The organism is Kitasatospora sp. NPDC001664 (assembly GCF_053596675.1).
Map to the genome: position 1 here is coordinate 1 of NZ_JBSFGS010000002.1, position 57,671 is coordinate 57,671.

Below are 57,671 nucleotides of genomic sequence, written 5' to 3' on the forward strand. Positions count from 1 at the left end.
TGAGCCCACGTACACCCCGAGGTCGCGACGAACACGATCGCCGCCAGCACCTCGCGGTCCCCGTGGCGCCGCCGGCCACCACCCTGCGGGCGCACCGGAGCGTCCGGCACCACCAACTGGAACAACTCCCACAGCTCGTCCGGCACCAGCCGCTCAACGATCAGCATGCCCGGAGTCTACTCAACCCACCCAAATGAGATGTCTTCTAAGTCTGGAACTGCCACCCACTTCGCACCATGCCGTCACAGTGCGGCGACGGTGCACTCGCGGTGCAGCAAGCCGACCGGCGGGCGGCGGGCGACGGTTCGGTGGCATGAGCTGCTCCTCTCAGGGCTGGCGTGGCTGAGGCCAAGTCAACTCCACGAGGTAGCAGGCTGGTCCGCCTTGTCGCATGTTCTGCATGAGCTATGCAGATCGTGCATAGCATCTTGATCCAGATCGGCCGGCGCGGCCTTCGCCAGGCAGGCTGAGGGTGGCAGGAGGAGTCATGTCGGAGGCGGTCCCCGCGGCCATCGACGCACGCCAGATCGGATCGGTGATCCGTCGCGCCCGGGTGATCGCTGCCCGGTCGCAACACGATGTGGCTTCCAAGCTGGGCTACCACCAGTCGAAGCTGAGTCGGCTGGAGAAGGGCGTCGGCACCAACGACGTACGGATCTTGCGAGCCGTCGCGGCGGAACTCGATATTCCCTTGGAAAGCCTGGGCCTGACCGCCTCCCCCAGCAGCACGGATCTCAGGACGGACGACATGCAGCGTCGAGGCTTCCTGGCAGCCAGCGTGGCAGCTCTCGCGGTCCCAGCTGCCCGCCCTCACACCGCCAGCCTGGAGCTGGTCCAAGCCCTCCTGCCCACGGCGAGTGGCCTCGCCGACCGGCAGCTGCTCGCCGAGGCCACTCTTCGTCAGGAGCTGTCGAAGGCTCGCCGGCTGCTCTACGGCTGCCGCTACACCGAACTCGAAGCCCTGCTGCCCGCACTGCTCACCGACCTTCGCCGTGCTCAGCACGACGCGCCCGACAGCCTGATGCTGGCCAGCATGGCCGCCACCGCCTACCAGACCACCGTCAGCATGTTGATCAAGCTCGGCGACACCGGCAACGCCTGGCTCGCGGTGGGGCGGGCGATGAGCGAGGCCGAGCGCAGCGGCAACCCGATAGTCCTGGCCTCCAGTGTCCGGGTCCAGACCCACCTGATGGCCCGCGAACGCCACACCGCACCGGCCGTCACGATGGTCCAGCACACCGCGGACCAGCTCGGCAGCCACTACGACCAGCGCGAACCCGGAGACCTCGCCGCGTTCGGCCTGATGCTGCTGCGTGGGGTGACCGCTGCAAGCACCGGCGGCGACCGCTCCACCACCACGGAGCTGCTGGACCAGGCAGACGAAGTGGCCCGGTACGTCGACCGCGATCACCCGGACGCCTGGGCGAACTTCAGCCCAACCAACGTGGCGCTGCACCGGGTGTCGGCCGCGGTGGCCTTGGGCGACGCCGGCGCCGCCGTCGAGGCGGCCAGGCCACTGCTGCGCCGTCGCATCCCAGCCCCGGAACGACAAGCCGCCTTGTGGGTGGACCTTGCCAGGGCGTTCAACCAGCAGGGCAAACTGTCCGAGGGCTACCGCGCCTTGCGCATCGCCGAACGGCACGCTGCTGAGGACATCAGGCGTCGCCCGGACATCCGGGAGCTGGTGGCCGACATGACGGCACGCGACCGTCGCGGTGCCTTGCCGGAGCTACGCCAGTTCAGCCGCGAGTTGGGAGTCCGACCTTGAGCAACCAGCCCTTCCTGTACGTCGCCGTCTGCGCCTCCGGCATCGCCGACGACGTGAGCAAGCTGATCACTGCGGCTCAAGAGGAGGGCTGGCGGGTCGGCGTGGTGGCCACCCCGAACGCCATGGGGTTCATCGACCAGGCCGCCATCGAGCAGCAGACCGGCTACCCGATTCGCTCGGTCTGGCGCACGCCCGACGTACCGGCCTCACTGCCGCCGGCCGACGCCATCGCCGTCGCGCCCGCCACGTTCAACACGATCAACAAGTGGGCCGACGGCCACGCGGACACCCTGCTGCTCGGCATCCTCACCGAGTCGTATGGCCTGGGCATCCCCGTGGTCGCCCAGCCGTACGTCAACTCCGCCCAGGCCGCCCACCCGGCCTACGCGGCCAACGTCGAGCGGCTGAAGGCCATAGGCGTGCTGTTCGGCGACTACGTCCCGCACAAGCCGAAGGCCGGCGGTGGCCGTGACCAGTACGACTGGAGTACCCCGCTGCGGCTGTTGCGCCCGATGCTCGAAGCCAAGAGCAAGGCGTAGCCAACCAGTCAGCTCGAAGCTCGGGGAGGGGCAGCAGGTGGACGTGGTGGTCAGCTGGACAGGCAGATCCGCCTGCTGGCTCCAGGAGGCGCTGCGCGACACCAACGAGGCGTTCGCCGCCCGGCTGGGCATCGCGGTCCGCACGGTGGCCAGCTGGCACAAGAGCCCGGAACTCCTCCCGCGCACCGAGATGCACCAGCTCCTCGACCAAGCCCTGGAAGCCGCGGCGCCCGCCGCGCAGAAGCGGTTCGCGCTGCTGCTCACCGAGTCCACCGGCAGCCAGGCCGCCCAGGCCTTGCGGGTGGCCGTCGCAGTGGTGGTCCGCGGTGCGGACGTGCTGCTCGTCTGCCGCCGGGACGACGAGTCCGTTGGCATCCGTTGGCAGTTCCCGGCCGGGGTGATCAAGCCGGGTGGCAGTCCAGCCTCGGCGGCCGTCCGCGAGACGCTGGAGGAGACCGGCGTTCACTGCGCCGTGCGCCAAGACCTCGGCGGCCGGCTCCACCCGTCCACCGGTGTGTGGTGCGAGTACTTCCTCGCCGAGTACCTGGTGGGCGAGGCCCAGAACCAGGACAAGATCGAGAACGCCGACGTGATGTGGGTTCCGCGAAACGCGGTGCCTCGGTTCATCCCCGTCGATACGATCTTCCCGCCCATCCTGGCCGCCCTGGAGGAGCCCCAGAATGACTGAGCCGACCAGCACGAAGCCGGGCATCGCCGCCGCCATCGTGGTCCAGGACGGCCGCGTCCTGATAGTCCAGCGGCGGGTCAAGGAGGGTGAGCTGTCGTGGCAGTTCCCGGCCGGTGAGGTCGAGGCCGGCGAATCGCCGGAGGCAGCTGCTGTCCGCGAGACCGCCGAGGAAGTCGGCCTGACGGTGAAGGCCGTCCGCCCGCTCGGTGAGCGCGTTCACCCGAAGACCGGTCGGCAGATGTCGTACACCGCCTGCGAGGTGGTCAGCGGCACGGCCACGGTGGTCGACACCGAGGAGCTGGGTGCGCTGGCGTGGATCGCCCACGAGCAGATCCCCGAGTTCGTTCCGTACGGCCTGTTCGAGCCGGTGCAGGTGTACCTGGATGCAGTCATGTAGTCAGACGCCGCCACAGGGAACTGTTGGGCTGGTACCGACGGCCTGCGAGCGTACGTCGCATGCTGCCGGGCCCAGATCGCCGCTGTGCAGGACAGCCGCTACGCGGCGTAGGTGACCCCGTCGAACGTGAATGCCCCACTGCGCGAGATTGCGATGGCGGTGGGCTCGGCGATGCCGGTCGTTGAGTCGACCACTCCGAAGCCCATCGCCGGGCGGAATGACGAGGCTATCGAGGGTGAAGTGCGGCGAAGCGTTCCGATCTCGAAGCCCCAGAGAGTGTCGGCCGTCGGATCGCCGGTCGGGATCTCTCCGATCAGTGCGAGGCCGCTGGTTCCGCTGCAGATGATGGAGTGTCCGAACCCGCGAGCGAGCAGAATGGCGAGCGCGCCCGGATAGCGGTTGGCACCGGGGCCGGTCGCGCTGAGGCTCAGCCACCCCGGTGCGACCGGGTGGATTCCGGCGGTGACCGCAAGACCTAGATCAGAGATGACTGGGCGCCAGCACGAACACGAGCCGACTGTCAGGGCGTCTCTGCCGGCTCCAGCCCCGGCTTGGACGACGATGTCTCCTGAGTAGATAGCGCGCAGGCGAGCGAGGGTGCTCGTGGCGCATTCGGAGCCCTTGTGAGTCGAACCGTGTTGGCTGGCGGTCATGACAACTACACGGTCCGGCTGCCAGTCGCCAACGAACCGGAGCAGGTTCATCACGGCGCGCGGATGGCGACTGGGTGCCAGCAGGTCTGCGACAACGATCACCCGCTCGCCGACTGTCGGCGGCACATATCCAGGGCGCGAGCGGAGCAGTTGCGCGAGCGGCGCGTCGGCGTGAGCAGTACGAGGTTCACGGTTCGTCACAGGGGCGGCATCCCAGGGAGTCGATGGGGATCGGATCCGTTGCTCTGCAGTGGCCAGAGGCAACTCGGATCAGAAGGAGCGAGTGGCCCTTTCTGGCCGTGACTCTAGCTAGAAAAGCCCAGCTCGTAAACCCCTTGTCCTTATGGCTGAGAATCCCTGATAAGTAACGATAAATATCGAGACATGAATGACAGGAAAATCATCCTTTCGTTGCCGAGATTCCATCAAATCTGCAGGTCAGGGTGATGGTTCGAGGATTCTTGGCATCGCCATCTGCTCCGCTCGAAGCCATCCAGACACCTCTTGCAGATATTCTGGGCATGGTCCGCTGCGCGGGGCTAAAGTGCTCACATGGCATTTGGTGAGGCAGGTGAAACGGCGGCTCGAATAGCTGCCGCGCCTACCCTCACCCGGGTATCGGAAAGCTGGGGGTGGTCGTGTTGATGACCATCCACAAGCTCACCGCCGGCAACGGCTACACCTACCTGACGCGCCAGGTCGCGGGCGGCGACGTGCAGCGTCAGCGGGGTCAGTCCGCCGAGGAGTACTACACCCAGAAGGGCAACCCGGCCGGCGTCTGGCTCGGCCGCGGCGCGCCCCTGCTCGGACTCGACGGGACCACCGTCACCGAGCAGCAGATGAAGCACCTGTTCGGCCTGGGCCAGCACCCGGACGCCGAACGCCTCATCGCCGAGCACCTGGCCGCCAACGTGCGCGCCGACATGGACGAGGACCAGCTCAAGGCCGTCCAGGTGGCCGCGATCAAGGCCGCCACCCTCGGCCGCAAGTACCCCGAGTACGAGCCCCTCGATCCGTTCGCCGAGCGCGTCGAGCGGCGCCTGGCCGTCATCGAGAAGGAGACCCGGCGCACCCCGACCAGCGCCGAGGTCAAGAAGGTCCAGCAGGAGGAGTCCCGCCGCCAGCGCGCCGCCGTCGCCGGGTTCGACCTGGTCTTCGCCCCGGTGAAGTCCGCCGCGGTGCTGTGGGCGCTGGACGAGCGACCGGAGGTCCGCGCCGCGGTCCGCGAGGCCCACGAGGCCGCCCGCGACGCCGCGCTGGAGCTGCTGGAGGAGCACGCCGCGCACACCCGCACCGGTAGCACCGGCCAGGCCCAGATCGACACCAAGGGCCTGGTCGCCGTCGCGTTCGACCACTACGACTCCCGGGCCGGCGACCCCAACCTGCACACCCACGTCGTCGTCGCCAACAAGATCCAGGGCGCCGACGGGAAGTGGCGTTCGCTGGACGCTCGCGGCCTGCTGGCGATGACGGTGGCGGCCTCCGAGTTCTACAACTCGCGGTTCGAGACGGAGCTGACCGCCCGGCTCGGTGTGACCTTCGAGGCCCGCGAGGACGCGGTGGCCAAGCGCCAGCCGGTGCGCGAGATCGCCGGCGTCCCCACCGAGGCGATCACGCACTTCTCCTCCCGCCGGACCGAGATCGAAGCCCGCTACGAGCAGCTCCTTCGGGAGTACCGGCGCGACCACGGGCACGACCCCTCCCGCGGCATGACCCACCAGCTCGCCCGCCAGGCCAACCTCGACACCCGCGAGGGCAAGAAGGCCGCCCGCTCCCTTGAAGAGATGCGCGCCGACTGGACCCACACCGTCACCGCCGCCCACGGCCAGGACGTCGTCCGGCGCGTGATGGCGGCCGTCCCCGCGCCCGAAAGCACCCCTGCTGCCGCCCGGGAGGAAGCGAAGCCGGTCGAGATTCCCACCCTGGCCGCCGCCGTGATCACCGCCGTCGGCGAGGAGCGCGCGGTGTGGACGGTGTGGAACCTGCGCGCCCACGCCGAGCGCCTGGCCCGCTCCGAGCACCCCACCACCGATGCCGCCGAGCACCGGCGGCTGGTCGAGGCGATCGTCACCGAGGCCGTCTCACCGGCCCACAGCGTCCGCGTGGACGCCCCCGCGCTGCTCGACGAGCCGGAGGAGCTGCGCCGGGCCAACGGCGACTCCGTGTTCGTCCGGCACGCCTCCACCCGCTACACCAGCACCGCCATCCTGGACGCCGAGCGCCGCCTAGTCACAGCGGCCCTCACCCCCGTTCGCGAGGGCCTGAACCCGGCGTTCGTCGGCGCCGCGATCGACGGCTTCGAGGCCCGCCACCGCGCCCTGGACGAGGGCCAGCGCGCCCTCGTCACCGCGTTCGCCACCGACACCCGGCTGGTCTCCCTGGGCCTCGGCCCGGCCGGCTCCGGCAAGACCACCGCGATGCAGGCGTACGTCCACGTCGCCAACCAGGCCGGCCGGCGCGTCGTCCCGCTCGCCACCTCCGCAGCCTCCGCCGCCGTCCTCGCCCGCGACCTCAAGCAGCCCGCCGAGAACCTCCACAAGTTCCTCTGGGAGCACACCGGCGGCACCTGGGCCGCCCAGCTCAGCACCGGCCAGAACGTGCCGTTGAACCGGGCCGGCTTCGTGCTGAGCCCGGGTGACGTCGTCCTGGTGGACGAGGCCGGGATGGCGGGCACCCTGAACCTGGACCGCCTCACCCGCATCGCCGCCGAGCACGGCGCGAGCGTGCGCCTGCTCGGCGACTACCGCCAGCTCGGCTCCGTCGAAGCGGGCGGCGCGCTGCGGCTGATCGCCGCCGAAGCCGGCGCCGTCGAACTCACCACCCTCCACCGCTTCAGCAACCAGGCCGAAGCCGCCGCCACCCTCAAGATCCGCACCGGCGACGCCGCCGGGCTGGACTTCTACTTCGCCAACCAGCGGGTGATCAGCGGCTCGCGCACCGCCATGGTCGAAGCCGCCTACGAGGGCTGGAAGGCCGACATGCTCGCCGGCCGCACCACCCTGATCAGCGCCCGCACCGGCACCGATGTCACCGCCCTGTCCGCCCGCGCCCGCGAGGACCGCGTGGCCGCCGGCCAGGTCGAGACCGACGGCGTCCTGCTGCGCGACGGCAACCGCGCGGGCCGCGGCGACTGGATCGTCACCCGCGACAACAACCGCAAGATCACCACCAACCGGGGCGCCGACTTCGTCAAGAACGGCGACGCCTGGCAGGTCCTCAAGCACCACGAGGACGGCTCCCTGAAGGTCCGCCACCTGGGCCACCGCGGACGCCTCACCTTGCCCGCCGACTACGTCGCAGCCAACGTCCAGCTGCTCTACGCCTCCACCATCACCCGCTCCCAAGGCGGCACCGTCGACACCGCCCACCCCCTGGTCACCGACGACACCACCCGCGAGGAGCTGTACGTCCAGCTCACCCGCGCCCGCCACACCACCACCCTCTACACCGCCACCCACGACCTGCTGCTGTTCGACACCGACGAACAGCTCGACCAGCCCAAGAACGACCCCAACAGCTTCGCCGCCCGCGAGGTGCTGGAGCGCGTCCTTGGCCGCGAAGGCGCCCAGCTCTCCGCCACCGAGACCATCCGCAGCGCCCAGGAAGAATCCGTCTCCCTGGCCACCCTCGCGCCCCGCCACCAGCACGCCATCGAGACCCTCACCGCCCCCTACTACTACCAGCTCATCCACCGACTCCTCGGCCCCACCCTCGCCGAGCAGATCACCACCGACGACGCCATGACCGCCGTCACCCGCGCCCTGCGAGGCGCCGAAGCCGCCGGCTGGCAGCCCGAGCGCCTGCTCGCCGCCGCCACCTGGCGCGGCGACCTCAACCCCGCCGACTCCCCGGCCCAGGCCCTCGCCTGGCGCCTGAACACCATCACCGAAGACCGCCCCGCCCCCGCCCACCTCAACGCACCCACCACCGCCGACACCACCCGCTACGCCACCCTGGTCGCCCAGCTCACCGGCCTGCCCGCCCACCGCCTCGACCCCGAGACCGCGACCACCGAGCCGGCCGTCCTGCGCGTCGCACCCGCTGCCGCACAGGCCGCCGACGCGCACCTGCACGTCTCCACTGACACCCTCAACCGCTACGCCGACGCCGCCGCCATCGCACTCAACACCACCACCGACAAGGTCACCGCCCACCCACAGTGGCCCCACCTCGCCGGAGCCCTGGCCGCCGCCGAGCGCACCGGCCACGACACCACCGCCCTACTCACCATCGCCGCCACCCAGGCCACCAACACCAGCGACCCGGTCACCGCCCTGACCCGCGCCGCCCGAACCACTCTGGCCGCCGACGGCATCCCCGAAGCCCACCAGAACACGCCCGCAGCCCTGCGCCACCAGGCCCTCGTCGCTGACATCCTCGGCCCCGAGCACGCCATCCGCGTCCGCAACGAGAACACCTGGCTCGCCCTCACCGCCGCCCTGCGCCGCGCCGAGACCGCCGGCCACGAACCCGCCACCCTGCTACGCCAGGCCGCCCAGAGCCGCCCGCTCACCGGCGCCGACAGCCTCAGCCAGGTCCTCGCCTGGCGCATCGGCCGACACCTCGCCACCAACACCCCGGCCGCAGCCGAGCAGCAGAGCGAACGCGCCGAAACCGAGCTGTGGCGCACCCTCGCCTGGACCCTCAAGGCTATCGAGAACACCGGCACCACCGCGGAGACCGCCCTCTCCGAGGCGACCGGCCGCACCGCGCTGCCCGAACTGCTCCAGCACGCCCAGCAGCAGGCACTCGCCCACACCCGCGCCGCCTCCGGCCGAGCCGACCTCCCGGCCTGGATCAGCGCCGTCCCGCGCTGCACCACGGCCAACCCGCTCCACCACCAGTACCTCACCGATAGCGCCGCCCTGATCGCCAACCGCGTCTTGGTGCTCGCCGACCGCACCGTGGAGAACCGCCCGGCGTGGAGCCAGGCTCTCGGCGAAGCCCCGCAGGACCCCACCCAGTACGCCCAGTGGCAGCGTCAGCTTGCCATCGTCGCCGCCTACCGTGACCAGTACAAGGTCACCGACGACAACGCTGCCCAGCCCGCCGGCCCCTACATCGAGGAGGGCCGCACCGGCCACCACGCCTACTGGCAGGCCACCGCAGCCGCTATGGCCGCCCGGCGCATCGCCACCGTGCCGACCGCTCCACTGGTCACCACCGCGAACGCCGACCAGCAGGCCCGCCGCCAGCTCGCCGCCGACGTCTACCGTGCCCTGTCCGAGGCTGACCAGGCCGAGATCTTGCGTACCGTCTCCGCGCGGACGGGGGCCACCTGGCTTGCCGGCCGCCCGTACCTGGACGACGCGGCGCTGGCCCAGCAGCCCGTCGCCGAACAGCTCGGCGCGGTGCTCGCCGAGCGGCGCCAGCTGACCATCGAGGCCGCCCAGCCCAAGCAGCTGCAGGTGGAGGAGCGGCGCCAGCCAACCCTCTCCGAGCGCCGCCGAGCCGGCCGCCAGGCCGAGCGCCAAGCCCACCGTGAGCGGGTCCTCCAGCGGGGTGGGCAAGCCGGTCGACTGACTGCGCGAGCGACGCAGCCGCGCGCTGATCATTCGGTTCGACAATCGCAACCAGTTCAGACCCGAACGCAGCCGGATCCGGTCGAGGCGCCTCGTCAGGTCGTCCAGCCGCGCCCGGCACAGCCCCAGCCGGGCCCTCACTTTTAGCCTGACGGCAGTCCGTCCTGGCTGGCAGAATAGGAGTCGGGATCGAGGCGGGTGTGAGGAAAGGTACACGCGGGGGCATGGGCGAGGTGTGCACCCAAGGCCAGCATTTGTCGGTGATCTCTGACAAGATGCAGGGCGAGTGCAATTCAGGAGTGTGGATGCGACCAGTGCCCACGAGTCGCGGATGTGGGGACGGGCGTGCGTGCTGACAGTCCTCGCTGGCATGAGGTCAGCGAGTCGGAGTTCCCGCACGAGCGCGCTGGCCTTGCCCACGTGCGCGAGCTACTGCCGGATCGGGCACCGTTCCATGCGTGGAGCAACTTCGAGTTCCGCGACCGACAGGGCAAGTGGCACGAGGTCGATCTCCTTGTGCTGGGCGAGGGGCGCCTTCACCTTGTTGAGCTGAAGCACTACCGCGGGACGATCACGGGCAACGCCTACACCTGGCAGCGCAACCGCCGCAGCGAGGATTCGCCACTTCCGCAGGTTCGCCGTAAGGCTCAACGCCTGTCATCGCTGATCAAGGATGCGCTTCGCGACTTGGCCCCACAGCTGGACGGGCGCGAGGTTCCCTACATCCAAGAGTCCATCTTCCTTCACGCGCCGGACGGTCGTTGTGATCTTGCGCCCGGCGATCGCACTGACCTCTTCGGCCTTGACGGCCAGCAGAGCCGTAGCGGTCTGCCGAGCATCGCCGACCGCCTGCTCGAACCACTTGGAGCGCGTCGGAAGCCGAAGCTGATCGAGCACGATGATCTGCTTCCCGCCCTCTTCGAGCGAATCGGCTTCGCCCGGCGGCGTGAGCACCAGGTCGGCTCGTGGCGGCTGGTAGGACAGCCCGACTCGGAGGGCGCGGACTGGCAGGAATGGCCCGCCGAGCATCGGATCGCTCACGACCCCGCGCGTATCCGATTCATGGTGACTCCTCCCGGGGCCTCTGAGGAACAGCGCCAGGCCACCCGCCAGCTCATCGAGCGTGAGTACGCCCTTACGCGTCGGCTGCAGCATGACGGGCTGCTGCTGCCCCGCGACCTCGTCGAGGACGAGATTGGGGTGGGGCTGGTCTTCCCGGACGACAGAGAGGCCCAGCGGCTTGATCTCTGGCTGGATGACCAGCAGGGGAGTGCGTCGATCAACGCGCAGGTGTCGGTCATCCGGCAGCTGGCGGAGGTGCTCGCCTACGCACACCGCAACCACGTCGTACACCGGGGGCTCACCCCGGCTGCAGTGCAGGTACGGACCACCCTGAGTGAGGTGAAGGTCCGGCTCGGCGGCTGGCAGGTGGCCGGCCGGGACGACCCTTCCACTGCCACGCGTCCTTCTCATGGTGCGGCGACGCGGATCATGCGCGCCCTGGAGGAAGGCTCCTCCGACGACCCCGAACGTCGGCATGCCGAGGCGTACCTCGCGCCCGAGGGGCGTTGGGATCCGGCTGCAGACCGGATCCGGTTGGACGTGTTCGCGCTCGGTGCGGTCGCCTACCACCTCGTCGCGGGGCAGCCTCCGGCCACGGACATCGCGGACCTGCGCGAGCGACTCAACCGCGACGGTGGGCTCGACCTGACCGTCGACGTTCCGGGAGTGCCTGGGTCACTCCGCCGTCTCGTCCTTGAGGCCACCCGACCGGTTGTCAGCAAGCGACTGCGCGACATGCAGGCGTTCCTCGCCCTGCTCGACGACGTCGACCGGGAAGTCTCCTCACCCGGCGCAGGCGCCGATGGTGACCCTCTCGAGGCTGCGCCTGGCACGCTGATCGGCCGGCGCTTCGAACTGCTCCGACGTCTCGGCTCAGGCTCCACCGCAGTGGGCCTGCTCGTTGCTGACCGGGACAACGGTGACGAGCGTCGGGTCCTCAAAGTCGCCCGAGACGATGCCGCCGCCCGCAGGCTTGCGGACGAAGCCGAGGTGCTGCGGACGCTTCGGAGGATCGATCATCCGCGGATCGTCCGGCTCGTCGACGAGCAGACACTCCGCGTCGGCAGGCGCACCGCGCTCCTGTTGGAGAGCGCAGGTGACGAGACCCTCGCCGACGCGCTCCGGGAGCGAACCCGGCTTTCGCTCGACCTCCTCGACCGTTGGGGCACAGACCTGCTCGAGGCGCTCGTCGGGTTGGACAGGGCAGCGGTCGATCACCGTGACATCAAGCCCGCCAATCTCGGTATCCGCGAGCAGCGCTCGGACCGAGCCAAGCACCTGGTCCTCTTCGACTTCTCGCTCTCGCGCGCGGGCGCCGCGTCCATCGAGGCTGGGACGCCCCCATACCTGGATCCGTTCCTTGGGACGCATCTGCGCCCCAACTGGGACTCTGCGGCCGAGCGATACGCGGCAGCGGTCACGCTCTACGAGATGGCGACCGGTCGCGCGCCCGTGTACGGTGACGGGCTCTCCGACCCGTCTGTTATCCGTGATGAGGTCACCCTAGCGCCCGGTGCCTTCGACCCAAGCCTGACCGACCAACTCACGGACTTCTTCCGGACCGCACTCAGCCGCGACTTCCGGCAGCGGCATCACACCGCAGCCGAGATGCTTACCGCCTGGCGGGCGGTCTTCACCAGCACTGACACTGCTCCGCCGGCAGACGCTGATGCGCGCGCTGCCGCCGCGGAGCCGGAAATGTCGCTCTCGGAGGCTGGCCTCTCTGCCCGAGCGCTGTCTGCGTTGGAGCCGTTGGGCCTCGCGACGGTCGCCGATCTGGCGCTGGCGGACCCGGGCAAGCTGTCGCGGCTGGTCGGTGTTGCTGACGTCACACGGCGGGAGGTGCGCTCCAGGGCCAAGCAGTGGCGCGAACGTTTCGCAGCGGAGCTGACGACGGGCGCCGTGCCCTCCGCGGCCATGCGAGACGTGGATGATCCGCTTGCTGATCCGGCGTACACGGCCGAGGTTCTCGTTCAGGCCGCTGGATCTGCCCGCGCTACCGGACGCCGCCGCGCGGCCCGGGTACTGCTCGGTCTTGTGTCGGGGGCCGAGGCGTTCGCCACGAGAGTTGAATTTGCAGCAGCTTGTGGGCTCGCTGGAGCCCCGCAGGCGTCGAACGTGCTCTCCACCGTGCAGGAAGCGTGGGCAGACAGCCCCGCTGTGCGTAGCCATCTTGATGGCGTTCTGGCTCGTGCAACTGAAGCCTTGACCGTGCTGGGCGGGATCGCCACGGCAGACGACGTAGTCGACATCCTGGTGGCTACGTCCGTCGATACTGGGCAGCCCGAGGACGAAACTCCCACCGCAGCGCAGCACCGGATCGTGGCGGGTCTTCTCGTCGCGGCGCTGGAGCGGGCGGAGGTGGTCGAACGAGGCGGAGGCAACGCTTCTCCGGTGTCCCGCCGGCGTCGGCGCGGTGGCCGGAGCGTCCTGCTCGCCACCGATCCCGCGCTTCTTGAAGCGGCTGATGCCCTCGGTTCGGCGGCCGACGAACTTGTCGCCGCTGCAACAGCGGCCGGTGACCACGTTGTGCCTGTCGGCAGGGCCGCAACTCGCCTGCGCCAGCTGTGGCCTCAAGGTGTCTCCGCGCCCGACGACACACGCTTGGCCAAGATCGCCGCCAGATTGTCGGCCCACGCTCAAGCCTCGCGCCGAGGAGAGCTTCACGACCGCGACCTCGATGCTGCGGTCGCACTCCGGATCGCCCTGGGCGGTCTCGCGCCATCTCAGAAGCTCACCGCCGCCGACGTTAAGCGGCGAGTCCAGGCCCGCTTCCCTGAACTGACGCCCCTGCCTAACAGGCCGCGGCTCGACCAGATTATCGCCGAATCCAAACTCCCGCTGAGCTGGGACGGTGAGGCATACACGATTCCCTCGCGCAGGGCCGACAGCACCAGCTTGGCGAGCCGGACGATGTTCGCACCGCGCAGCATCTCGCTCGCGCAGCGGACTGACGGCACGGCAACGCGGGAAGACGCCCAGCTCGCGCAGAGCGTTGCCGGTCGATCGTTCCTTGCACTCGGAGCACCTTCGGGCGGACTTGACGCCATTGCTGACGCGCTCGTCTCCAAGTACGGAGCCGTCACGGTAAACGTGACCGCCGTGCTGGTTGCAGCGCTGCAGTCGAAGGCTCAGGAAGCAGGAATCCCTTGGGAGCTCGTCAAGGCAGCCGATGCCGCCGCGCCGAACAGCCGGGATGCTCAAGGCTTGGCAGCCCTGGTGCGGCAGGCGTCCCCAGCTGTCGAGCGTGCGATCGCCGAGGCCGTGGCGGGAGCTGCTGAGGGCACTCGCCCGGTCCTGCTCGTCGAGGCTGCTCCGCTCGCACGCTACGGCCAACTTGACATCGTGGCACGGCTCGCCGACATCACTATCCGGCGTTCCCAGGCGATCTGGCTGCTACTGCCGCTCGACACTGACCGAGCGGCAGTGATCGACCGTGCCCCTGTTCCTCTCACTCATGGCGGACAATTCCTCTGCCTCGATGACTGGCTGAGCGCCCCCGTGCCTGAAGGAGATTCAGCGTGACCGCGTCCCCTACCCTCACGGCTGAGCTGAGGGCGGAGGTGTCCCGCCTTGAGGACGACCTGCGGAAGCGGGTTATGACTCGATCCGAGACTCACGAGCAATGGCGGGCCGATTACCAGCATGCGCTGGAGGCCGCGCGCACAACGGTATCGTGGGAGGAGTGGTCGGAAGATCAAATCACGCAAGCGGCGGTGGCATGGGTTCTGGTGACGGTCTTCGTTCGGTTCACTGAGGACAACAGCTTGGTCAAACCGGTGTGGATTTCCGGCCCGGAACACCGGCGAGACGAAGCATTCGATGCTCAGGCCCAGTTCCTGCGTGAGACTTCCCGCACCAACCCTGACGTTACAGACCGGGAATGGATCGAGGAGGCGATCGCCTATCTGGCAAAGCTGCCGGCGACCCGATCCCTGGTTGATGAGACATCAGCGCTATGGCTGGTAACGCCCTCGGGCGATGCTGCCTCGCGTCTGCTCTCCTTTTGGCGTGAGCGCGGTGACGGTGGGGAATTGCTGCGCGATCTCACCGACCCGGACCTCGACACGCGATTTCTGGGTGACCTGTATCAGAACCTCTCCTTGCATGCCCAGGAACGCTATGCGTTGAAACAGACTCCAATTTTTGTCGAGGAATTCATTCTCGACCATACTCTAGACCCCGCCTTGCTTGAGCGCCCGCTCACCGACTTTAAGCTGATCGACCCCACTTGCGGATCTGGCCACTTCCTTTTGGGTGCTTTTTCCCGGATCCTTGATCGTTGGCACCGAGAAGCACCTGACCTAGAGGCGTGGACACGCGTACAAAAGGCCCTTGACGCTATCCATGGTGTCGATCTCAACCCCTTTGCTGTGGCGATTGCGCGATTCCGCCTTACTGTTGCCGCGTTGCTCGCGGGAGGAGTTAGGCAACTAGAGGATGCGCCCGCGTTCAAATACCATCTAGCAGTCGGTGACTCGCTGCTTCATGGCATCGAAAGTGGCGCTTTGCCAGGCATGGAAAACACGGGGACTTTCCTAGCCGGCCACAGCTATCCGACCGAGAATCTGGCCCTACTTGGCTCCATCCTACAAGAGGGTCGATACGACGTTGTCGTGGGAAACCCTCCATATATTGCCATCAGGGACAAGGCACTCAAGGACGCTTATCGCAGGCGCTACAATTACTGCAAGGGTGCATTTGTCTTTACGGTGCCCTTTATGGAGCGCTTCTTTGACCTTGCCAAGGCTGGGCGCAAGGCGGGATGGGTTGGCCAGATTACCAGCAACTCGTTTATGCAACGCCGCTTCGGGAAGCCGCTCGTCGAGAAATTTTTCCCAACCAAGGACCTGACACTTCTTGTGGACACGTCCGGCGCATATATCCCAGGGCACGGAACGCCAACGGTCATCATGGTTGGACGTAACCAGGAACCGAAGGTCTCGACCGTGCGGGCAGTGCTCGGGCGAAGGGGAGAGCCAGGACGACCCGAGGACCCTACAAAGGGCAAGGTTTGGTCGTCGATTGCGGAGCACGTTAACGAGTCAGATTATTCCGATGACTGGGTGACTGTAACTGATCTCCACCGTTCTTCGCTAGAGCAGCACCCGTGGTCACTCAGTGGCGGCGGAGCCATCGATTTGACTAATGAAATCGAGACGCTTCCTCGACGCGTCAAAGGCCTCGTTAGGCGAATTGGGATGTTCGGTGACAGCCATGCTGAAGAAGCTCTCGCGGCGGATACCGGCACTTTCTCTCGCCTGGGCGTGCCAGATGAAGACCTTGCGGGAGTCAATGCTGGAAATGGCATCCGCGACTGGCAAATGTCGGCGACCGGGGAAATCGTACTAGTATCCGGTGCCGCGACTCGGCCCATGCCTCGGCCGGAAACGGAGCGTGCCCTGTGGCCCTGGCGCACACCGTTGTGGGCTCGCGCTACTTTCGCCGACGGAGATTATAGGGCTGCAGGTCGACACTGGCTTAGCTGGCATCAGATTAGTGTTACTGATCGTTCTCGGCAGCATATTTCTTTCGCAAAGATTGCGACGCATAATCATTTCGCCATGGCTCGTGCGGGGCTTGTAGAGAAGCCAAGCAGTCTGCGGGTGGAGTTGCGAGAGGAAATCGGAGAAGATGACTCTCTCGGGTTGCTCTCGGTGCTTAACTCGTCAACTGCCTGTTTCTGGCTGAAGCAAAATAGTCACGATAAGGGAATCCGCGGCGAAGGCGGCGGCTTCACTAGCGATGACTGGGAACGTTTCTACGAGTTCACCGGAACAACTCTTCAAAACCTCCCGCTGCCGACTTCGCTTCCGGTAGGTCGTGGTCGCACAATGGATGATCTCGCCAGACGCCTCGACGCTGTCGCGCCGGCAGCTGTTATCGAGGGCGGAGCACCATCCCGCGAGACCCTTGACGCCGCTCGCCATGCTGGTGAGGCGGCGCGAGCGTCAATGGTATCTCACCAGGAAGAAATGGACTGGGAAGTCTATCGTTTGTATGGACTCGTGGACGAAGACCTCACCTATACAGGTCGCGATCTGCCGGGTCTAGCCCTGGGGGAGAGGGCATTTGAGATCGTTCTTGCGCGCAGCTTGGTAGAGGGCGATGAGGGAACGGGCTGGTTCGACCGTCACGGGTCAACTCAAGTCACAGAGCTTCCCAAGCACTGGCCAACTTCCTACCGTGCTCTGGTAGAGCGTCGCATCGCGATTATCGAGGGTAACCCATATATTCGACTTATTGAGAGGCCTGAATATAAGCGGCGTTGGGAACCCGAGCCTTGGGAGAAGCGGGAAGAAAGGGCCCTCCGTAGCTGGCTCCTCGACCGGTTGGGGGACGAGAGGTTCTGGTTCGACGCTGCTGGTCGTCCCACCCCGCGCAGCGTCGGGCACCTCGCGGATGACGTTGCCCGAGATTCGGGCCTAGTTGCAGTTCTTGCTCTATGGGAGGGTCGCCCCGATATCTCAGTTGCGACCAGCCTGCAACGACTGCTTGCAGAGGAATCCGTCCCATTTCTCGCAGCTTACCGCTACAAGGAATCAGGGCTTCGCAAGCGTGTCGCGTGGGAGCATACGTGGGCGCTGCAGCGTCGAGAGGACTCTGGCGAGAAGGTCGGCCCCATTGCAACGCCGCCGAGGTACGCGGCGGGCGATTTTGTGCGCAAAGAATATTGGACGCAGCGCGGGAAACTCGACGTACCTAAGGAGCGCTTTATTCTTTACCCCGACGCAAGCCGGGAAACCGATCCCACTCCGGTGCTTGGCTGGGCAGGGTGGGACTATGCGCAGAGGGCACTTGCGCTCGCCCAGCTCGTCCAGAACCGCGAGAACGATGGTTGGTCCGACGAGCAGCTTGTTCCCCTTGTTGCAGGATTGTCTGAGCTGCAGCCCTGGGTCGAGCAGTGGCACATCGACGCTGATCCGTTCTACGGCGGCGTCTCGCCTGCGGATTTCTTCCGCGAGCAACTCGACTTGCTGGCCACGCAGGTCGGCAAGACCCGTGAACAACTCGCAGCTTGGCGTCCCTCTCCCACCCGCCGCGGTGGTCGGCCTCGAAAGGCGACCTCATGAACACCTTCCTCCGTGACGTAATCGAAATTCCGCGCAGCGCCGGGGATGATGACTACGTCCTGCGGCTCACCGAAGGTGTGGGTAAGGGCCACCTTGCCAGCACCATCGAGCAGTACGTCGTCACTGACGCGCTCGCGGATGCATTCGAGCGATCGCTTGGTCTCGTGGCTGCGGCGTTGCGCGATGGCCAGAGCCGAGCCGCGTTTCTGTCGGGTTCGTTCGGCTCGGGTAAGAGTCACTTCATGGCTGTGCTGCACGCGCTGCTCGGCCACGACCCGGCCGCGCGCTCCAAGCGCGAGCTCGCCCCGGCCATCGCCCATCACGAGACGCAGCTCGAGGACAAGAAGATCCTGCGGCTCGCCTACCACTTCCTCGATGCCAGGAGCATCGAGGATGCGATCCTTGGCGGCTACGTCGCGCAGGTCCAGGCTCTGCACCCCGATGCCGATCTGCCGGCTGTCCACCGTGGCGACTCCGTTCTCACCGATGGTGAGCAGATGCGCCTTCGTCTGGGCGACGACCCATTCTTCGCCGCTCTGAACCAACACGGTGGCGGTTCAAAGGCCGACCCGTGGACGGCAGTCTTGGAGGGCACTGCGACCTGGGACGCGGAGGCGTACGCTGTGGCGCGCGAAGCCGCGCCGGGAAGCGAGTCGCGCCAGGGTCTGGTGACCGCTCTGGTGCGAGCTTTCTTCACCGCGTACACCAACACGGCGGAGTTCGTCCCCATCGATGAGGGACTGCTCGCGATCACCCAGCACGCCAAGAGGCTTGGCTACGACGCCGTTGTGATGTTCCTTGATGAACTGGTGCTGTGGCTCGCGTTCAACGTGCGCAATAAGGAGTTCTTCGGCCGCGAGGCACAGAAGATCACCAAGTTTATCGAGACCGGCACGGGCGAGCGTGCGATCCCGATCATCTCTTTCGTAGCGCGGCAGATGGACCTGCGTCGCTACTTCAACGACACCAGCGGTGGTGTGGGCTCCGAGATGGAGGCGATCGACAGCGCCTTCCGTCACCAGGAGGGCCGCTTCGCCACAATAGTCCTGGGCGACGACAACCTTCCCTTCGTGGCTGAGAAGCGCCTGCTCTCGCCGATCGACGATGCGGCGAAGGCAACGATCGACGATGCCTTCCGCCGTCTGGAGCGTCGTCCTGAGGTCTGGGACGTGCTCCTCGATGGTGTCAACACGGATGAGCAGAACCGGGGTGCGGACCAGGAGTCGTTCCGCCGCACCTACCCTTTCTCGCCTGCGCTGGTCTCCACGCTGCGCACCCTCGCGTCGGCCATGCAGCGAGATCGCACCGCCCTGAAGGTGATGCAGCAACTCTTGGTACGCCAGCGGGACACCCTGACGGTAGACGACGTCATTCCCGTCGGCGATGTCTTCGACTTCGTCGTCGATGGCAACCAGGCGCTCACACCGGAGATGGCGGGCCGCTTCAACAATGCTCGAAACCTGTACTACGACAAGCTGCGTCCGGTGTTGTTGCGCGAACACGGTCTTTCCCCGTTCGAGGCAGCCGCTTTGCCGGCGAAGCACCCCTTCCGGGCTGACGACCGGCTTGCCAAGACTCTGGTGCTCTCAGCAGTGGCGCCCGAGGTGCCGGCGCTCAAGGAGATCACCGCGCCCCGGCTGGCCGCACTTAACCACGGATCGATCACCAGCCCTCTCCCCGGCAAAGAGTCCTCCGTCGTCATGGGCAAGATTGACCGCTGGTCAGGAGACGTGCCCGAGATTCAGATTGCTCGCGAAGCCGGAAGGAAGGATCCGGTTATCCGGCTGAGGATCTCGGAGGTCGACTACGAGTCGATCGTCGAGAAGGCCAAGGGCGAGGACAACGACGGGCGGCGCCGAGAGACCCTGAAGAGGCTCGCTTGGGAAGCCTTCGGCCTCACCGACATCGACGGCGATATCTCGGGGGTCTCCCGCCAGAGTCGGGTCTGGCGCGGATCACGTCGCGATGTCGAGGTCATCTTCGGCAACGTCCGGGACAGTTCATGGCTCTCGGACTCTGCCTTCGAGGCCGGACCGGACACCTGGCGCTTCGTCATCGACTATCCGTTCGACGAGGCGGGCCGCAGCGCGCGCGACGACCTCGACCGCCTTGAGGAGCTGAGGGCACGCGGTGTGGTGAGTCACACCCTCGCCTGGGTGCCCTATTTCATCGCTCGTGAGCGGCGAAGCGATCTGGGACGTCTCGTCGTCCTTGACTGGCTGCTCGGAGGCCCCGGCGACCGATGGACCTCACATGCCAACCATCTCGCTGAGCCTGACCGCGTACAGGCCAGGATCATCCTTGAGTCGCAGCGAGACGCTCTGCGTAACCGGATCAGCCGCGCGCTGCAGCAGGCGTACGGAGCTGCCACGGTAGTCCCCGGGACGCTGGAGATCGAAGAGGGGCACGACCGCGTCCTCGTCAGTCTGGACCCGGAGTTCACGCCAGCCGCACCTGTGGGGCACGATCTCGGCGCGGCGTTTGACAATTTGATCGACCAGGCGTTTTCTGCCACCTTCCCGGGGCACCCACGATTCGAGCCCGAAGGTAAGGAGGTACGGGCAAGCGAGATTTCCGCAGTCCTGGCGGCCGTGCAGAGCGCCCACCGGGAGAAGGACGGCCGAGCCTTCGTCGACCCGCGGCACCGTGACGCCGTGCGGCGCGTCGCAAACCCGCTTCGAGTCGGTTACATGGGCGAGACCCACTTCCTCTTCGGACCCGATCGCTTTCCCTGGGCCATGGAGTTTGAGCGCGGTATGGGCCGCGACGGCCTCTCTCCGATGGATCCGGTTCAGGTGAAGTCCCTGCGCGGCTGGATCGCAGCGCTCGAGCCAGCGGCCGGGCTGCGTCCCGAAGTCGCCGACTTGATCATCTGCGCTTGGGCCGTGCAGCAGAATCGTGCTTGGTACCGACACGGGGGCCCCCTCGTCCCTGCACCCACGCCGGGAACCCTCACTCCGGATGCTGAACTCCGCCCCGAGAAGATGCCCTCCGGTGGGGACTGGGAGACCGCCGTTCATCGCGCAGGCGTGATCTTCTCGGCGATTGGCAACCCGTTCCTTACCGGTTCCTCGGTCAATGAACTCGCGCAGGTTGTTCTCGACGATGTCGGCCGCTGCTTGGGAGAAGCCGGCGACCTTACGAAGCATGTCACAGAGGCATATCGCCGGCTCGGCATCACGCCGCCAGCCACTGGACGCTTGGCCACCGCAACCGCAACCCGCGATCTTGTGACCGCTCTGAAGGGCGCACACGACAGGGTCGCGCTGATCGAGACTCTTGCCAGTGCCGTGCTTCCGTCCACAGACGAGGCCGTCGCCAAGTCCTTGCGGTCGGCCGGCACCGTCTCCAGGGCGCTCGCTGAGTATTCCTGGGACCGACTGGGCCCGCTGCTCTCTGCTGCGAAGGGCGCCGACGAGCGGGCGTTGGGAGCCAAGGCCATCCTCGACCGGCTGCGGGCCACGCTGCTCGCGGATGAGCTGGTCCAATCGTTGGTGCCTGCTCTCAAGCGAGCCGAGGACGACTCCTTCCAGTGGGCGGTGACTTCGCCCAAGCCCGAGCCGACCGAAACTCCGGAGCCTCCTGCCAAGCCAGCCCCGACCAGGCCTGCCGCGCCCGCAGCCCGCCGAACGGTCGCCTCACGCGCCCAACTCGATGCAGCAGTCGAGGAACTGCACACGTTCCTCGACGAGCACGAGGGCGAGAACGTTGTTGTGGAATGGCGGGTGGAGTCGTGACGGCAACCGCTGCCTCGCTGCCCGTCGTTCGCGCTCTCATTGACCAGGCACGCAGCAAGCAGTTCGACGGGGGCGTGATCGGCGTCCTCGCACGTCCGGAGTGGGACGGGCCTGCCGAGTTCGAACACGCTGGCGTGCCCGTCAGAGTCGTACCGTGCCCCTCCGCCCTGGCCGTCCGGGAGGCGTTGCTCGGTCGTGCCCCGGAGCGCTGGCTCGTCGTTCTCACCGACCGGGACACTGAGGACCTGGGACTCGGCATCACCGCGCACTTCGTCGGGAAGCGGCTGCGCCAACCCGATCCTTGGGACGCCGTGCGTGACGGTTTCGGCGCAACCCGCGTGGACCACCGGCTGGTCACCGCTTCGCACCCCCGTGAGCTCGCCAACGGGCTCCTTCTGGCCGCCCCGGCCGGCGGATGGGCCCCCGCCCGTGGTGGTCTCCTGACGCCGGACCATGCGTTCAGCTCGCTGGCGTCGGTGCGGCTCGGCCTCGGCAAGCCGGGGAGTGACCTGGACGCGGGCGCTGTGCTCGCATGGTCGAGCCACCCGAGTTCGACCACACGCCTTGCCGATTTGCGGTCTCTTGCGGGTGAAACAGTTGTTGACGCCCTGCTTGAGTGGATCGGGCGCCGTACCGGCGCCACCGGACGCGCCATCGCGTCGTTGCTGCGCGCCAACCGCTCTCGCGACGCGGTACCGCTCGGCCTCGTGACGAGGGCTGTTCTCAGCTCGGGTCTGGACTCGGGGCCACGGGCCCTCCTCCGCGCCCAGCTAGGAGAGCGACTGTCCGATCCGGTCTTCCACACCTGGGCGAGTGATGCCGAAGCCGTCACATCTGACCTGCTCGTTCGAGACAGCGACACTGCTGCTCACGTGCTCGCACGTGCCGAGGCGCTTCTCGAAACCCTGGAGTCGGCGTCGCTTGCCGGCGCTTCGAACCTGTTGCGCCGCGGTCTCTCCTCTCGGCTTGCTGCCCTCGGCGAGGCACTGCGTGCTGCCACCGACCTAGCCTCCGTCCGGGCCAAGGCCCACGGCCCAGATGCACCGTTGGCAGACCCCGGGCAGCTACAGGCCATAGAAGATGCCCTCACCGAAGTTGAGGCGCATGCCCTGGCTAGCCACCAGGACGAACTGCGTGTACCTCGTGCTCGCGCTGCTGTTCGGCTGACGCGATGGCTGGCCAGGCCGGTGCAGACCTTGTCCGCGGAGCCGCTCGACCGCTATGTCGTGCGACACCGCGACCACGACGCATGGGTCGACCGCGCGGCGGACGATGTGTGGACGGGCGTTTCGGACGAAGGGCTGGCACAAGGTCTGCGCGCCGTCCTCGCAGCCACTCGGCTGCGGCGAAGCGCCCACGACCTCAGCTTCGCGACGGCTCTCGCACGCCATGAAGCTGACCAGCGGCCTGCACCCAACGGGGTCGCTTTCCTTGAGCAAGTGATGACCGGCACAGTGCTTCCTCTGGCGAAGGTCCAGCCGGTGCTCTTGGTCATCGCCGATGGCATGAGCCTGGCTGTCGCCAGCGAGGTCGTCGATGACATGGTGCACCGATACGAGTCGTGGCTGGAGTGCGTGCCCAAGGGAGGCGACCGCCGAGGCACTGCACTCGCATTGCTGCCGACTCTGACCAGGGTTTCGCGAACAAGCCTCCTGTGCGGTGAACACCGGGACGGCGGCCAAGCGGAGGAGCGCGACGGCTTCGCTGCCCTTTGCCGGGCTGCCGGAATTCACAGTGCTCTGTTCCACAAGCAGCCGCTCGACACCAGCGAGGCCGGCTTCGAGCTGGGGCACGACGTCACTGCGGCCATCAATGACGTCAACGGAACCCGGCTTGTTGCCTGCGTACTCAACACGATCGACGATGCACTCGACCGGTCCGACCCCGGCGGGACGGCCTGGAACGCAAGCAACGTCAAACACCTACGCCCGTTGCTCGACGCGGCACGCCGGTCGGGACGACTCGTCGTGCTGACCTCTGACCACGGACATGTGATAGAGCGGCGCGACGGGCGGAGCCTGTCCATCCCAGGCGCTTCCAGCAACCGCTCCCGTCCCGGGGCATCGGGGCCCGCCCCCACCGAGGGCGAGATCCGCGTCCAGGGCCAGCGAGTCCTACTGCACGGTGGTGACGCGACGCTCGCCGTCGACGAGCGGCTGCGTTACGGGCCGCTCAAGGCTGGCTACCACGGGGGAGCGGCCCCAGCCGAAGTGATCGTTCCCGTATGCGTGCTGACCCCCACCAGCGAGCCTGACGGCTGGCGGTACGCGCCACCGCAGTCGCCGGACTGGTGGCGTGGACCGGTCGCTGTCGAGGATGCCGCCGCCAAGCCAGCGACGCAGCCGGTCCGTCGAGACACAGAAGATAGCGGTCCCACCCTCTTCGACGTGCCGCCTGCAGCTCCTGCGGGACGCAAGGACCTCGCCGCGTCCGTGATCGCCTCGCGCACATACCGCGACCAGCGTTCACGCGCTACACGCGTCCTGATCGAAGACGAGCAGGTCGGCGGTCTTCTCCGAGCTCTCCTGGCGGCGCCAGCGAACCGACTCGACAGCGAGTCGGCCGCCGCCGCTCTCGGCATCGCCACAGTCCAGTTCAACGGAGCGTTGGGTCAGGTCCAACGCCTGCTCAACGTCGAGCAGTACCCAGTCCTGAGCCGGGACGCAGATGGGGTCACGGTCGTTCTGGATCTCGTCCTGCTGCGGGAACAGTTTGAGGTGACCGAGTGAGCACTGCGCTGAGCCCGAGGCGTCGCCGCGAGGTTATCGATGCACTACGTCGTGGAACCGTCCCCCACAACGGCCTCGACGTCCTGGCCGTCGGGTTGGGCCGCTTCGAAGCGGCCCTGGACGCGGAGCTGGAGGCTGTGGCTTCAGGCGGGGCGGTCTTCAAGGCTGTCCGAGGCGAATACGGATCCGGCAAGACCTTCTTCTCGCGCTGGCTGGGCGAGCGCGCGAAGCGGCTTGGCATGGCCGTCGCCGAGGTCCAGATCTCCGAGACCGAGACTCCGCTGCACCGCCTTGAGACCGTGTACCGACGCGTCGCGGAGTCTCTGCAGACCGCGGAGTTCCCACCGTCGGCGTTCCGCCCGATTCTCGATGCGTGGCTCTTCGCGTTGGAGCAGGAATCCGGGGGCAACGTCGAGGACGTACTGGAGCGGCGGCTCGCCTCGGTCTCGCAGACCACTCCAGCCTTTGCCGCTGCCCTGAGGGCGTATCACGCAGCGGTCGCGGCAGGGGACATCGCGACTGCTGAAGGTCTGGTCTCATGGCTCGGAGGCCAGCCGCACGTCGCCGCAGGCGTGCGCCGCACTGCGGGAGTCCGTGGGGAGCTTGACCACTTCGGAGCGTTCGGCTTCCTCCAGGGGCTGCTAACCGTCTTGCGCGACTCGGGACATCCTGGCCTACTCATTGTCCTCGACGAGATCGAGACGCTGCAGAGGGTGCGGTCGGACGTACGAGAGAAGGCCCTCAATGCGCTTCGCCAGCTCATCGACGAGGTCGATTCCGGGCGCTTTCCGGGTCTCTACCTGCTCATTACCGGCACCCCCGCCTTCTTCGAAGGCACGCAAGGCGTTCAACGCCTCTCGCCCCTGGCACAGCGATTGGCGGCCGACTTCACGACCGATGCGCGCTTCGACAACCCCCGTGCCGTACAGATCCGGCTGCCAGGCTTCACGCTCGACTCGCTCCGCGAGGTGGGCGGACGGGTGAGGGACATCTACCTTGGCGGTGCCGGCGACCCCGCCCACGTCGCCATGATGGTCGACGATGCGTATGTCGGCGATCTCGCGCTGTCCGTGGCCGGCGGGCTCGGGGGCCGCGTTGGGGTAGCGCCACGGGTGTTCCTCAAGAAGTTGGTCGGTGACGTTCTGGACCGGGTTGACCAGTTCGCAGACTTCGACCCGAAGCAGCACTACGCCCTCACCTTGAATGCCGGCGAGCTGAGCGAGGTCGAGCGCAATGCTGCTGTCGAGTCCGCTGACGACGTGGCCCTAGACCTGTGATCGCGTTGGCAGGATGGTGACAAATGGCAACGCTTCTTCGCGGCTCCCCGAGGGACTGTTGGCACTGGGCTGACCGACTTCCAGGCGGGCGGAAGCGGCAGAAGGAGCCACTGCACATCGCTGAAGCACTCGGTCCGTGCCTCGACCAGGCAAGGGGCTGAGACACAACCATGTCCCTCGACCAGTTGCATCCCGTCGTTCTTCACCACATCGTCAACACGCTGGGATGGCCCGGACTACGCCCCCTGCAGGAAGCCGCTATCGAGCCGCTGATTGCAGGGGATGACGCACTGCTGCTGGCACCCACCGCCGGCGGCAAGACCGAGGCCGCCTCGTTCCCGCTGCTGTCGCGTATGGCGACCGAGAACTGGCAGGGCACGTCACTCTTGTACGTGTGTCCGATCAAGGCGCTGCTCAACAACCTCCTTCCTCGGCTGGAGATGTACACCGGCTGGTTGGGCCGTCGAGTCGCTCTGTGGCACGGGGACGTGACAGCTGGGCAACGACAGCGGATCCTGCGCGAGCGGCCGGACGTACTGCTCACCACCCCGGAATCGCTGGAATCCATGTTGGTGAGTACCAAGGTCGACCACCGGCAGTTCTTCTCCGGACTCCGTACGGTCGTCGTCGACGAGGTGCATGCCTTTGCGGGAGACGACCGAGGATGGCACCTGCTGGCCGTCTTGGAGCGACTTTCCAAAGTGGCTGACCGGGACATCCAGCGGGTCGGTCTGTCAGCTACAGTCGGCAACCCGGACGAGTTGTTGCACTGGCTCCAGGGATCGGGCGCTGACAAGCACCCAGCGCGAGTGGTGGCGCCGCACCTGGAGGCAGCTGCGACTGGTCCCGCCGTGGCTAACGACGCCGAGGGGGCAACTGCCCCGCCGCCCGGTGACATTGTGCTCGACTACGTCGGCTCTGTGGACAATGCAGCCAAAGTCATCGCGACCCTCCACCGGGGCGAGAAACGACTCGTCTTCTGCGATTCCCGGCAACTGGTCGAGGAGCTGGGAGCCTCACTGCGAGCCAAAGGTGTCACCACGTTCCTGTCGCACGCCTCACTGTCCGTGGACGAGCGCCGCAAGGCCGAACGTGCCTTCGAGGAGGCGCGCGACTGTGTCATCGTATCCACGAGCACCTTGGAGCTCGGCATCGATGTTGGCGACCTCGACCGAGTCATCCAGATCAACGCACCGCTGACGGTGGCATCATTCCTGCAGCGCCTCGGCCGGACTGGGCGGCGGTCCGGCACCGAGCGGAACTGTCTGTTCCTGACGCTCAGCGAGGACGCCCTTCTACATGCGGCTGCCTTGTTGCTGCTCTGGGGCCGCCACTGGGTGGAGCCGGTGGCTCCACCGCCTGAGCCGAGGCACATCGTGGCCCAGCAGATGCTGGCACTCTGCCTCCAAGAGCATCGGGTGGGGACGCGGCTGTGGCACGAGTGGTGGAACGGCGTCGGCCCGTTCGAGCGGGGTGCTGAGCCGATCATCCGGCACTTGGTGGACCAGGGATACTTGGACCAGGACGGTGGGATGCTCTTTGTCGGCCCTGAAGCCGAGCGGCGCTTCGGGCATCGGCACTTCATGCAGCTCACCGCAGTTTTCACCGCTGCACCGGAGTTCACCGTGCTCTCGGGCCGGACGGAGCTGGGCAAGACTGATCCAGCACTCCTGACGGAGAAAATTCAGGGACCTCGACTTCTGTTGCTCGGCGGCCGAAGCTGGCGAGTAACTCACATCGATTGGAATCGAAAGCGCTGCTTCGTCGAAGCCGCCGACGGCGGTGGAAAGGCCCGGTGGAACAGCGGCGAGATTCGCGGTGCCTCGTTCGCCCTGACCCGTGCCGAGCGAGACGTGCTGCTCGGCGCAGACCCGCCAGTCACGATCACCGGCAGAGCCGCTACCTACCTCACCAAGGTTCGCGCGAAGGGCCTCAGCACGGTCCATCCCGGCGGAACGGTCATCGAGCGAGCCGGGACCGATGACGTTCGCTGGTGGACCTGGGCAGGCTACAAGGCCAACGCGACCCTAACCGCAACGCTCGCGGACCTTGCTGACTCCTCGCAGCGACCCGATGACGCCTGCGTCAGGCTGAGGCAGGACCTCACCCCGCAGATGTGGAAAGCCACCACCGCGGACGCCGGCGATCGACTGTGCCTTCCCGATGTCAGCGAAAGGGCCGTGGCAGGCTTGAAGTTCAACACCGCCCTACCCGAGCGGCTCGCCATCGCTACCCTCGCGGCCCGGCTTGCGGACCTGGAGTCCGCAGCATCCGTGCTCCGTGAGCCCACGCGGTTCGTCCAGTGAAGTCAGCCGATTCGACGTGGCTCCCGTGAGCTGGGCCTGGCCACTTCCGGCACTCAGGTGTGCCGGCCGTGGCAATTCCCGAGGTTAGGGTCATCCTGATTTGTCTGGATTCCGCCTAGATGTTACCGGTTCCTCAGTGTGGCGGGCTCGTACCGGAGTTGGTAGGACCGCACTCCAGTGCCGTTCATTCGGTAGATGGTGATGCTGGCGAGGAAGTTTGACTTGATCTCGAGGGTGCGCTGACGTTCCTTCTCGTCGATATCGCTGATCCAGTCCTCAATGTGCTCGGGCAGCTTGAAGGTAAGCTGGTAACCGTCCTCGGCGCCCCGGGGCGAGAGGGCCCACTCGGCAGTGCCGTTCTGACCAGTCCGGCGGATCCTGACTGCGTGGTCCGGATTGGCGTCGGCATACGCCAGGAACTTCTGCTTGTCATCGACGGCCAGCGGCAGGATGAACGGGGCTGCAGGGAAGCCCAGAAGCAGCTCGGTCTCGCCGTGTTCCATCAATGCAGACACGAAGTCGGCGATGATGGCTTCGGCAGCGGCCTTGAAGTTCGTGGCGCTGGTGGCCACCGGCGGCATGAGATCCGGGGCTCCTGTGCCGAGGGCTTTGCGAAGCTCGCTCCGCATCCAGGTGACGGGGAAGGGCTTCACCTGGTGCTGCACCTGGGCGTTGAACAGCTTGATGGCCGTCGCATAGAGAGCCTGGCGTAGCCACTCAAAGGATTCGCCGGATAGATCTACCAGCGAGATCTGGTGGGCGAGCGCGTACTGCTGGGCCTCTGCGGTGAAGCCATTGGCGGAGAAGAGTGCGTACGAGTACTGGTACCGCCGCCGGGGTCGGGAACCTGACCCGTTCATGAAGTTCTCGTTGACGTCGTGGACGACCCCGTGAGCGTTGCGCACCACCTCCAGCTTGCACGGAGTCTTGTAGAACTTGGCCTCCAGAAAAAGCCGGACGGGCAACGAGAAAGCCGGCGTGAAGGCAAACTCGCCGAGCACGTCCACCTGATGTACTGCGCCCCGGCCGCGGACTCGAAGAGTGCTCCCCTCGGCGTCGAGCTCCACGAGGTCCTGCTGCGCGCTTACCAAGAGGCGGTAGCCGCTGTGCCGCAGGAGCCAGGCCAGTGACTCCTCAAGAAGATAACCTCGCAGCATCGCGCGTGTGGCCACGTTAGTCCTCAGCTCAAATCGCCCAATTGCTCGGGCACAGCGATCAGATCAGTTAGTCCGGGCTGCCACCGTACCGCCGAGTGGTTCGAGGTGGCCACGACCAGCTGCCGGACTCCGCAGCATCGACACCGCGAACATCGAGAGACAGAAGATCTACGAGATTGAGTTCGGCTTCGTCGAGCAAGGCCCAGAGGGCGCGGCAGTCGTTGGGTTGGCGACCGAGCTGAAACGATCCGGGCCCCGTTGCTCCCTGTAACTAGAGCGACGGGGCCCGGATGGCGCCACCTCTACTGACGGTCCGTCATCCTAGACCGGGACCCGGTGCACAGCGGGTTCACATGAGGACGAGGACGGACGAGAATCGCCGAGAGATCACGAGAGGTGTTTTCGCAGGTCAGCGCCCATGCAGTGGCGGTTTGCCGAGCAGTGCCAACAACCTCGACTTAGAGGTCGTAGTACAGCTTGAACCCGTTGCGCGCGCTTGCCGCAACTGTCCTGTGGGAGTAGCGGTGCGCCCCAAGGCGCACGGGGGAGCCTGCTCGGAGAGGACCGCTGGCTCCTCTCAGCGGGTGGCGGCGAGGGTGTCGAGGAGGCGGGTGAGGGAGGTGCCGAGGCCCCAGCGGGTGGCGAGCTCTTCGAGGGTCATGGGGTCGAGGGGTTCATGGGGGAGGGTGGGGTCGAAGTCCGGGAGGGGGACGTCGGTGGCGACGCGGACGACGGTGGGGGCGACGTCGAGGTAGGCCGCGCCTTCGAGGATGTTCTTGCGGCGGGCGGGGGTGAGCTTGGAGAGCGGGTCGGCGGCTGCGGCGCGGATGCCGGCGAGGTCGCCGTACTCGTGGATGAGTTGGGCGGCGGTCTTCTCGCCGATGCCCTTGACCCCGGGCAGGCCGTCGCTGGGGTCGCCGCGCAGGGCGGCCATGTCGGCGTACTGGGAGCCGGTCACGCCGTACTTCTCGCGCAGGGCGGCCTCGTCGATGATCTGGGCGTTGCCGACGCCCTTGACCGGGTAGAGGACCTGCACGCCGCGGGCGTCGTCGACCAGCTGGAAGAGGTCTCTGTCACCTGTCACGATCAGGACGCGCGCGGGTTGGTAATCTGTAGCCTCCCGGTCGCCGGTGACGATCTGGACGGGGCCGGTCGCCCGGGCCGTCAGGGTGCCGATCACGTCGTCGGCCTCGTAGCCGGGGGAGCCGAGGCGGGCGATGCCGAGGGCGTCGAGGACCTGCTCGATGACCGGGACCTGGGGGGCGAGGGTGTCGGGGACCTCCTCCTCGCCGTCCACGGCGGCCTCGGCGACCCGGTGGGTCTTGTACGTGGGGATCAGCTCGACCCGCCAGGCGGGGCGCCAGTCGGCGTCCATGCAGGCGACCAGCTGGTCGGGCCGGTGGTCCTGGACGAGGCGGGTGATGAAGTCGAGCAGGCCGCGCACGGCGTTCACCGGCTGCCCGTCGGGCGACTTGATGGACTCCGGCACGCCGAAGTAGGCACGGAAGTAGAGGCTCGCCGAGTCGAGCAGCATCAGCCTGGGTGCGGTCATGCCTCCGATCATGCCGCAACGGGCTGACGGAGCCTCACAAGCGCGGGGTCAGTGCTGGTGCGGCCCGCCGCGGTGCACCGGTCCGTGCACGTCGTCGCAGTGCTCGTCGCGGGGGCGGTCCCGGGCCTCGACGGCCGAACGACCCAGGGTGAGCAGGTCCTGGCCGAGCTGTTCGCCGACGTGGTCGACCTGGAGGGTGGTGTGGGTGATCCGGTACTCCTCCCGCAGGGTGCGCTGGAGGTCGCGGCGCACGGCGTGGCAGTCGCCGCCGGGAGCGACCAGGACGTGGGCGGAGAGGGCGGGTTCGCCGGAGGTGATCTCCCAGATGTGCAGGTCGTGGATCTCCTTGACCTCCGAGCCGGAGATCAGCCGGTCGGCCACCGCGTCCGGGTCGATGCCGGCGGGCGCGGCCTCCAGGAAGATCCGCCCCGAGGCCCGGACCAGGCCGAGGCCGGCCTTGAGCATCAGGGCGACCACGATCAGCGAGGCGATGGGGTCGGCCCGGGTGAAGCCGGTGGTCACGATGACCAGACCGGCCACCGCCGTGGCGACGAAGGCGTAGAGGTCGGTCAGCACGTGCTGGAAGGCGCCCTCGACGTTCAGCGAGCTGCGGTTGGCCCGGGACAGGCACCAGGTGGCCGCGACGTTCACCACGATGCCGACCAGTGCGGTGACCAGCACCAGCGAGCCGGTCACCTCCGGCGGTTCGAGCAGCCGGACCACCGCCTCGTAGCCGAGCCAGGCGGAGAGCAGCAGCAGGGTGATCCCGTTGGCCTGGGCGGAGAGGATCTCGGCCCGCTTCAGCCCGTAGGTGTAGCCGCCCCGGGCGGGCCTCCGGGCGAGGGCCATCGCGATCAGCGCGAGCACGATGGAGACCGCGTCGGTGAGCATGTGCGCGGCGTCCGAGAGCAGGGCCAGCGACCGTGCGGCGAGGCCGACCACCACCTCGCCGGCCATGAAGAGCACGATCAGCGCCAGCGCGCCCAGCAGCCAGCGCCGGTCGGCGTCGGCGGAGACCCCGTGGGAGTGACCGCCGTGGGAGTGGCTGCCGTGGGAGTGCCCGTCCGGTCCGTGTGCGTGTCGGTGGTTCGCCATGGTGCTCCCCTTCCCGCCGGAGGGGCCGCGCACCGGTTCCGGGCCGTTCATCAGCCGGTCGGCCGTCTGCGCTAGGGTTCCGCCGCCCAACAGTGATCACCGGGGAGGGGCGGGACGTGCCGGAGCGTCAGGAACGGGTGTCGCTGGGCACCATCGCCGTCGAGTGGGGCCGGATCGGCTGCACCGGCTTCGGCGGGCCGCCGACCCACATCCTGCTGCTGCGCCGGCTCTGCGTGGAGCGGCGCGGCTGGTTGAGCGCCGAGGAGTTCGAGGACGGCATCGCGGCGACCAACCTGCTGCCGGGCCCGGCCTCCACCCAGCTGGCGGTCTTCACCGCCTGGCGGCTGCGCGGCGCCCCGGGCGCGCTGGTCGGCGGGGCCTGCTTCATCGTGCCCGGGCTGTTGCTGATCCTGGCCCTCTCGGTGCTCTTCCTGTCCGACGCCCCGCCCGCCTGGGTGCTGGGCGCGGCGGCCGGTGCGGGGGCGGCCGTCCCGGCGGTGGCGGTGCACGCCGCGGCCGGGCTGGTGCCGGGCAGCTGGGCCCGGGCCGGGGGGACGGACGGGGACCGCGCGGGCCGGGCCCGGTGGATCGGCTACGCGGTGGCCGGAGCGCTGGCCGCGCTGCTCACCGGGCCGTGGCTGGTGCTGGTGCTGCTGGCCGCCGGGCTGGCCGAAGTCGCCGTCCGGCAGCGGAGCCTGACACTTCCCCTGGTGCTCGGGGCGCTCCCCGCCACGGGCGGGCTGGGGGCGCTGGCCTGGGTGGCGTTCAAGGTCGGTGCGCTCTCGTACGGCGGCGGCTTCGTGATCATCCCGCTGATGCGGGCCGACGCGGTGGAGCGGTACGGCTGGATGACGGACGGTCAGTTCCTGAACGCGGTGGCGCTCGGCCAGATCACCCCGGGCCCGGTGGTGCAGACCGTCGCCGTGGTCGGGTACGCGGCCGCCGGCCTCGGCGGCGGGCTGCTGGCGGCGGCGGTGGCCTTCGCCCCGTCGTTCCTCTTCGTGCTGTTCGGCGCGCGCCACTTCGACCGGCTGCGGGCCGACCGCCGGGTGCAGTCCTTCCTGACCGGGGCCGGCCCGGCCGTGGTCGGCGCCATCGCCGGGTCGTCCGTCCCGCTCGCCCTCGGGCTGGAGTACGGCTGGCAGACCGCCGTCCTCGCCCTGGCGCTGGCCTGGCTCCTGGCGGCCCGCCGCTCCGTGGTGGCCTGCCTGCTGCTGGCCGGAACGGCGGGCGCGCTGATCGGCCCCTGGTACGGACTCTGACCGGCCGTTACGTCCAGCCGGGGTCAGCGGGCCTGCGTCAGCCGACCGGGGTCGGGACCATCGCCGCCGTCACCAGGGACCGCATCACCCGCAGGTCGGTGCCCTGCTCCGGGTGCCACTGCACGCCGAGCACGAAGCCCTCTCCCTCGACCGCCTCCACGGTGCCGTCCTCGGCCCGGGCGCTGACCGTCAGGCCCTCGCCGACCCGGTCCACCGCTTGATGGTGGAAGGTCGGCACCACCACCTCGGCCTCCGGCAGCAGCTCCGCCAGCCGGGTGCCCGGCAGCGGCCGGATCGGATGGGAGCCGTAGTGGTTGGGCGAGCCCAGGTGGGCGGCGCCCTCCTCCAGGTGCTGGATCAGCGTGCCGCCGCAGACCACGTTGAGCAGCTGCATGCCCCGGCAGATGCCGAGCACCGGCAGGCCGGAGGCGAGGGCGGCGCGCAGCAGCGCGGCCTCCCAGTGGTCGCGCTCGGGGGCGAAGGCGCGGGTCCTGGGGTGGGGCTGCTCGCCGTAGAGCGAGGGGTTGACGTCCGGGCCGCCGGCGATGACCAGCCCGTCCACCCGGGCGAGCAGGTCGGGGGCGTGCTCCGCGGGCTGCGGGGGCAGCAGCAGCGGGATGCCGCCGGCCTCCTGCACCAGCAGGGGGTAGCGGTGCGGGAGCAGGACGGCGCGCTGGGCGTCCCAGTGGTCCCACTTGGCCTCGGTGAGGTAGGTGCTGATGCCGATCACTGGTCTGTTGGTCATGGCCGGGATTCTGCCGCGTCCGGCCCCTCCCGTACGCAGGATTCGCGCGGGCCCCACCCGTACGCCCGAGGCTCCGTCAGGTGGCCGGACCGCCTCCCGGAGGGTTCTCAGCGGAATCTCATCGAAAAACGGGCGGAAAGGGCCGTCAACTGATACCGCGTTTATCCGGGGCGCCTTACATTTTCTGGCGTGAGCGAGCAGATTCCCGCCGGGTGGTACCCGGACCCGCAGGACACCACGAGCGACCCGAGGCCGCAGCGCTGGTGGGACGGGCAGGGCTGGACGGCCTCCACCCGGCCCGCGCCCGCGGACGCCCCCGCCGCGGCCCCGGCCGATGAGGCCGCCCCGGCCGCCCCGGCCGCCCCGGCCGAGGACGCGCCGACGGTGCTGTCGGCGCCGGTCGCCGAACCCACGCCCACGGTGCTGACGGGGGAGGTGCTGGAGAACGGCGCCGCGTACCGCTACCCGGAGCCGCCGCTGCTCCCCTCGGCGCAGCCCCGTCCGAAGTCCGGTCCCGGCAAGCCGGTGCTGATCGCCGCCGCCGTGGCGGCGCTGGCCGGTCTGCTGGTCGGATCCGGCGTCACCTACCTGGCGATGGACGGCCGGGCCGACCGCCGCGCCTCCGACCGGGTCCGCCCCGACTTCCGTCCGGGCGGGGACGGTGCCGAGGGCCGCCGGGGCGTCCCCGACGCGCCGGGCTCCTCGGCCTCCCCGAAGAGCCCGGACGGCAAGGGCCCCGACGGCAAGGGCGGCCGCAACGCCGGCCTGGCCGTGGACGTGGTCAACAAGCTGAGCCTCTCCGTCCCCTCCGGCTGGACGGCCGGCACCACCAAGGACGGCTTCGCCGCCATGTCGGTCGGCTCCTACACCTGCGCCAGTGGCGAGGGCGAGTGCTCCCTGGGCGGTGCCAACACCGGTCAGCTCCAGGGCAGCGACCCCAAGCAGGCCGCCGAGCAGGACATCAACGCGGCCGCCGAGCAGTCGTACGGCAAGGTCAAGTCCCACGAGCAGCTCAAGTCCGAGCCGATCGCGGTGGACGGCCGGGACGGCTGGCTGGTCCGCTGGAAGGTGGACGCGCCCGAGGGCAACGACGGCTACGTCCAGACGGTGGTCTTCCCGGCCGCCGACGGCAAGGGCCTGGCCACCATCCACCTCGGCTTCGACATCGCCGACAAGGCGCCCACGCTCAGCCAGATGGACAAGATCGTGGAGTCGGTCAAGGCCTTCAACGGCAAGATCGGCGAGGGCGGCACCGGCACCTGACGCCCCCTCACCCCGGACCCGGACGGCCCCGCACTCCTCCCCGCGGGGCCGTCCGCACGTGCTCAGCCGTTGATGATCCCGATGCTGTTCGCCTGGATCACCTTGCCGTGGAAGGTCCCGCCGGTGATCACGTTCTCCGCGCCCTGGTGGACCTTCACCGTGGTGCCGCCGTGCTCCGAGACCAGCGCCCGGAGCTCCTCCGCGAAGGCCGGGTTCTCCTCCACCGCGCGGCGCAGCCACTCGGTCAGCGAAGTCTGGTCCCCGTACTGCTCGAACTCCTCGCGGGCGATCTCCAGTTCGGCCGTGACCACCTCCTCGCGGTCCCGCCCGAAGTACGCGGCCACCCGGTTGCGGACGGCCTGCCACGCGCTGGTGGTCATCGCACCCGTCAAGGTGGTGGCCACCGCGGTGATCAGCTCGGCTTCCATGTCCCCTGCCCCCTGGCCTCGGTGATGTCCCGTCAGACTAGGACAGGGCACGGACGGCCGTCAGAGGAACGTCCGACCCTCGCCCCGGTACGTCGGGACGGTGGCCGTCACCCGGTCGCCCTCGATCAGCTGCAGCTCGGCGAAGCGCTCGCACAGCTCGCCCGCCTTGGCGTGCCGGAACCACACCTTGTCCCCGATCCGCAGGTCGTCCGCGGCCGCGCCGAGCAGCGGCGTCTGCACCTCCCCGGCACCCTCCTGCGGGTCGTAGCGCAGCCCGGCCGGCAGGTGCGGCACGGGGGAGCGGTCGGCGCCCGCCGCGCCCGAGGCGGGGTACCCGCCGCCGAGCACGGTGACCACCCCGAGCCCGGGCCGCCGCACCACCGGCTGCGCGAACAGTGCGGCCGGACGCCCTTGGAACGAACGGTAGTTGTCGAACAGCCGGGGCACGTACAGCCCCGAACCGGCGGCCACCTCGGTCACCGCCCGCTCCGCCACGGTGGACTCCACGCTGCCGGTGCCGCCGCCGTTCACGAACTCCAGCTCGGCCACCTCGCGCAGCCGCCGCACCACCGCCGCCCGACGCACCGCCAGCTCGCGCCGCGCCTTGGCCTGCATCGCCTGGATCACCCTGGAGCGCACCGGCCGCCCGGCCAGCGAGTCGCCCACCCCGGCCACGTGGCCCTCGTACGCCATCAGCCCGACCACCCGGAAGCCAGGGCGGCGCTGCACCAGCTCGGCGAAGGCGCCCAGCGCCTCCGGGGTGCGCAGCGGCGCCCGCCGGGCCCCGATCCGGACCTTGCCGCCCAGCAGCTGCAGCGAGGTGTCCAGCTCCAGGCAGACCCGGACCTCCTCGGTGCCCTCGCGGGCCGCGTCGATCAGCTCCAGCTGCGCCGGGTCGTCCACCAGCACGGTGACCTCGGCGGCCAGCTTCGGATCCGCCGTCAGCTCCGCGTACCCGGCCCGGTCGGCCGAGGGATAGGCCAGCAGCACGTCCTTGAAGCCCTCGCGGGCCAGCCAGAGCGACTCGGCCAGGGTGAAGCTCATCACCCCCGCGAAGCCCTCCACCGCCAACGCCCGCTCCAGCAGCGCCCGGCAGCGCACCGACTTGCTCGCCACCCGCACCGGCTTGCCGTTCGCCCGGCGGACCAGATCGGCGGCGTTGGCGTCGAAGGCCGCCAGGTCCACCACCGCCAGCGGCGCGTCCAGGTGCGCGGTGGCCCGGTCGTACCGGGCCCGGTCGGCGGCGAGGCCGGGAGCCGTGAGCTTGGTCATGGCCGCAGACTGCCACAGCTCCGTACTCATGGGTAGGGGGTTGTCAGTACGTCAACTCCCCGGTCAGCGCGCCCGCGGCGGCCTTCGCCAACCCCTCGACGGTGGCGATCCCGGCCCCCTCGTCCGCCGACCCCTCGGTCAGCACCGCCACCAGCAGCTCGCGGCCGTCGTACGTCACCCGGCCGATGCTGTTCACCGCCCACAGGCCGGTGGCGCTGCGCGGCAGCCAGCCGTTCTTCAGCGTGTACGCGCCGTCCTGGTCGGCCGCCGAGACGCCCCAGTCCTGGTCCGCCTCGACCTGCCCCATCAGGGACTGCAGGTAGGCCTGCGAGCCGGCGGTCAGCGGGGAGCCCTGGCCGAACACCACCTGAAGGAGCCTCAGCTGGTCGGCGGCCGTGGTGGTGGTCAGGCCCCAGTAGCCGTCCGTCCCGGCGGTGGTGGCGGTCAGGCCGAAGGCCGCGTTGGCCTCGTCCAGCCCGGCCGCCCCGCCGACGGCGCTCCACAGGGCGTCGGCCGCGTCGTTGTCGCTCTGCTCGATCATCAGGGTCGCGGTGGCCTTCTCGTCCGCGCTCAACTCCCGCCCGGCGCGCTGGCGTTGCCAGAGCAGGGCGGCCAGCAGATCGGCCTTGACGATGCTCGCGGTGACGAACGACCCGCCCCCGTAGACCGCGCTCGCCCCGCTCGCGGTGTCCAGCACCGCGACGGAGGCCCCGCCCTCGGCGGGGACCTGCGCGGCGGCCGCGGCCAGCACGGCGTTCAGGTCCACCGGCGTCGGTGTGGGCGTTGGCGTGGGTGTCGGCGTCGGTGTCGCGGCCACCGCCTGGGCGTTGACCACTGCCGCCCTCGGCTGCCCGCCGCCGTCCGCCTGTGCCACCCACACCCCGCCCGCCGTCAGGGCCAGCACCGGCAGCAGCAGCGCACCCCCGATCCTGCTCCTACGCGTTCCCGTCATGCCGTCGACCCTCCGCCGCGCCCATGGACGTGGCCTGAGCCGCCGATGAGCACCGGCTGAGAATGCGACCGCCCGGTTGGCATACCCTCAAGCGGGTGGAGCAGCAGAAGAACATCCCGAACCCCGGATTCGCCGACGACGACGGCACCGCCGATCCCCGCCTGACCGCGGCGCTGGCCGCCTGGCAGCAGAGCGGGGCCGGCGAACCGGAGGTGCTGGCCGCCCTGACGGGCAGTCGGCTGATGGTTCCGATCGTCGCCCTGCTCGGCGAGGTCGAGGTCGACGCCCACGGCCACAAGCACGAGAAGACCAGCGACATGGCCGTCCCCGTGATCGAGGCCCCGGACGGCCGCCGCGCGCTGCCGGCCTTCACCTCGCTGGCGTCCATGGCCGCCTGGCGCGCCGACGCCCGCCCGGCCCCGGTGGCGGCCCCGCAGGCCGCGATGGTCGCCTACTCCGAGCGCGCCGACACCCTGCTGGTCGACCCGGCCGGGCCCGTCACCTACACCCTCACCGGCGCCCGGCTGCGCGCCGTCGCCGAGAACCGCCCCTACCTGCCGCCCGCCGAGGACCCGGACGTCCGGGCCGCCGTGCAGGCGCTGGTCGAGGCCGAGCCGGCCGTGCTCCGCGCCGAGCTGCGCCCGGGCACCGAGACCGACGCCGTGCTCGCCCTCTCCCTCGCCGAGGGCACCGCGGTCCAGGAGCTGGCCCAGCGCCTGGCCACCGCCCTGGCCGCCGACGACACCCTCCGCGTCCGCCTCGACCGCGGCCTCGACCTCGCCCTGCTCGGCTAGGGGCGGCGGCTACGCCGTCGGGGGCGCGAGGCTCTGCTGATGTGCGGCTCCGCCGCGCGGGCGCGGAGGGGATTCGGCGGCAGTGCCGTGGCCGGCGGAAGTGGCTACGCCTTTGGGGGCGCGAGGAACTGCGCGAGTCCGGAAGGCGGACCAGCGTGAGGTCGGGGCACGTCAGCCAGTTGCACGTGCTGCCGTTCCCCTGCGCGCAGTTCCCCGCGCCCCCAAAGGCGTAGCCACCTGGCCTGACGGCGGGTCAGCTGTAGACCGGGCCGGTGAACTTCTCGCCCGGGCCGGAGCCCGGGGCGTCCGGCACCAGCGAGGCCTCGCGGAAGGCGAGCTGGAGCGAGCGCAGCCCGTCGCGGAGCGGGGCGGCGTGGAAGTTGGAGATCTCCGGGGCGCCGGCGGTGACCAGCCCGGCCAGGGCGGTGATCAGCTTGCGGGCCTCGTCCAGGTCCTTGTCCTTCTCGCCGCCCTCGGCGAGGCCGCACTTCACCGCGGCGGCGCTCATCAGGTGCACCGCGACGGTGGTGATCACCTCGACGGCGGGGACCTCGGCGATGTCGCGGGTGAGGTCGTCGAAGCCGATCTCGTCGTCGTGGGGAGTGGTGTCGTCGCTCACGGGTGCTCACTTCTTCTGATGGAGGCGTACACCAGGGAGCGTACCGAGCACCCGCCCGGTGACCGCCCGCCGGAGGCGGAATACCGCACCCTCCGGAAACGCTGGTATGCTTCGAGACTGACCGGCCAGGAGATCTTCGGATCGCCCGGCCAGCAAGTGGAGGCTCCACTCACAGGAGGCCCGAGAGGGCAACCGCGAAAGTCTCCCACCTGATCGGCCTAGCGGTCGACGGGTCCGGTCCGCGACACCTGAGCCGCAAGGCTCCAGCGAGTCGCCGCAGCGCCCCTCCGAGGGTGCAGCCCCGGTCTGTGGAGCCCCGCTTGTATACCGAGCGGGGCTTTTTTCGTGCCGCGGTGCGTACGCCAGTGGGCAGCGCAGCACGAATGAAGCCCCGCCCAGTGGTCGAGTCCACTACGTGCGACCGCCGTCCGACGGCCGCATCGCAGAAGGTGCAACCGAGGAGGCCCCATCAGCACCGAGCCCCGCATCAACGACCGGATTCGCGTCCCCGAGGTGCGACTCGTCGGTCCCAGCGGCGAGCAGGTCGGCATCGTGCCGCTTGCCAAGGCGCTGGAGCTCGCGCAGGAGTACGACCTCGACCTGGTCGAGGTCGCGGCGACCGCCCGGCCGCCGGTGTGCAAGCTCATGGACTACGGCAAGTTCAAGTACGAGTCGGCCATGAAGGCCCGTGAGGCGCGCAAGAACCAGGCGCACACGGTCATCAAGGAGATGAAGCTCCGGCCGAAGATCGACCCGCACGACTATGACACCAAGAAGGGTCACGTCGTTCGGTTCCTCAAGCAGGGCGACAAGGTCAAGATCACGATCATGTTCCGCGGTCGTGAGCAGTCCCGCCCCGAGCTGGGCTTCCGACTGCTCCAGCGGCTCGCCTCCGACGTCGAGGACCTCGGCTTCGTCGAGTCGTCGGCCAAGCAGGACGGCCGGAACATGATCATGGTTCTCGGCCCGCACAAGAAGAAGACCGAGGCGATGGCCGAGGCCCGTGCGCTGGCCGACGCCCGCAAGGCCGAGCGTCAGGGCCGCACCGCCGGCTCCGACGCCGCCGCGGACGACGACGCCGCGCTCGAGGCGGAGAACGCCGCCCTCGAGGCCGAGGCCGACGAGGTGGAGGACGACGAGGTGGAGGCCGAGGCCGCCGCCGAGGAGACCGCCGCCGCGGAGGTCGAGCAGCCGGCCGCGACCGCCCAGGACGCCTGAGCGGTCCGGTCACCCAGGTAGTGGGGCGTCCCGCCCCGCTCACCCGATCAATCCGGCCCCGCCCGCGCGGAAACGCGCGGGCGGGAGCCCGGACCGACGAGGAAGAGACGGCGATATGCCGAAGCAAAAGACGCACAGCGGCGCCAGCAAGCGCTTCAAGATCAGCGGCTCCGGGAAGGTGCTGCGCGAGCGTGCCGGCCGTCGCCACCTGCTCGAGCACAAGCCCTCGACGCTGACCCGCAAGCTGGCCGGCACCGTCGAGATGGCCCCGGCTGACGCGAAGAAGATCAAGAAGCTTCTCGGCAAGTGATCGCCCGCCCGCGGCTGAGGCCGCGGGAGTCCGGCTGATCCTTCCGACCCCATCGTTAACGGACCACGTGAAGTAGTCCGTGGTCCAACCCAAGGAGTAATGAAGTGGCACGCGTCAAGCGGGCAGTCAACGCCCACAAGAAGCGCCGGGTCATCCTCGAGCGGGCCAGCGGTTACCGCGGCCAGCGCTCGCGCCTGTACCGCAAGGCCAAGGAGCAGGTCACCCACTCGCTCGTTTACAACTACAACGACCGCAAGAAGCGCAAGGGTGACTTCCGCCAGCTCTGGATCCAGCGCATCAACGCTGCGGCCCGTGCCAACGGCATCACCTACAACCGCTTCGTGCAGGGCCTGAAGATCGCGAACGTCGAGATCGACCGCAAGATGCTGGCCGAGCTCGCCGTGAACGACCCGGGTGCCTTCGCCGCCCTCGTCGAGGTCGCCCAGAAGGCGCTCCCCGAGGACGTCAACGCCCCGCGCGTCGCCGCCTGAGGCCGATCCCCAGAGGATCCTTCAGCCGTGTAGCTGATCCACCCAGACCCGCAGGTTCGCCTGCGGGTCTGCGTGCTTCCGGGCCCCGCCCGGGAAATCTGACACCGTGTCACAGAGACGAGACCATGCAGAGCACCGAGACCCCCCTGCTCACCTCCCTGCGCTCGCCGCGGGTGATCGCCGCGCGCAAGCTCGCCCGGCGCAACCAGCGGAGCAAGGAGCGGCGCTTCCTGGCCGAGGGCCCGCAGGCGGTCCGTGAGGCGGTGGCGTACGGCCGCCCGGCCGGGTCCGACGAGCACGTGGTGGTCGAGGTGTACGTCACGTTCGAGGCGGCCGAGCGGCACGCCGAGATCGTGGCCGCCGCCGAGGACGCGGGCCTGCCGGTGCTCACCGCGACCGACGAGGTGATCGCCGAGATCTGCGACACCGTCACCCCACAGGGCATCGTGGCGCTCTGCCGCTTCCTGGACACCCCCTTCGAGGAGGTGCTCAAGGCCCGCCCGCAGCTGGTCGCCGTGCTGGCGCACGTGCGCGACCCCGGGAACGCCGGGACGGTGCTGCGCACCGCCGACGCGGCCGGGGCGGACGCGGTGGTCCTCACCGACGCCTCGGTGGACCCGTACAACCCGAAGGCCGTCCGGGCCTCGGTGGGCAGCCTGTTCCACCTGCCGTTCGCGGTCGGGGTGCCGGTGGAGGAGGCGGTGGCGCGGCTGCGCGAGGCCGGGGTGCGGGTGCTGGCCGCGGACGGGGCCGGCGACCGGGACCTGGACCAGGAGCTGGACGAGGGCACCCTGGGCGCCCCCGGCGCGTGGGTCTTCGGCAACGAGGCCTGGGGCCTGCCGGAGGAGACCCGCGCACTCGCCGACGAGGTGGTGCGGGTGCCCATCCACGGCCACGCCGAGAGCCTCAACCTCGCCACGGCCGCCGCCGTGTGCCTGTACGCCTCCGCGCGCGCCCAGCGGTCCCCGGGAGGGTGTCGCGCGAAGGGGTAGGGGCGCTAGGGTTCGGACGGTGGGGGAACGGACACGGTGGGTGATCGGGGAGGGACCCATGGCCGGTGACGGCGCCGAGCTGGACTTGGACGAGCTGCCGGACGGGGTGGTGGTCGCCGACGCGTCCGGTGTCGTGGTGCGCTTCAACCGGGCGGCCGCCCGGCTGACCGGCATCCGGCCGGAGGCGGCGCTCGGGCTGCCGCTGGAGCAGGCGCTCCCGCTGGAGGACCTGGACGGGCGCCGCTGGTGGCAACTGACCGACCCGTACGGCGGCCTGACGATCCGTACGGGGCAGCCGGAGCGGTACCTGCTGCTGCCCGGCAGCCGCGAGCTGCTGGTCTCCGCCCGCTACGTGCGGGAGCACCGCGGCGGGCCGGTCCGGCGGGTGGTGGTGGCGCTGCGCGGCACCGAGGCGCGCCGTCGCACCGAGCGCAGCCACGCCGAGCTGATCGCCACCGTCGCGCACGAGCTGCGCTCGCCGCTGACCAGCGTCAAGGGCTTCACCCGGACCCTGCTGGCCAAGTGGGAGCGGTTCACCGACGGCCAGAAGCGGGTGATGCTGGAGACCGTCGACGCCGACGCGGACCGGGTCACCCGGCTGATCGCCGAGCTGCTGGACATCTCCCGGATCGACGCCGGCCGGCTGGAGCTCTGCAAGCAGGTGGTCGACCTGCCCGCGGCCGTGCGCCGGCACGTGGAGGGCAAGGTGGCGGCCGGGATCCCCGAGGACCGCTTCGACATCCGGATCGAGCAGCCGCTCACCCAGCTCTGGGCCGACCCGGACAAGCTGGACCAGGTGCTGGCCAACCTGCTGGAAAATGCGGTGCGCCACGGCGAGGGGACTGTCACGATCGAGGTGGCGCCCGCCAAGGAACTGGTGGAGAGCGCCGGGCGCGAATGGGTCCTGGAGGGGACGGCGGTGACGGTCAGCGACGAGGGCAGCGGGATCCCCGAGGAGTCCATGCCGCGCGTCTTCACCCGCTTCTGGCGCGGCTCCAAGCGCGGCGGCACCGGCCTCGGCCTCTACATCGTCAAGGGCATCGTCGAGGCCCACGGCGGCACCATCCGGGTGAGCCGCGCGCCGTCCGGCGGCGCCCGCTTCCGATTTATCCTGCCCGCCGGGGTGCCCGACTTCATGCTCTGAAAGAGCATGACCGACAACACAGCATGCTGTAGGAGTCGAGAGCCCGGCGGGCGGTTCGCAGGCTGCGACTACACTCGACCATTGCGTTGTGTGACGCCCTGCGCGGCTGTGCCGCGGACACCCTTCTCGACTCGTACGGGAGCGGCTGCCCGTGCCCCGGCCACGCAGTGCGTAATGCAATGGGCGAGGCACCCCCCTTCACGAGCAGGAGCACGGGAAAGATAGCGATGTCGGCACCCAACAAGGACTACGACCCGGTCGAGGTCGAGGCACTCAAGCCCGAAGCGGTCGAGCAGGCCCGGGACGAGGCCGTCGCGGCCTTCGCCGCGGCCGGCTCGCTGGAGGAGCTCAAGCAGGCGAAGGTGGCCCACACCGGCGACCGCTCGCCGCTCTCGCTCGCCAACCGCGAGATCGGTGCGCTGCCCCCGCAGGCCAAGGCCGCGGCAGGAAAGCTGATCGGCCAGGCCCGCGGCGCGGTGAACCAGGCGCTGGCGAAGCGTCAGGTCGAGCTGGAGGCGGAGCGGGACGCCCGCGTGCTGGTCGAGGAGGCGGTGGACGTCACGCTGCCGTTCGACCGCACCCCGCGCGGTGCCCGGCACCCGCTGACCACGCTGGCCGAGCGGATCGAGGACACCTTCGTGGCCATGGGCTACGAGGTCGCCTCCGGCCCCGAGGTCGAGGCGGAGTGGCTCAACTTCGACGCCCTCAACCTGCACGAGGACCACCCGGCCCGCTCGATGCAGGACACCTTCTTCGTGCAGGCCCCGGACGGCTCCGCCGACTCCGGCGTGGTGCTGCGCACCCAGACCTCGCCGGTGCAGATCCGCACCATGCTCGACCGCGAGCCGCCGCTGTACGCGGTGAGCCCGGGCCGGGTGTACCGGACCGACGAGCTGGACGCCACCCACACCCCGGTGTTCCGCCAGGTCGAGGCGATCGCGGTGGACGAGGGCATCACCTTCGCCGACCTCAAGGGCACCATCGAGGTGCTGGTCGAGAAGCTGATCGGCAGCGGTCTCGAACTGCGCTGGCGCCCCTCGTACTTCCCGTTCACCGAGCCGAGCGCGGAGATCGACCTCCAGTGCTTCGTCTGCCGCGGTGAGAGCGTCGGCAACCCGGACCGCCCCTGCCGGACCTGCTCCTCCGAGGGCTGGATCGAGCTCGGCGGCTGCGGCGTGGTCAACCCGCGCGTGCTGGTCGCCTGCGGCGTGGACCCGCAGCGCTACAGCGGTTTCGCCTTCGGCCTCGGCCTGGAGCGGATCCTGATGAACCGTCACAACGTCGCCGACATGCGCGACATGGTCGAGGGCGACGTCCGCTTCACCCTCCCGTTCGGAATGGAGATCTGATGCGCGTCCCGCTTTCCTGGCTGCGCGAGTACGTCGACCTTCCGGCCGGTGAGACCGGCCGCGACGTGGCCGCCCGCCTGGTCCGGGCCGGTCTGGAGGTCGAGACGGTCGAGCAGCTCGGCGGTGACCTCAAGGGCCCGCTGGTGGTCGGTCAGGTGCTCTCCATCGAGGAGCTCACCGGCTTCAAGAAGCCGATCCGGCACTGCTACGTGAACGTCGGCGACGCCAACGGCACCGGCGAGCCGCAGGAGATCGTCTGCGGCGCCCGCAACTTCGCGGTCGGCGACAAGGTGGTCGTGGTGCTCCCCGGCGCCGTGCTGCCCGGCCCGTTCCCGATCGCCGCGCGGCAGACCTACGGCCACACCTCGGCCGGCATGATCTGCTCCGCCCGCGAGCTCGGCATGGGCGACGACCACGACGGCATCATCGTGCTCCCGCCGGAGTACGAGCCCGGCACCGACGCGATCGAGCTGCTCCAGCTGGTCGACGAGGTGCTGGACATCGCCGTCACCCCGGACCGCGGCTACTGCCTCTCCATGCGCGGCGTGGCCCGCGAGGCCGCCGCCGCGTACGGGCTGCCGCTGGCCGACCCGGCGCTGCTCGACGTGCCCCCGGCCAACTCCTACGGCTACCTGGTCAAGGTCGCCGACCCGGCCGGCTGCGACCGCTTCGTGGCCCGCACGGTGACCGGCGTGGACCCGTCCGCGCAGTCCCCGATCTGGCTCCAGCGCCGACTGCAGAAGTCGGGCATCCGCCCGATCTCGCTGACCGTCGACATCACCAACTACGTGATGCTCGAGGTCGGCCAGCCGCTGCACGCCTACGACCGCGACCGCGTCGACGGCCCGATCCAGGTCCGCCGCGCGGCCGAGGGCGAGCTGCTCACCACGCTGGACGGCAGCAAGCGCAAGCTCTCCGCCGAGGACCTGCTGATCTGCGACAACTCCGGCCCGATCGGGCTGGCGGGTGTCATGGGCGGCGCCTCGACCGAGATCCTCGACCCGGTGACCGACCCGGAGACCGGCATCACCACCGGCTCCACCGAGATCATCATCGAGGCCGCGCACTTCGACCCGGTCACCATCGCCCGCACCGCCAAGCGGCACAAGCTGCCCTCCGAGGCCTCCAAGCGCTTCGAGCGCGGCGTGGACCCGGAGGCCGCCCGGGCCGCCGCCCAGCGCGCGGTCGACCTGCTGGTCCTGATCGCCGGCGGCACCGCCGAGGCCGGTGTCACCGACATCGCCGCCCCGCACCCGGTGCGCACCATCGCCATCGACGCCGACCTGCCGGACCGCGTCGCGGGCACCGAGTACGGCCGCGAGACCGTCACCCGGCGGCTCCAGGAGATCGGCGCCACCGTGGTCGGCGCCGACGTCCTGGAGGTCACCCCGCCGAGCTGGCGCCCCGACCTCACCGACCCGTACGACCTCGCCGAGGAGGTCATCCGGCTGGAGGGCTACGACAACGTCCCCGCCCGGCTGCCCTCGGTGCCCCCGGGCAAGGGCCTGACCGAGGCCCAGCGCTTCCACCGCCGCACCGGAGTGGCGCTGGCCGCGGCCGGCTACGTCGAGGTCAACAACTACCCGTTCCTCGGCGAGGCGGCCTTCGACGCGCTCGGCCTGGAGGCGGGCGACTCCCGCCGACGGACCGTCAAGCTGGTCAACCCGCTGAACGACGAGGAGCCGGCGCTGCGCACCACGCTGCTGCCCGGTCTGCTCGGCGCACTGCGGCGCAACATCGGCCGGGGCAACACCGACCTGGCGATCTTCGAGACCGGCACCGTCTTCCTCCCGAAGCCGGAGCTCAAGGTCGCCCCGCGCCTGCCCGTCGACCGCCGCCCGACCGCCGAGCAGCTGGCCGAGCTGGACGCCGCCCTCCCGCACCAGCCGCGCCGGGTCGCCGTCGCGCTGGCCGGCGAGCGGCTCCCCTCCGGCTGGTGGGGCAAGGGCGCCGGCGCCTCCTGGGCGGACGCCGTCGAGGCGGCCCGCACGGTGGCCCGCGCGGCCGGCGTGGAGCTGACGGTCCGCCAGGCGCAGTACGCGCCCTGGCACCCGGGCCGCTGCGCCGAGCTCTCGGTGGACGGCCGGGTCGTCGGCCACGCCGGTGAGCTCCACCCGCGCGTCATCAAGGCGCTGCACCTGCCCGAGCGCACCAGCGTGATGGAGCTCGACCTGGACCTGCTGGGTGCCGAGAACGCCGACCGGGTCTCCGGCCCGCCGGTCTCCTCGTACCCCGTCGCCACCCAGGACGTCGCCCTGATCGTGGACACCGCCGTCCCGGCCGCCGAGGTCGAGGCCGCGCTGCGCGACGGTGCCGGCGAACTGCTGGAGGCCATCCGGCTGTTCGACGTCTTCACCGGCGAGCAGGCCGGCGAGGGCAAGAAGTCGCTGGCGTACTCGCTGCGCTTCCGCGCGACCGACCGCACGCTGACGGCCGACGAGGCCACCGGCGCCCGCGAGGCCGCCGTCGCGGCCGCCGCCGCCCGCACGGGCGCGGTCCTGCGCGGCGCCTGACGCTCCGCCGGCCGGAAGGGCCCGCCCCCCGCTCGGGGGGCGGGCCCTTCCGCATGTGGCTCCGCATGTCGCTCGGCAGGGCAGCGACCCAGGGGCGCGAGGAACTGCGCGCGGGGGAACGGCAGCACGTGCAACTGGCTCGCCTGCCCCGATCTGGCTCTGGTCCGCCTTCCGTACTCGCGCAGTTCCCCGCGCCCCCGGCATCACCACCCAGTGCGCCCGCGTCACCCGGACGCCGTCGCGTCGTGGTCGGTCGTGTGCGGTGCGTCGTGCCTAGCCTCGTGGTGGGGCGACGCGAGGAGGCGGCATGCGGATGTTGGCGGCGGTTGGCGGCTGTGTGCTGCTGTTGACGGCGTGCGGCGCCCAGGTGGAACGTTCCTCCTTGAGCGTGCCGGAGGCCCCCGTCAGCGTTGCTCCCAGCCCCACCCCGGAAGAGCCGTCCCCCGGCCCCGGCCCGGGGGAGTCCGACGTGGCTCCGCTGGCGCCGCAGCTCGTCCTGGCGCAGCCCGCCGCACCTCAGCGGCCTGACTGCGCGAGGGACCTGAGCCGGGATCAGCTCCCGGCCGCGTACGGCGAGGGCCCGGCGGTCTGGCTCAGCAGTGCCGCCAACGGCCCGGTGGAGCTGCGGCTGACCGAACCCGTCGCGCTCTGCCTGCACGGCTTCCGGGCGGGCGAGGAGGTCGCGGTCACGCTCTCCGTGGGCGGTCGGAGCTTCCGCACGGGCGTCCGCCCCGAGGAGGCGGCGGTGCCGGAGGGCGAGGAGCCGGCCGAGGCGCTGTTCGGCGGGGCGGGGTTGTCGGTGTACGGGGAGGACGGTGGCGTGCAGGGCAGCCGGGCCTGGCTGCTGGTACCGCCGAACGTGCCCCGGGAGGCTCTTGCCAAGGCGGGGTCCTTCCAACTCACTGCCCAACAGGGAGCGTTGACGGCCACTCATGGCCAGGGCATCGCCCTGCCGGACCACCCGGCGGGCGTCGCCGCGGCCGGCAGCCCGCGCCAGCTGGTGGTTTCCGGTTACCACCCCGGCGAACTGGTGCCCGTCGGACTGTACCGGCGCAGTGACGCGGGGGACGCGGCGCAGTTGGTGAGCCGGGTGGGGGAGGTGGTGATGCCGGTTTCCCGGGTCGCGGTCTTCGCCGTTCCGGAGGCTGCCGTCCCTGCGGACGGGGCGGCCTACTGCGTGATGGTGCCGGCGGAGGTGCCCGGCAACTGCCCCAAGGTTTGAGTGAGTTGTGGTGCCCTTGCTCTTGCGGGCGAGGGCGGAGCACGGTTCAATCTGTCTCCGTTAGGAAAGTTTCCTAATCGCCGTTTCCCCCCACGGAGTCAGCCATGCCTGTCGTGCGCCGTCGTACCGCGATCACCGGCCTCCTCGCCGCCGCCGTCTCCCTCTCCCTGGTGGGCGGTACCTCCGCCCAGGCCGCCGGGGCCGGGCTGGACGACCCGGCGAAGAAGGAGATCGCGATGAAGCTGGTCTCCAGCGCCGAGAACTCCTCGCTGGACTGGAAGGCCCAGTACAAGTACATCGAGGACATCAAGGACGGCCGGGGCTACACCGCCGGGATCATCGGTTTCTGTTCCGGCACCGGCGACATGCTCGACCTGGTCGAGCACTACACCGACCTCAAGCCCGGCAACATCCTGGCCAAGTACCTCCCGGCCCTGCGCAAGGTGAACGGCACCGAGTCGCACTCCGGCCTCGGCTCCGCCTTCGAGCGGGACTGGGCCACCGCGGCCAAGGACTCGGTCTTCCAGCAGGCCCAGAACGACGAGCGCGACCGCGTCTACTTCAACCCGGCGGTCAAGCAGGCCAAGTCCGACGGCCTGCGCGCGCTCGGCCAGTTCGCGTACTACGACGCCATCGTGATGCACGGCAACGGCGGCGACTCCACCAGCTTCTCCAACATCCGCAAGCGCGCCCTCGCCAAGGCCAAGACCCCGGCCCAGGGCGGCGACGAGACCACCTACCTGAACGCCTTCCTGGACGCCCGGGTCTGGGCGATGCAGCAGGAGGAGGCGCACAGCGACACCAGCCGGGTGGACACCGCCCAGCGGGTCTTCCTCAAGGCCAAGAACTTCGACCTGAACCCGCCGCTGAAGTGGAAGGTCTACGGCGACAGCTTCAGCATCAACAGCTGACGGTAACGTTTGGAAATCTGCTGCGCCGCTGTGATCACATGACCGTTCCGGTCCCCCGGACGGTGGGGGCACAGTGAACGGGATCGCGGCGTGAAATCCGAACAGAGCAGTCCTCCTCCGCCCTCGCCGTCGCAGGCACTGCCGCAGTGGCAGGAGGCCCCGGCTCCGCCGGTCGTCCTCCGGTCGCTGCGCGGTCCTGCGGTGGCGGCGATGGTGATGCTGGGGCTGGTGGTGCTGGTCGACCTGCTGGACGCCTTCGTCTCGCTGGTGGTCCGGGCGGACTACCAGCGCCTGGTGGACGACCCCGGCCTGCCGGGCGACCTCGCGGTGGCGGACGAGGTGGTCGGCGCGATGGTCTCGATGGTGTCCATGGTGGCCTTCGTCGTCTGCGGCCTGGTCTTCCTCTTCTGGTTCCACCGGGCCCGCGGCAACGCGCCGGCGCTGGCGCCCTGGCAGCGGCAGAGCCGGTCGCCGGGTTGGACGGTGTGGGGGTGGATCGTCCCCGTGGTGTCGTTCTGGTTCCCGTACCAGATGACCCGGGACGTCTGGCGGGCCACCGCCCCGCAGGAGGGCCCCGCGCCCACCACCGGCCTGCTCCGCTGGTGGTGGGCGCTCTGGCTGGTGGCCCAGGGGGCCGGGATGGTCGACGCCCAGGTGTACGGCGCCGCGAGGGAGCCTGCCGAGTACGTGCTCAGCTTCTCCCTGGCGGCGGCCACCGACCTGCTGGACGCGGTCGCGGCGGTGCTGGCGATCCTGGTGGTCCGCCGGCTGACGGCGCTTCAGACCGCCGCGACTGCCCGGTACGCCGCCGGGCCGGAGGTGTCCTGGCAGTGGGCGGCATCCGGTCGGCAGCCGTAACGGCTGACGGGCCGCGGAGCCCCGGGGCGGTGTGGGCCGCCCCGGGGCTCCGGTGCGTCAGCAGCCGTTCAGCACCGAGGAGAGCGCGGACTTCTCGGCGCTGTCCACCGTCAGGCCGTAGTAGTACTTCACCTGCACCCAGGCGCGGGTGTAGGTGCACTGGTAGGCGGCGCGCGGCAGCCAGGTGGACGGGTCCTGGTCGCCCTTGCTGCGGTTGCTGCTCGCGCTGACGGCGATCAGCTGGGGGCGGGTCAGGTCGTTGGCGAAGGCCTGGCGCTGGGCGGTGCTCCAGGCCCAGGCGCCGGAGCGCCAGGCCTCGGCGAGCGGCACCATGTGGTCGATGTCCAGGCTGCCGGAGGCGGTGAAGGTGACCGCGTCGTACTGGCTGTACCAGCTGCCGGAGACGGAGGCGCAGGCCGAGTCGGTGGTCACGTTGGAGCCGTCCCGCTTGAGGACCGTCTCGCGGGTGTTGCAGGTGCCCGAGATGGTGATCCAGTGCGGGAAGAGCGCCCGGTCGTAGGTGGACTCGTGGGACGGGGCGGCGACGGTCAGCGAGGCCAGGTAGCTGCGCGCGGTGGCGGCCGAGACGGGGGTCGGCAGGGCCGCCTGGGCGGGTGCGGCGCTGGTCAGCAGGGCGGCGGCGGCCAGCAGTGCGGCGCCGGCGGTGGCGAGGGCACGGCGGAATCGGGGCATGGCGAACTCCAGCATGGTGAGGGGGAGTTGACGGCCCGAAGGATCCGGGCGGCGGGGCCCCGCCATCATGGGGCAGTCGCTGTTTACGCGGGTAGACCCCGGAGGTGAATTTCTCGGTCCGGGTGTTCACAGCGGATGCGCGTGCGCCGGGTGGCGGTGATCCTTGGAAGGTCCCGCCACGCTCCACAGGGAAGGACCGCACCGTGTTCGAGAAGCTGAAGAACATGATCAAGGGCCACGAGGACACCGCCCGCACCGGCGTCGACAAGGCCGGCGACATGGTGGACGAGAAGACCGGCGGCAAGTACTCCGGCCAGGTCGACACCGCCCAGCAGAAGATCAACGAACAGCTCGGCACCCAGGAGCCGCCCGCGCCGCAGTAGGCCCGGGGGAAGCGACGGAGGCCGGAACCCGAGAAGCGGGTTCCGGCCTCCGTCGTGCGCGCGCGAAGGGGCTCAGGCGGCGGTGTAGTCGTAGAAGCCCCGGCCGGACTTGCGGCCGAGCAGGCCCGCGTCGACCATCCGGGAGAGCAGCGGGGGAGCGGCGTACAGCGGCTCCTTGTACTCGTCGTACATCGACTCGGCGATCGAGACGATGGTGTCCAGGCCGATCAGGTCGCACAGGCGCAGCGGGCCCATCGGGTGGGCGCAGCCGGCCTCCATGCCCTTGTCGATGTCGGCGGCGGTGGCGACGCCGGACTCGAACATCCGCACCGCCGAGAGCAGGTACGGGACCAGCAGGGCGTTGACCACGAAGCCGGCCCGGTCGCGGGCGCGGATCGGCTCCTTGCCGAGCACCTGGACGGCGAAGGCCTCGGCCCGGGAGGTGGTCTCGGCGGAGGTGGTCAGGGTCGGGATGACCTCGACCAGCCGCTGCACCGGGGCGGGGTTGAAGAAGTGCAGGCCGATGACCTGCTCCGGGCGGGAGGTGGAGGCGGCCAGCTTCACGATCGGGATGGAGGAGGTGTTGGAGGCCAGGATGGCGTCCCGGCGCTCGACCACCTGGTCCAGGGTCTGGAAGATCTTGGTCTTGATCTCCTCCTGCTCGGCCACCGCCTCGACCACCAGGTCGCGGTCGGCGAAGTCGGCGAGGTCGGTGGTGAAGGAGATCCGCGACAGGGTCTCGTCCCGCTGCTCCTCCGTCAGCTTGCCGCGCCGGACGGCGGTCTCCAGCGAGTTGGTCAGGCGGGTCCGGCCGAACTCCAGGGCCTCGCCGGTCGCCTCGGAGACCAGCACCTCCAGCCCGGAGCGGGCGAAGACCTCGGCGATGCCCGAACCCATCAGTCCGCAGCCGACTACCCCGACGCGCGCGATGTCACTCACTCAGTTGCCCTTCACGGTGGAGCTGGGGGTGGCCCAGCGTGCTCTGACGGGTGGTGCGCCGGTGTCGTGGCCGTACGCGCCGCCCGGACGACCGTACTACCCGGCTACCAGCGAGTACATCTCGGTCCGTCATGTGATCCCGCCCTCGTCGGGCCGTGCGGGGCGTGGGCCGATCGGATGACAAGCGGCCCGGTGATCCGCCGCGCGCCCCCGGCGGGCCCGAAGAATCGGCCGGAGGGAGTGCAGGCAGTCGGAGGAGGGAGCAGGTCACCATGCCGACCGGATCGCTGGTAGGGCAGGTCGCGCTGATCACCGGGGCCGGTCGGGGCATCGGGCGGGAGCTGGCCGTCGGGCTGGCCGCGGAGGGGATGGCGGTCGGGCTGCTCGGCCGCAACCACGGGACCCTGACCGAGACGCTGCGCGAGTGCGTCAGACACGGGGCGCGCGGGGTCGCGGTGACGGCGGACGTCACCCGGCACGGCTCGGTGCGCGAGGCCGTCCGCGCCGTGGAGCGCGACCTCGGACCGGTGGACTTCCTGGTCAACAACGCCGGGCAGGTGGACCGCGAGGAGGTCCCGCTCTGGGAGACCGACCCCAACCAGTGGTGGCAGGTGGTGGAGACCAACCTGCGCGGCCCCTACAACCTGCTGCGCACCGTGCTGCCCGGCATGGTCGAGCGGCGGCGCGGCCGGGTGGTCAACCTCAACTCCGGCTTCGCGCTGCGCCCCGACGGCCACTACACCGCGTACGCCACCTCCAAGGGCGCGCTGCTGAAGCTCTCCGACAACATCGCCGACTCGCTGGCCGAGAAGCACGTGGTGGTGCTGGACATCAGCCCCGGGGCGGTTGCCACCGCGATGACGGCCGGGATGCCGATGTTCCGGGACATGAAGGCCTGGGGCTCCATCCCGTACATGGTGGCCGTCACCGTGGACGCCGCCCGGGGCCGCTTCGACGCGCTGCACGGGCGGTTCATCCACGCCGGGCGGGACAACCTGGAGCTGCTCTGCTCCCGGGCCGAGCGGATCCGCGAGTCGGACGCCAGGACGCTGCGGCTGCGCCCGTACGGCGAGGACGACCCGATGGCCTGAGGGCCGCCCGGCCCCGACGCGGCGTCAGGAGGCGGGCGCCGTCCAGCCGGTGGCCTCCTTCCAGGCGGTGTGGCCGCCGTGCACCTTGGCCCAGAGGCGGTCCCGTTCGGCCTCGTCCAAGCCCTCGGGGCCGTCCAGCACCAGGCCGAACGGGCCGGTCAGCAGGGCGAACCAGGCCTGGCGGTCGGCGACCTCGGTGACCGTGCGGACGCCGTCCGCGCCGGTGCGCACCCGCACGCAGCCGCGCAGCGCGTCGAGGGCCTCGGCCTCCCGGCGCAGCACCGTCGACACCTGGACGAACGGCGATTCCGGCGAGGTGGAGAGCCGCTCGTGCTGCTCCAGGAAGTCCGCCGTCACGGCCGGCCCCGGGCGGAAGTCCATGCCGGCGAAGGAGCCGAGCGGGTCGTGCGCCAGGCGCCAGCCGCCGGGCTCGGCCGCCGAGGGCGCCAGGCCCAGGGCGAGCGGGGCCTGACGGTACGTCCCCTCGCGCAGCGGCAGCGGCTCGTGCAGCGCGTCGCCGAGGCCGACGTCCACCAGGAACTCCCGGCCCTCGCAGCGCACGGTCAGCACCAGGTGGTTGGCGTTGGCCCCGGCCGGGTCCTCCGGGGTGTTCTGCACCCCGCCCACGTGCCGGCGGACGTCGTAGCCGAGCGAGGTCAACAGCGCGCCGAAGGCCCCGTTCAGGTGGAAGCAGTAGCCGCCGCGGCCGGCGGCTATCCGGCGGGCCGAGTCGGCCGGGTCGATGGTGGTCCGGCGGCCGATCTGGATGTCCAGGGTCTCGTACGGGACCCGCTCGACGTGCGCCCGGTGCAGGGCGAACAGCGCGGCCACCGTCGGGTGGCTCGGGCGCTCTGCGCCGAGGCGCGCCAGGTAGCCGGCGACCAGCGGCTCGGGCAGGGCGGCGGGCCGCGGCTGCTCCGGCTCCTTCGCCGGCGGGTTCGGCCCGGCGAGCGCCTTGGCGTCGGCCACCCGCCGGTAGCCCTCGCGCAGCGGGCCGCCGCAGTGCTCCAGCACCTCGGCCACCGCCGCCGTGAACTCCCGGCCGGCGCCGCCCGCGAGCAGTGCCCGGTAGCCGTCGAGCAGGCGCCCGCCCAGCGCGGGGTGGGCCGCGCGCAGCATCCGGGGCATCCACTTGCCCTTGCCCTGCCAGTGGCCGCCGGTGGAGAGCAGCAGCTCGGCGGCGCGCTCCAGCACCAGGGCGGCGACCACGGCCCGCTCGTCCTCGGGCCGCTCGTCGAGCAGGTCGTCGTACAGGTCGGTCAGCATGTACCGCCTGGTCTCCAGCACCTCGGCGGTGGCGGGGGCCGGACCGGCGGCGAGCAGCCGGGCGGCCTCGGCGCGCAGCTCGGAGGCGGTGCCGTCGGCGTCCAGCAGGGTCAGTCCGGTGGCGCACATGGAGATCAGCGAGGGGACGGCGTTGATCCGGTCCCAGTCGAAGAAGGCCCGGGTCGAGGACGGGGTCTGGACGAACAGCTCGACCGGCCAGCCCTCGTGACGGGTCGTCTCCCGGTACACCTCGTACCCCTCGGGGCGGACGACGACCAGGTCGAGGTCGGAGCCGGCCGTCGCCTCCCCCCGGGCGGTCGAGCCGCCGAGGTAGGCGGCCACCGCCTCCGGGTACGCCGACTTGACCAACTGCTGCGCCACCGCGAGGGGATCGTCCATGGCGGAGATGATCGCCCACGACCCCTGCTCCGCGCAGCCGATTTGCGCGGCCCGACGGAGGCCGGGGAGGCCCGGTCGGTCTCAGGTCAGCTCGCCGGCCAGCAGGTCCATCAGCAGGCCGTCGTGCCAGGTCCCGTCCGCCCCGCGCTCGTACTGCCGCATCACGCCGACCGGGCGGAAGCCGACCTTGGCGTAGCAGCGGATCGCGGCCGCGTTGTCGGCCGCCGGGTCGATCACCAGGCGGTGGTGGCCGAGGGCGGTGAGCAGGTGGCGGGCCAGGGTGCGGACGGCGTCGGTGCCCAGGCCCCGGCCGTGCACCGAGGGGTCGAGGAAGACGTCGATGCCCGCGTGCCGGTACTCGGGGTCGTTCTCGGCGTACCACTGCACCGCTCCGACCACCCGGCCCCCGGCCTCGACCGCGAACACCTCCGTCTCCGGGTCGGCCAGGTCCTCCGCCACCTCGGCGGCCAGGTCGGCCTCGCCGCGCCAGCGGGCCCGGACCTCGGGGGTGCCCCGGATCTCGGCGAGCCGGGGCACGTCGTCGGCGACGGCGGGGCGGAGCGTGACGGCATCGCCGTGCAGGATGGTGGCCATGCTCCGGACGATAGGCCTTGTGGCGGTGACACGCCGTCAGGACGCCCCGGGCCGGTCGGGCGGTCCGGCCGGTTCGGCCGGTTCGGATAGCCTGAGGGCACGATGGAGAGCTTCACGACGCCCTGGGGCGAGTTCGAACTCAGCCGCTTCCCCGAGGACCCGCGGGACCGGCTGCGGGCCTGGGACGCGGCCGACGAGTACCTGCTGCGGCACCTGGCCGGGATCGACGGCGCGCCGCCGGTGCCCCTGACGGGCCGTCCGGTGGTGCTCGGCGACCGCTGGGGCTCGCTGGTCACCGCGCTGGCGCAGCACCGCCCGGTGCAGATCTCGGACTCCCACCTGGGGCGGCAGGCCACCCGGGCCAACCTGGCCCGGGCCGGGGTCGAGCCGGGCGCGGTCGAGCTGCTCACCACCCAGGACCCGCCGCCGGAGCGGATCGACGTCCTGCTGGTCCGGGTGCCCAAGAGCCTGGCCCTGCTGGAGGACCAGCTGCACCGCCTGGCCCCGGCCGTGCACGCCGGCACGGTGGTGGTCGGCACCGGCATGGTGACCGAGATCCACACCTCCACGCTCCAGCTCTTCGAGCGGATCCTCGGCCCGACCAGGACTTCGCTGGCCGTCCGCAAGGCCCGCCTGATCTTCTGCACCCCCGACCCGGAGCTGCCCCGCGGTGCCAACCCCTGGCCGCTGCGCTACGAGCTCCCGGCCGGGATCGGGGCGGTCTCCGGACGGACCGTCACCAACCACGCGGGCGTGTTCTGCGCGGACCGCCTCGACATCGGCACGCGCTTCCTGCTCGGCCACCTGCCGCCGACCGTCGGCCCGCTGCGGATCGCCGACCTCGGCTGCGGCAACGGCGTGGTCGGCACCGCCGCCGCCCTGGCCAACCCCGAGGCAGAGCTGCTCTTCGTCGACGAGTCCCACCAGGCGGTGGCCTCGGCCGAGACCACCTTCCGGGACGCGCTGGGTCCGGAGGCGAAGGCGGAGTTCACCGTCGGCGACGCCCTCAGCGGCGTCGAGCCCGGCTCGCTCGACGTGGTCCTGAACAACCCGCCCTTCCACAGCCACCAGGCCACCACCGACGCCACCGCCTGGCGGATGTTCACCACCGCCCGCCGGGCGCTGCGCCCGGGCGGCGAGCTCTGGGTGATCGGCAACCGGCACCTGGGATACCACGTCAAGCTGAAGAAGCTCTTCGGGAACTGCGAACTGGTCGCCAGTGACCGCAAGTTCGTGCTGCTGAGGGCCGTCCGCCGGTAGGGCAGGTCCGGCTCTGGGCCCCTCAGCGCCGCCAGTACAGGTGGTGGGTCACGCCGCTCGGGCTGGGCACGACGTCCCGGTGGAAGCGGTCGAGCAGCTCGTCCGGCGACTCCCAGAGCTTCAGCCCGGTGCCGAACTCCAGGGGCGAGACCACCACGTGCAGGGTGTCCACCAGGTCGGCGTCCAGGAACCGGCGGATGGTGGAGACCCCGCCGCCGAGGCGGACGTCCTTGCCGTCCGCCGCCTCCTTGGCCAGCTGCAGCACCTCGTCCGGCTCGCCGGAGACGAAGTGGAAGGTGGTGTCGGAGAGGGTGAACGCCGGGCGCAGGTGATGGGTCATCACGAACACCGGGGTGTGGAACGGCGGCTCCTCGCCCCACCAGCCGCGCCACTCCTCGTCCTGCCAGGGCCCGCGCTGCGGCCCGAACTTGTTCCGGCCCATGATCTCGGCGCCGATGCCCCGCGCGTAGTCCCGGAGGAACAGGTCGTCCAGGCCCCGGCTGCCGCCGGGGCTGGAGCGCAGCGGCCAGCTGGCGGTGGCGCCGGCCCAGGCGAACAGCTTCCCCGGGTCGACGTGCCCGAACGGACGCTCCAGCGTCTGGTCCTCGCCCGCGCCGATCCCGTCGGCGGAGACGTTGAAGTTCTGGACCCTCAGCAGCTGCGGCACGCTTCTCCTCCTGCGGTCGTCGGTACCGACGACGGTACGGCCCCGGTCGGACAGCGGCCGTGCCAACCCGCCGGGGCCCTGAGGGGGAGTCAGGCGCCGTACACCTCGGCCAGGAAGGCCTCGACGACCTCGGTGTAGAGCTCCGGGCGCTCCATCGCGGGGATGTGGGCGGTGTCCGGGAGGTCGGCGACCCGCCCGTGCGGGGCGGCCTGGGCGAAGGGGCTGGCCAGCGAGATCAGGGCGGGGGAGTCCAGGGCGCCGTTGGCGGCCAGCACGGGGACGGTGACCTCGCCGGCCCGGCCCAGGGTGGCGGGGACCTGGACGTGGTGGTCGGGCTCGTCCGGGGTGTGCTTCATGATCGTGCGCAGCGCCATGTCCCGGCGGCGGCGCACCAGTTCGGGGTCGATGTCGGTGACCTCGCGGTACGGGCCGGCGATCCAGAGGGCGAGCGAGTCGAGCCAGCCCTCGATGTCGCCGGACA

General features: G+C 70.0%; 43 protein-coding genes (1 of these 43 running past the window's edge). 27 read left to right on the forward strand and 16 right to left on the reverse strand.

What is annotated here, in order from left to right; translation table 11 throughout:
• Positions 1-167, reverse strand: a 167-nt coding sequence (locus ACWCYY_RS02395) for a transposase (protein ID WP_449795115.1), incomplete at its 3' end; no start/stop codon positions are given.
• 320 nt (positions 168-487) lie between these two features.
• Here ACWCYY_RS02395 and ACWCYY_RS02400 point away from each other — a divergent pair.
• Genes ACWCYY_RS02400 through ACWCYY_RS02415 form a run of 4 tightly spaced genes read left to right on the forward strand, consistent with a single transcriptional unit; the run spans position 488 to position 3,392 of the window.
• Positions 488-1,768 carry a helix-turn-helix domain-containing protein gene (locus ACWCYY_RS02400; protein ID WP_449794846.1) on the forward strand — a complete coding sequence of 427 codons (1,281 nt, stop codon included), beginning with the start codon at positions 488-490 and terminating at the stop codon, positions 1,766-1,768.
• Positions 1,765-2,307, forward strand: coding sequence for a flavoprotein (locus tag ACWCYY_RS02405; RefSeq protein WP_449794847.1), 543 nt, complete (start codon positions 1,765-1,767; stop codon positions 2,305-2,307). Before ACWCYY_RS02400 ends, ACWCYY_RS02405 begins: the two co-directional genes overlap by 4 nt.
• A gap of 37 nt (positions 2,308-2,344) precedes the next feature.
• The gene (locus tag ACWCYY_RS02410; RefSeq protein ID WP_449794848.1) at positions 2,345-2,995 is read left to right on the forward strand and encodes an NUDIX hydrolase; all 651 of its coding nucleotides are present in this window, start codon (positions 2,345-2,347) and stop codon (positions 2,993-2,995) included.
• Positions 2,988-3,392, forward strand: a complete 405-nt coding sequence (locus ACWCYY_RS02415) for an NUDIX hydrolase (protein WP_449794849.1) — start codon at positions 2,988-2,990, stop codon at positions 3,390-3,392. Before ACWCYY_RS02410 ends, ACWCYY_RS02415 begins: the two co-directional genes overlap by 8 nt.
• A 98-nt stretch (positions 3,393-3,490) precedes the next feature.
• On the opposite strand, the gene ACWCYY_RS02420 is transcribed toward ACWCYY_RS02415, so the two are convergent.
• On the reverse strand, positions 3,491-4,246 hold the full coding sequence (locus ACWCYY_RS02420) for a hypothetical protein (protein ID WP_449794850.1): 756 nt from the start codon (positions 4,244-4,246) through the stop codon (positions 3,491-3,493).
• 443 nt (positions 4,247-4,689) lie between these two features.
• On the opposite strand from ACWCYY_RS02420, the gene mobF reads away from it, so the two are divergent.
• The 7 genes from mobF to ACWCYY_RS02455 all read left to right on the forward strand — a co-directional run bounded on the left by mobF (position 4,690) and on the right by ACWCYY_RS02455 (position 27,751).
• The gene (gene mobF / locus ACWCYY_RS02425; RefSeq protein ID WP_449794851.1) at positions 4,690-9,714 is read left to right on the forward strand and encodes a MobF family relaxase; all 5,025 of its coding nucleotides are present in this window, start codon (positions 4,690-4,692) and stop codon (positions 9,712-9,714) included.
• A gap of 198 nt (positions 9,715-9,912) precedes the next feature.
• Positions 9,913-14,154, forward strand: coding sequence for a BREX system serine/threonine kinase PglW (gene pglW, locus ACWCYY_RS02430; RefSeq protein ID WP_449794852.1), 4,242 nt, complete (start codon positions 9,913-9,915; stop codon positions 14,152-14,154).
• Entirely contained in the window at positions 14,151-17,702 is a 3,552-nt protein-coding gene (gene pglX, locus ACWCYY_RS02435) for a BREX-2 system adenine-specific DNA-methyltransferase PglX (RefSeq protein ID WP_449794853.1), read from the forward strand. The genes pglW and pglX overlap by 4 nt, the downstream gene beginning before the upstream one ends.
• Positions 17,699-21,439: a hypothetical protein gene (locus ACWCYY_RS02440; protein ID WP_449794854.1), complete on the forward strand. Its 3,741-nt coding sequence runs from the start codon at positions 17,699-17,701 to the stop codon at positions 21,437-21,439. The genes pglX and ACWCYY_RS02440 overlap by 4 nt, the downstream gene beginning before the upstream one ends.
• Positions 21,436-24,168: a BREX-2 system phosphatase PglZ gene (gene pglZ, locus ACWCYY_RS02445; protein WP_449794855.1), complete on the forward strand. Its 2,733-nt coding sequence runs from the start codon at positions 21,436-21,438 to the stop codon at positions 24,166-24,168. Before ACWCYY_RS02440 ends, pglZ begins: the two co-directional genes overlap by 4 nt.
• Entirely contained in the window at positions 24,165-25,445 is a 1,281-nt protein-coding gene (gene brxD / locus ACWCYY_RS02450; protein ID WP_449794856.1) for a BREX system ATP-binding protein BrxD, read from the forward strand. Before pglZ ends, brxD begins: the two co-directional genes overlap by 4 nt.
• Positions 25,446-25,615: 170 nt before the next feature.
• Entirely contained in the window at positions 25,616-27,751 is a 2,136-nt protein-coding gene (locus ACWCYY_RS02455; RefSeq protein WP_449794857.1) for a DEAD/DEAH box helicase, read from the forward strand.
• 122 nt (positions 27,752-27,873) lie between these two features.
• Here ACWCYY_RS02455 and ACWCYY_RS02460 read toward each other — a convergent pair whose 3' ends face one another.
• The 3 genes from ACWCYY_RS02460 to ACWCYY_RS02470 form a co-directional block, all read right to left on the reverse strand.
• Positions 27,874-28,923, reverse strand: a complete 1,050-nt coding sequence (locus ACWCYY_RS02460) for a hypothetical protein (RefSeq protein ID WP_449794858.1) — start codon at positions 28,921-28,923, stop codon at positions 27,874-27,876.
• Between the two features lie 562 nt (positions 28,924-29,485).
• Positions 29,486-30,472 carry a 5'-3' exonuclease gene (locus ACWCYY_RS02465; RefSeq protein WP_449794859.1) on the reverse strand — a complete coding sequence of 329 codons (987 nt, stop codon included), beginning with the start codon at positions 30,470-30,472 and terminating at the stop codon, positions 29,486-29,488.
• A gap of 36 nt (positions 30,473-30,508) precedes the next feature.
• Positions 30,509-31,555 (reverse strand): cation diffusion facilitator family transporter, encoded by a 1,047-nt coding sequence (locus ACWCYY_RS02470; RefSeq protein ID WP_449794860.1) that lies wholly within the window; start codon positions 31,553-31,555, stop codon positions 30,509-30,511.
• 116 nt (positions 31,556-31,671) lie between these two features.
• On the opposite strand from ACWCYY_RS02470, the gene chrA reads away from it, so the two are divergent.
• Positions 31,672-32,817 carry a chromate efflux transporter gene (gene chrA / locus ACWCYY_RS02475; RefSeq protein WP_449794861.1) on the forward strand — a complete coding sequence of 382 codons (1,146 nt, stop codon included), beginning with the start codon at positions 31,672-31,674 and terminating at the stop codon, positions 32,815-32,817.
• A 37-nt stretch (positions 32,818-32,854) separates the two neighbouring features.
• Here the strand turns inward: chrA and ACWCYY_RS02480 are convergent, their stop codons facing one another.
• Positions 32,855-33,562, reverse strand: a complete 708-nt coding sequence (locus tag ACWCYY_RS02480; protein WP_345279514.1) for a gamma-glutamyl-gamma-aminobutyrate hydrolase family protein — start codon at positions 33,560-33,562, stop codon at positions 32,855-32,857.
• Positions 33,563-33,751: 189 nt separating this feature from the next.
• On the opposite strand from ACWCYY_RS02480, the gene ACWCYY_RS02485 reads away from it, so the two are divergent.
• Entirely contained in the window at positions 33,752-34,825 is a 1,074-nt protein-coding gene (locus ACWCYY_RS02485; protein WP_449794862.1) for a DUF2510 domain-containing protein, read from the forward strand.
• A gap of 62 nt (positions 34,826-34,887) precedes the next feature.
• On the opposite strand, the gene ACWCYY_RS02490 is transcribed toward ACWCYY_RS02485, so the two are convergent.
• From ACWCYY_RS02490 to ACWCYY_RS02500, 3 genes are read right to left on the reverse strand one after another with little or no spacing between them, the layout of a single operon-like run.
• Complete coding sequence (locus ACWCYY_RS02490) at positions 34,888-35,253, reverse strand: hypothetical protein (protein ID WP_345279510.1); 366 nt, start codon at positions 35,251-35,253, stop codon at positions 34,888-34,890.
• Between the two features lie 60 nt (positions 35,254-35,313).
• Entirely contained in the window at positions 35,314-36,525 is a 1,212-nt protein-coding gene (locus ACWCYY_RS02495) for an amino acid deaminase/aldolase (RefSeq protein WP_449794863.1), read from the reverse strand.
• Positions 36,526-36,568: 43 nt separating this feature from the next.
• A complete protein-coding gene (locus ACWCYY_RS02500) occupies positions 36,569-37,477 on the reverse strand; it encodes a serine hydrolase (RefSeq protein WP_449794864.1) in 909 nt (302 codons plus the stop codon).
• Positions 37,478-37,572: 95 nt separating this feature from the next.
• Here ACWCYY_RS02500 and ACWCYY_RS02505 point away from each other — a divergent pair, with 95 nt between their 5' ends.
• A complete protein-coding gene (locus tag ACWCYY_RS02505) occupies positions 37,573-38,271 on the forward strand; it encodes an SseB family protein (RefSeq protein WP_449794865.1) in 699 nt (232 codons plus the stop codon).
• A 253-nt stretch (positions 38,272-38,524) separates the two neighbouring features.
• On the opposite strand, the gene ACWCYY_RS02510 is transcribed toward ACWCYY_RS02505, so the two are convergent.
• Positions 38,525-38,890 (reverse strand): DUF1844 domain-containing protein, encoded by a 366-nt coding sequence (locus ACWCYY_RS02510; protein WP_345279502.1) that lies wholly within the window; start codon positions 38,888-38,890, stop codon positions 38,525-38,527.
• 468 nt (positions 38,891-39,358) lie between these two features.
• Here ACWCYY_RS02510 and infC point away from each other — a divergent pair, with 468 nt between their 5' ends.
• The 10 genes from infC to ACWCYY_RS02560 all read left to right on the forward strand — a co-directional run bounded on the left by infC (position 39,359) and on the right by ACWCYY_RS02560 (position 49,898).
• Positions 39,359-40,108, forward strand: a complete 750-nt coding sequence (gene infC / locus ACWCYY_RS02515) for a translation initiation factor IF-3 (RefSeq protein ID WP_345279575.1) — start codon at positions 39,359-39,361, stop codon at positions 40,106-40,108.
• A 115-nt stretch (positions 40,109-40,223) separates the two neighbouring features.
• Positions 40,224-40,418 carry a 50S ribosomal protein L35 gene (rpmI, locus tag ACWCYY_RS02520; protein WP_030286227.1) on the forward strand — a complete coding sequence of 65 codons (195 nt, stop codon included), beginning with the start codon at positions 40,224-40,226 and terminating at the stop codon, positions 40,416-40,418.
• Positions 40,419-40,522: 104 nt separating this feature from the next.
• The gene (gene rplT / locus ACWCYY_RS02525; RefSeq protein ID WP_345279500.1) at positions 40,523-40,909 is read left to right on the forward strand and encodes a 50S ribosomal protein L20; all 387 of its coding nucleotides are present in this window, start codon (positions 40,523-40,525) and stop codon (positions 40,907-40,909) included.
• A gap of 125 nt (positions 40,910-41,034) precedes the next feature.
• Entirely contained in the window at positions 41,035-41,901 is an 867-nt protein-coding gene (locus ACWCYY_RS02530; protein WP_345279498.1) for a TrmH family RNA methyltransferase, read from the forward strand.
• Positions 41,902-41,959: 58 nt separating this feature from the next.
• Positions 41,960-43,045 (forward strand): sensor histidine kinase, encoded by a 1,086-nt coding sequence (locus ACWCYY_RS02535; RefSeq protein WP_345279496.1) that lies wholly within the window; start codon positions 41,960-41,962, stop codon positions 43,043-43,045.
• 227 nt (positions 43,046-43,272) lie between these two features.
• Positions 43,273-44,394, forward strand: coding sequence for a phenylalanine--tRNA ligase subunit alpha (pheS, locus tag ACWCYY_RS02540; RefSeq protein WP_345279494.1), 1,122 nt, complete (start codon positions 43,273-43,275; stop codon positions 44,392-44,394).
• On the forward strand, positions 44,394-46,907 hold the full coding sequence (gene pheT, locus ACWCYY_RS02545; RefSeq protein ID WP_449794866.1) for a phenylalanine--tRNA ligase subunit beta: 2,514 nt from the start codon (positions 44,394-44,396) through the stop codon (positions 46,905-46,907). Before pheS ends, pheT begins: the two co-directional genes overlap by 1 nt.
• Before the next feature lie 469 nt (positions 46,908-47,376).
• Entirely contained in the window at positions 47,377-48,129 is a 753-nt protein-coding gene (locus ACWCYY_RS02550) for a hypothetical protein (RefSeq protein ID WP_449794867.1), read from the forward strand.
• A gap of 104 nt (positions 48,130-48,233) precedes the next feature.
• Complete coding sequence (locus ACWCYY_RS02555) at positions 48,234-49,040, forward strand: chitosanase (protein WP_380150364.1); 807 nt, start codon at positions 48,234-48,236, stop codon at positions 49,038-49,040.
• A gap of 90 nt (positions 49,041-49,130) precedes the next feature.
• Positions 49,131-49,898: a DUF4328 domain-containing protein gene (locus ACWCYY_RS02560; protein WP_449794868.1), complete on the forward strand. Its 768-nt coding sequence runs from the start codon at positions 49,131-49,133 to the stop codon at positions 49,896-49,898.
• A 57-nt stretch (positions 49,899-49,955) separates the two neighbouring features.
• Here the strand turns inward: ACWCYY_RS02560 and ACWCYY_RS02565 are convergent, their stop codons facing one another.
• Positions 49,956-50,591: an HNH endonuclease family protein gene (locus ACWCYY_RS02565; RefSeq protein WP_449795116.1), complete on the reverse strand. Its 636-nt coding sequence runs from the start codon at positions 50,589-50,591 to the stop codon at positions 49,956-49,958.
• A 203-nt stretch (positions 50,592-50,794) separates the two neighbouring features.
• Between ACWCYY_RS02565 and ACWCYY_RS02570 the strand changes: the two genes are divergently transcribed.
• Positions 50,795-50,974 (forward strand): antitoxin, encoded by a 180-nt coding sequence (locus tag ACWCYY_RS02570; protein WP_380150361.1) that lies wholly within the window; start codon positions 50,795-50,797, stop codon positions 50,972-50,974.
• 72 nt (positions 50,975-51,046) lie between these two features.
• On the opposite strand, the gene ACWCYY_RS02575 is transcribed toward ACWCYY_RS02570, so the two are convergent.
• Positions 51,047-51,913, reverse strand: coding sequence for a 3-hydroxybutyryl-CoA dehydrogenase (locus ACWCYY_RS02575; RefSeq protein ID WP_380150360.1), 867 nt, complete (start codon positions 51,911-51,913; stop codon positions 51,047-51,049).
• A 272-nt stretch (positions 51,914-52,185) separates the two neighbouring features.
• Between ACWCYY_RS02575 and ACWCYY_RS02580 the strand changes: the two genes are divergently transcribed.
• Positions 52,186-53,004 carry an SDR family NAD(P)-dependent oxidoreductase gene (locus ACWCYY_RS02580; RefSeq protein ID WP_380150359.1) on the forward strand — a complete coding sequence of 273 codons (819 nt, stop codon included), beginning with the start codon at positions 52,186-52,188 and terminating at the stop codon, positions 53,002-53,004.
• Between the two features lie 24 nt (positions 53,005-53,028).
• On the opposite strand, the gene ACWCYY_RS02585 is transcribed toward ACWCYY_RS02580, so the two are convergent.
• The gene (locus ACWCYY_RS02585; protein ID WP_449794869.1) at positions 53,029-54,669 is read right to left on the reverse strand and encodes an arylamine N-acetyltransferase; all 1,641 of its coding nucleotides are present in this window, start codon (positions 54,667-54,669) and stop codon (positions 53,029-53,031) included.
• A gap of 81 nt (positions 54,670-54,750) precedes the next feature.
• Positions 54,751-55,263 (reverse strand): GNAT family N-acetyltransferase, encoded by a 513-nt coding sequence (locus tag ACWCYY_RS02590; RefSeq protein ID WP_380150357.1) that lies wholly within the window; start codon positions 55,261-55,263, stop codon positions 54,751-54,753.
• 102 nt (positions 55,264-55,365) lie between these two features.
• Here ACWCYY_RS02590 and ACWCYY_RS02595 point away from each other — a divergent pair, with 102 nt between their 5' ends.
• On the forward strand, positions 55,366-56,523 hold the full coding sequence (locus ACWCYY_RS02595) for a methyltransferase (RefSeq protein WP_449794870.1): 1,158 nt from the start codon (positions 55,366-55,368) through the stop codon (positions 56,521-56,523).
• Between the two features lie 22 nt (positions 56,524-56,545).
• Here the strand turns inward: ACWCYY_RS02595 and ACWCYY_RS02600 are convergent, their stop codons facing one another.
• Together ACWCYY_RS02600 and ACWCYY_RS02605 are read right to left on the reverse strand one after the other, a co-directional pair.
• Positions 56,546-57,190, reverse strand: a complete 645-nt coding sequence (locus tag ACWCYY_RS02600; RefSeq protein ID WP_449794871.1) for a dihydrofolate reductase family protein — start codon at positions 57,188-57,190, stop codon at positions 56,546-56,548.
• A gap of 89 nt (positions 57,191-57,279) precedes the next feature.
• Positions 57,280-57,671, reverse strand: partial view of an alpha/beta fold hydrolase gene (locus ACWCYY_RS02605; protein ID WP_380150354.1) — the end only. Its footprint extends 451 nt past the window's final position; the window shows 392 of its 843 coding nt (coding positions 452-843); its start codon lies beyond the right edge, outside the window; it ends in the stop codon at positions 57,280-57,282.

Excerpts from the sequence above, each read along its gene's own strand:
- ACWCYY_RS02415 (WP_449794849.1), top strand. The coding sequence starts at position 2,988 with ATGACTGAGCCGACCAGCACGAAGCCGGGCATCGCCGCCGCCATCGTG.
- ACWCYY_RS02465 (WP_449794859.1), bottom strand. The coding sequence starts at position 30,472 with ATGATCGGAGGCATGACCGCACCCAGGCTGATGCTGCTCGACTCGGCG.
- ACWCYY_RS02470 (WP_449794860.1), bottom strand. The coding sequence starts at position 31,555 with ATGGCGAACCACCGACACGCACACGGACCGGACGGGCACTCCCACGGC.
- ACWCYY_RS02580 (WP_380150359.1), top strand. The coding sequence starts at position 52,186 with ATGCCGACCGGATCGCTGGTAGGGCAGGTCGCGCTGATCACCGGGGCC.
- ACWCYY_RS02530 (WP_345279498.1), top strand. The coding sequence starts at position 41,035 with ATGCAGAGCACCGAGACCCCCCTGCTCACCTCCCTGCGCTCGCCGCGG.
- ACWCYY_RS02495 (WP_449794863.1), bottom strand. The coding sequence starts at position 36,525 with ATGACCAAGCTCACGGCTCCCGGCCTCGCCGCCGACCGGGCCCGGTAC.
- ACWCYY_RS02455 (WP_449794857.1), top strand. The coding sequence starts at position 25,616 with ATGTCCCTCGACCAGTTGCATCCCGTCGTTCTTCACCACATCGTCAAC.
- ACWCYY_RS02400 (WP_449794846.1), top strand. The coding sequence starts at position 488 with ATGTCGGAGGCGGTCCCCGCGGCCATCGACGCACGCCAGATCGGATCG.
- ACWCYY_RS02555 (WP_380150364.1), top strand. The coding sequence starts at position 48,234 with ATGCCTGTCGTGCGCCGTCGTACCGCGATCACCGGCCTCCTCGCCGCC.
- ACWCYY_RS02595 (WP_449794870.1), top strand. The coding sequence starts at position 55,366 with ATGGAGAGCTTCACGACGCCCTGGGGCGAGTTCGAACTCAGCCGCTTC.
- ACWCYY_RS02480 (WP_345279514.1), bottom strand. The coding sequence starts at position 33,562 with ATGACCAACAGACCAGTGATCGGCATCAGCACCTACCTCACCGAGGCC.
- ACWCYY_RS02490 (WP_345279510.1), bottom strand. The coding sequence starts at position 35,253 with ATGGAAGCCGAGCTGATCACCGCGGTGGCCACCACCTTGACGGGTGCG.
- ACWCYY_RS02590 (WP_380150357.1), bottom strand. The coding sequence starts at position 55,263 with ATGGCCACCATCCTGCACGGCGATGCCGTCACGCTCCGCCCCGCCGTC.
- ACWCYY_RS02585 (WP_449794869.1), bottom strand. The coding sequence starts at position 54,669 with ATGGACGATCCCCTCGCGGTGGCGCAGCAGTTGGTCAAGTCGGCGTAC.
- ACWCYY_RS02565 (WP_449795116.1), bottom strand. The coding sequence starts at position 50,591 with ATGCCCCGATTCCGCCGTGCCCTCGCCACCGCCGGCGCCGCACTGCTG.
- rpmI (WP_030286227.1), top strand. The coding sequence starts at position 40,224 with ATGCCGAAGCAAAAGACGCACAGCGGCGCCAGCAAGCGCTTCAAGATC.
- ACWCYY_RS02440 (WP_449794854.1), top strand. The coding sequence starts at position 17,699 with ATGAACACCTTCCTCCGTGACGTAATCGAAATTCCGCGCAGCGCCGGG.
- pheS (WP_345279494.1), top strand. The coding sequence starts at position 43,273 with ATGTCGGCACCCAACAAGGACTACGACCCGGTCGAGGTCGAGGCACTC.
- mobF (WP_449794851.1), top strand. The coding sequence starts at position 4,690 with ATGACCATCCACAAGCTCACCGCCGGCAACGGCTACACCTACCTGACG.
- ACWCYY_RS02500 (WP_449794864.1), bottom strand. The coding sequence starts at position 37,477 with ATGACGGGAACGCGTAGGAGCAGGATCGGGGGTGCGCTGCTGCTGCCG.
- pheT (WP_449794866.1), top strand. The coding sequence starts at position 44,394 with ATGCGCGTCCCGCTTTCCTGGCTGCGCGAGTACGTCGACCTTCCGGCC.
- ACWCYY_RS02535 (WP_345279496.1), top strand. The coding sequence starts at position 41,960 with ATGGCCGGTGACGGCGCCGAGCTGGACTTGGACGAGCTGCCGGACGGG.